56 protein-coding genes and 2 tRNA genes (2 of these 58 cut by a window edge) are annotated in these 54263 nt (G+C 65.2%); 38 read left to right on the top strand and 20 right to left on the bottom strand.

The features are described 5' to 3' along the window. The 3 genes from ACXJMY_RS05760 to ACXJMY_RS05750 form a co-directional block, all read right to left on the bottom strand. Positions 1–34 carry the 5' portion of a carboxymuconolactone decarboxylase family protein gene (locus ACXJMY_RS05760; protein ID WP_456618335.1) on the bottom strand. It extends 359 nt beyond the left edge of the window, so the window shows 34 of its 393 coding nt (coding positions 1–34); it begins with the start codon at positions 32–34; its stop codon lies off the left edge, out of view. Positions 35–161: 127 nt separating this feature from the next. Then, positions 162–944, bottom strand: coding sequence for a 3-oxoadipate enol-lactonase (pcaD, locus tag ACXJMY_RS05755; protein WP_456618334.1), 783 nt, complete (start codon positions 942–944; stop codon positions 162–164). 35 nt (positions 945–979) lie between these two features. Continuing rightward, positions 980–2335, bottom strand: a complete 1356-nt coding sequence (locus tag ACXJMY_RS05750) for a 3-carboxy-cis,cis-muconate cycloisomerase (protein WP_456618333.1) — start codon at positions 2333–2335, stop codon at positions 980–982. A gap of 169 nt (positions 2336–2504) precedes the next feature. On the opposite strand from ACXJMY_RS05750, the gene ACXJMY_RS05745 reads away from it, so the two are divergent. From ACXJMY_RS05745 to ACXJMY_RS05710, 8 genes are all read left to right on the top strand, one after another. Then, entirely contained in the window at positions 2505–2951 is a 447-nt protein-coding gene (locus ACXJMY_RS05745; protein ID WP_456618332.1) for an SRPBCC family protein, read from the top strand. A 135-nt stretch (positions 2952–3086) separates the two neighbouring features. Then, a complete protein-coding gene (locus ACXJMY_RS05740; RefSeq protein ID WP_275194248.1) occupies positions 3087–3572 on the top strand; it encodes a (2Fe-2S)-binding protein in 486 nt (161 codons plus the stop codon). Positions 3573–3608: 36 nt separating this feature from the next. Continuing rightward, positions 3609–4415: an FAD binding domain-containing protein gene (locus ACXJMY_RS05735; protein ID WP_456618331.1), complete on the top strand. Its 807-nt coding sequence runs from the start codon at positions 3609–3611 to the stop codon at positions 4413–4415. A 63-nt stretch (positions 4416–4478) separates the two neighbouring features. Continuing rightward, complete coding sequence (locus ACXJMY_RS05730; protein WP_456618330.1) at positions 4479–5387, top strand: AAA family ATPase; 909 nt, start codon at positions 4479–4481, stop codon at positions 5385–5387. Positions 5388–5488: 101 nt separating this feature from the next. Next, positions 5489–6691 carry a vWA domain-containing protein gene (locus ACXJMY_RS05725; RefSeq protein ID WP_456618329.1) on the top strand — a complete coding sequence of 401 codons (1203 nt, stop codon included), beginning with the start codon at positions 5489–5491 and terminating at the stop codon, positions 6689–6691. A gap of 10 nt (positions 6692–6701) precedes the next feature. Then, positions 6702–7025: an XdhC family protein gene (locus tag ACXJMY_RS05720; RefSeq protein WP_015685128.1), complete on the top strand. Its 324-nt coding sequence runs from the start codon at positions 6702–6704 to the stop codon at positions 7023–7025. 2 nt (positions 7026–7027) lie between these two features. After that, complete coding sequence (locus ACXJMY_RS05715; protein WP_456618328.1) at positions 7028–7729, top strand: XdhC family protein; 702 nt, start codon at positions 7028–7030, stop codon at positions 7727–7729. Then, positions 7726–9330, top strand: a complete 1605-nt coding sequence (locus ACXJMY_RS05710; RefSeq protein ID WP_456618327.1) for an NTP transferase domain-containing protein — start codon at positions 7726–7728, stop codon at positions 9328–9330. Before ACXJMY_RS05715 ends, ACXJMY_RS05710 begins: the two co-directional genes overlap by 4 nt. Before the next feature lie 115 nt (positions 9331–9445). Here ACXJMY_RS05710 and ACXJMY_RS05705 read toward each other — a convergent pair whose 3' ends face one another. Then, complete coding sequence (locus ACXJMY_RS05705) at positions 9446–9940, bottom strand: avidin/streptavidin family protein (RefSeq protein ID WP_456618326.1); 495 nt, start codon at positions 9938–9940, stop codon at positions 9446–9448. Between the two features lie 183 nt (positions 9941–10123). Between ACXJMY_RS05705 and ACXJMY_RS05700 the strand changes: the two genes are divergently transcribed. The 3 genes from ACXJMY_RS05700 to adhP all read left to right on the top strand — a co-directional run bounded on the left by ACXJMY_RS05700 (position 10124) and on the right by adhP (position 12198). Next, the gene (locus ACXJMY_RS05700) at positions 10124–10513 is read left to right on the top strand and encodes a DUF4189 domain-containing protein (protein ID WP_456618325.1); all 390 of its coding nucleotides are present in this window, start codon (positions 10124–10126) and stop codon (positions 10511–10513) included. A gap of 106 nt (positions 10514–10619) precedes the next feature. Then, positions 10620–11030, top strand: coding sequence for a DUF2000 family protein (locus tag ACXJMY_RS05695; RefSeq protein WP_456618324.1), 411 nt, complete (start codon positions 10620–10622; stop codon positions 11028–11030). A 142-nt stretch (positions 11031–11172) separates the two neighbouring features. Further along, positions 11173–12198 carry an alcohol dehydrogenase AdhP gene (gene adhP, locus ACXJMY_RS05690; RefSeq protein ID WP_456618323.1) on the top strand — a complete coding sequence of 342 codons (1026 nt, stop codon included), beginning with the start codon at positions 11173–11175 and terminating at the stop codon, positions 12196–12198. Positions 12199–12208: 10 nt separating this feature from the next. On the opposite strand, the gene ACXJMY_RS05685 is transcribed toward adhP, so the two are convergent. From ACXJMY_RS05685 to ACXJMY_RS05675, 3 genes are read right to left on the bottom strand one after another with little or no spacing between them, the layout of a single operon-like run. Continuing rightward, the gene (locus tag ACXJMY_RS05685) at positions 12209–12622 is read right to left on the bottom strand and encodes a GFA family protein (protein WP_456618322.1); all 414 of its coding nucleotides are present in this window, start codon (positions 12620–12622) and stop codon (positions 12209–12211) included. Positions 12623–12634: 12 nt separating this feature from the next. Next, positions 12635–13111: an SRPBCC family protein gene (locus tag ACXJMY_RS05680; RefSeq protein ID WP_456618321.1), complete on the bottom strand. Its 477-nt coding sequence runs from the start codon at positions 13109–13111 to the stop codon at positions 12635–12637. Next, positions 13108–13443: an ArsR/SmtB family transcription factor gene (locus ACXJMY_RS05675; protein ID WP_456618320.1), complete on the bottom strand. Its 336-nt coding sequence runs from the start codon at positions 13441–13443 to the stop codon at positions 13108–13110. Before ACXJMY_RS05675 ends, ACXJMY_RS05680 begins: the two co-directional genes overlap by 4 nt. Positions 13444–13554: 111 nt before the next feature. Here ACXJMY_RS05675 and ACXJMY_RS05670 point away from each other — a divergent pair, with 111 nt between their 5' ends. The 9 genes from ACXJMY_RS05670 to ACXJMY_RS05630 all read left to right on the top strand — a co-directional run bounded on the left by ACXJMY_RS05670 (position 13555) and on the right by ACXJMY_RS05630 (position 22968). Continuing rightward, on the top strand, positions 13555–14250 hold the full coding sequence (locus tag ACXJMY_RS05670; protein ID WP_456618319.1) for a TetR/AcrR family transcriptional regulator: 696 nt from the start codon (positions 13555–13557) through the stop codon (positions 14248–14250). Beyond that, positions 14247–15035, top strand: a complete 789-nt coding sequence (locus tag ACXJMY_RS05665; protein ID WP_456618318.1) for an HlyD family secretion protein — start codon at positions 14247–14249, stop codon at positions 15033–15035. Before ACXJMY_RS05670 ends, ACXJMY_RS05665 begins: the two co-directional genes overlap by 4 nt. Beyond that, complete coding sequence (locus ACXJMY_RS05660) at positions 15032–15964, top strand: ABC transporter ATP-binding protein (RefSeq protein ID WP_456618317.1); 933 nt, start codon at positions 15032–15034, stop codon at positions 15962–15964. The genes ACXJMY_RS05665 and ACXJMY_RS05660 overlap by 4 nt, the downstream gene beginning before the upstream one ends. Next, a complete protein-coding gene (locus ACXJMY_RS05655; protein ID WP_456618316.1) occupies positions 15961–17124 on the top strand; it encodes an ABC transporter permease in 1164 nt (387 codons plus the stop codon). The genes ACXJMY_RS05660 and ACXJMY_RS05655 overlap by 4 nt, the downstream gene beginning before the upstream one ends. 107 nt (positions 17125–17231) lie before the next feature. Continuing rightward, on the top strand, positions 17232–18539 hold the full coding sequence (locus ACXJMY_RS05650; RefSeq protein ID WP_456618351.1) for an adenylate/guanylate cyclase domain-containing protein: 1308 nt from the start codon (positions 17232–17234) through the stop codon (positions 18537–18539). A 450-nt stretch (positions 18540–18989) separates the two neighbouring features. Further along, entirely contained in the window at positions 18990–19721 is a 732-nt protein-coding gene (locus ACXJMY_RS05645; RefSeq protein ID WP_456618315.1) for a GntR family transcriptional regulator, read from the top strand. Between the two features lie 48 nt (positions 19722–19769). After that, positions 19770–21011 carry an MFS transporter gene (locus ACXJMY_RS05640; protein ID WP_456618314.1) on the top strand — a complete coding sequence of 414 codons (1242 nt, stop codon included), beginning with the start codon at positions 19770–19772 and terminating at the stop codon, positions 21009–21011. Between the two features lie 22 nt (positions 21012–21033). Next, positions 21034–21933 (top strand): amidohydrolase family protein, encoded by a 900-nt coding sequence (locus ACXJMY_RS05635; RefSeq protein WP_456618313.1) that lies wholly within the window; start codon positions 21034–21036, stop codon positions 21931–21933. Positions 21934–22053: 120 nt separating this feature from the next. Continuing rightward, positions 22054–22968 carry a PhzF family phenazine biosynthesis protein gene (locus ACXJMY_RS05630; RefSeq protein WP_456618312.1) on the top strand — a complete coding sequence of 305 codons (915 nt, stop codon included), beginning with the start codon at positions 22054–22056 and terminating at the stop codon, positions 22966–22968. Positions 22969–23052: 84 nt separating this feature from the next. Here the strand turns inward: ACXJMY_RS05630 and ACXJMY_RS05625 are convergent, their stop codons facing one another. Continuing rightward, a complete protein-coding gene (locus ACXJMY_RS05625; protein WP_456618311.1) occupies positions 23053–23514 on the bottom strand; it encodes a DUF488 domain-containing protein in 462 nt (153 codons plus the stop codon). Between the two features lie 9 nt (positions 23515–23523). Beyond that, positions 23524–24360 (bottom strand): DUF72 domain-containing protein, encoded by an 837-nt coding sequence (locus ACXJMY_RS05620; protein ID WP_456618350.1) that lies wholly within the window; start codon positions 24358–24360, stop codon positions 23524–23526. Between the two features lie 104 nt (positions 24361–24464). Between ACXJMY_RS05620 and ACXJMY_RS05615 the strand changes: the two genes are divergently transcribed. From ACXJMY_RS05615 to ACXJMY_RS05600, 4 genes are all read left to right on the top strand, one after another. After that, positions 24465–24845: a hypothetical protein gene (locus tag ACXJMY_RS05615; RefSeq protein WP_456618349.1), complete on the top strand. Its 381-nt coding sequence runs from the start codon at positions 24465–24467 to the stop codon at positions 24843–24845. Positions 24846–24933: 88 nt separating this feature from the next. Further along, the gene (locus ACXJMY_RS05610; RefSeq protein ID WP_456618310.1) at positions 24934–25137 is read left to right on the top strand and encodes a hypothetical protein; all 204 of its coding nucleotides are present in this window, start codon (positions 24934–24936) and stop codon (positions 25135–25137) included. Between the two features lie 240 nt (positions 25138–25377). Next, positions 25378–26523 (top strand): glycosyltransferase, encoded by a 1146-nt coding sequence (locus tag ACXJMY_RS05605; protein WP_456618309.1) that lies wholly within the window; start codon positions 25378–25380, stop codon positions 26521–26523. A gap of 43 nt (positions 26524–26566) precedes the next feature. Next, entirely contained in the window at positions 26567–28069 is a 1503-nt protein-coding gene (locus ACXJMY_RS05600; protein ID WP_456618308.1) for a glycosyltransferase family 39 protein, read from the top strand. Positions 28070–28251: 182 nt separating this feature from the next. Here ACXJMY_RS05600 and ACXJMY_RS05595 read toward each other — a convergent pair whose 3' ends face one another. Next, positions 28252–30138: a CHASE2 domain-containing protein gene (locus tag ACXJMY_RS05595; RefSeq protein WP_456618307.1), complete on the bottom strand. Its 1887-nt coding sequence runs from the start codon at positions 30136–30138 to the stop codon at positions 28252–28254. 76 nt (positions 30139–30214) lie between these two features. Beyond that, the gene (locus ACXJMY_RS05590; protein ID WP_456618306.1) at positions 30215–30739 is read right to left on the bottom strand and encodes a FecR domain-containing protein; all 525 of its coding nucleotides are present in this window, start codon (positions 30737–30739) and stop codon (positions 30215–30217) included. Between the two features lie 636 nt (positions 30740–31375). Here ACXJMY_RS05590 and ACXJMY_RS05585 point away from each other — a divergent pair. Next, on the top strand, positions 31376–32455 hold the full coding sequence (locus ACXJMY_RS05585; RefSeq protein ID WP_456618305.1) for a tlde1 domain-containing protein: 1080 nt from the start codon (positions 31376–31378) through the stop codon (positions 32453–32455). Positions 32456–32527: 72 nt separating this feature from the next. On the opposite strand, the gene ACXJMY_RS05580 is transcribed toward ACXJMY_RS05585, so the two are convergent. Together ACXJMY_RS05580 and ACXJMY_RS05575 are read right to left on the bottom strand one after the other, a co-directional pair. After that, on the bottom strand, positions 32528–33349 hold the full coding sequence (locus ACXJMY_RS05580; RefSeq protein ID WP_456618304.1) for an SDR family NAD(P)-dependent oxidoreductase: 822 nt from the start codon (positions 33347–33349) through the stop codon (positions 32528–32530). 22 nt (positions 33350–33371) lie between these two features. Continuing rightward, complete coding sequence (locus ACXJMY_RS05575; protein ID WP_456618303.1) at positions 33372–34205, bottom strand: MurR/RpiR family transcriptional regulator; 834 nt, start codon at positions 34203–34205, stop codon at positions 33372–33374. A 184-nt stretch (positions 34206–34389) separates the two neighbouring features. Between ACXJMY_RS05575 and ACXJMY_RS05570 the strand changes: the two genes are divergently transcribed. The 7 genes from ACXJMY_RS05570 to ACXJMY_RS05540 all read left to right on the top strand — a co-directional run bounded on the left by ACXJMY_RS05570 (position 34390) and on the right by ACXJMY_RS05540 (position 41255). Beyond that, on the top strand, positions 34390–35634 hold the full coding sequence (locus tag ACXJMY_RS05570; protein ID WP_456618302.1) for an ABC transporter substrate-binding protein: 1245 nt from the start codon (positions 34390–34392) through the stop codon (positions 35632–35634). Between the two features lie 79 nt (positions 35635–35713). Further along, positions 35714–36658 (top strand): branched-chain amino acid ABC transporter permease, encoded by a 945-nt coding sequence (locus tag ACXJMY_RS05565; protein ID WP_456618301.1) that lies wholly within the window; start codon positions 35714–35716, stop codon positions 36656–36658. 3 nt (positions 36659–36661) lie between these two features. Further along, positions 36662–37705, top strand: coding sequence for a branched-chain amino acid ABC transporter permease (locus ACXJMY_RS05560; RefSeq protein WP_456618300.1), 1044 nt, complete (start codon positions 36662–36664; stop codon positions 37703–37705). Beyond that, positions 37702–38445, top strand: a complete 744-nt coding sequence (locus tag ACXJMY_RS05555) for an ABC transporter ATP-binding protein (RefSeq protein WP_456618299.1) — start codon at positions 37702–37704, stop codon at positions 38443–38445. The genes ACXJMY_RS05560 and ACXJMY_RS05555 overlap by 4 nt, the downstream gene beginning before the upstream one ends. Further along, a complete protein-coding gene (locus ACXJMY_RS05550) occupies positions 38442–39143 on the top strand; it encodes an ABC transporter ATP-binding protein (RefSeq protein WP_248878586.1) in 702 nt (233 codons plus the stop codon). The genes ACXJMY_RS05555 and ACXJMY_RS05550 overlap by 4 nt, the downstream gene beginning before the upstream one ends. After that, positions 39144–39791 carry an ATP-binding cassette domain-containing protein gene (locus ACXJMY_RS05545; RefSeq protein ID WP_456618298.1) on the top strand — a complete coding sequence of 216 codons (648 nt, stop codon included), beginning with the start codon at positions 39144–39146 and terminating at the stop codon, positions 39789–39791. Positions 39792–39818: 27 nt separating this feature from the next. Then, complete coding sequence (locus ACXJMY_RS05540) at positions 39819–41255, top strand: NAD-dependent succinate-semialdehyde dehydrogenase (protein ID WP_456618297.1); 1437 nt, start codon at positions 39819–39821, stop codon at positions 41253–41255. A 39-nt stretch (positions 41256–41294) separates the two neighbouring features. Here the strand turns inward: ACXJMY_RS05540 and ACXJMY_RS05535 are convergent, their stop codons facing one another. The 3 genes from ACXJMY_RS05535 to ACXJMY_RS05525 all read right to left on the bottom strand — a co-directional run bounded on the left by ACXJMY_RS05535 (position 41295) and on the right by ACXJMY_RS05525 (position 43996). Next, positions 41295–42641, bottom strand: coding sequence for a caspase family protein (locus ACXJMY_RS05535; protein ID WP_456618296.1), 1347 nt, complete (start codon positions 42639–42641; stop codon positions 41295–41297). A gap of 110 nt (positions 42642–42751) precedes the next feature. Further along, positions 42752–43390 carry a glutathione binding-like protein gene (locus ACXJMY_RS05530; RefSeq protein WP_456618295.1) on the bottom strand — a complete coding sequence of 213 codons (639 nt, stop codon included), beginning with the start codon at positions 43388–43390 and terminating at the stop codon, positions 42752–42754. Between the two features lie 12 nt (positions 43391–43402). After that, a complete protein-coding gene (locus ACXJMY_RS05525; RefSeq protein WP_456618294.1) occupies positions 43403–43996 on the bottom strand; it encodes a cysteine hydrolase family protein in 594 nt (197 codons plus the stop codon). Between the two features lie 127 nt (positions 43997–44123). Between ACXJMY_RS05525 and ACXJMY_RS05520 the strand changes: the two genes are divergently transcribed. From ACXJMY_RS05520 to lepB, 5 genes are all read left to right on the top strand, one after another. Continuing rightward, positions 44124–44957 (top strand): LysR family transcriptional regulator, encoded by an 834-nt coding sequence (locus tag ACXJMY_RS05520; protein ID WP_456618293.1) that lies wholly within the window; start codon positions 44124–44126, stop codon positions 44955–44957. Positions 44958–45149: 192 nt separating this feature from the next. Next, positions 45150–45219 (top strand) — tRNA-Phe (locus tag ACXJMY_RS05515). Between the two features lie 4 nt (positions 45220–45223). After that, positions 45224–45289 (top strand) — tRNA-His (locus ACXJMY_RS05510). A 336-nt stretch (positions 45290–45625) separates the two neighbouring features. Then, positions 45626–46789 carry a slipin family protein gene (locus tag ACXJMY_RS05505; protein WP_456618292.1) on the top strand — a complete coding sequence of 388 codons (1164 nt, stop codon included), beginning with the start codon at positions 45626–45628 and terminating at the stop codon, positions 46787–46789. A gap of 212 nt (positions 46790–47001) precedes the next feature. Further along, positions 47002–47748 carry a signal peptidase I gene (gene lepB / locus ACXJMY_RS05500; RefSeq protein ID WP_456618291.1) on the top strand — a complete coding sequence of 249 codons (747 nt, stop codon included), beginning with the start codon at positions 47002–47004 and terminating at the stop codon, positions 47746–47748. A gap of 16 nt (positions 47749–47764) precedes the next feature. Here the strand turns inward: lepB and ACXJMY_RS05495 are convergent, their stop codons facing one another. The 3 genes from ACXJMY_RS05495 to ACXJMY_RS05485 form a co-directional block, all read right to left on the bottom strand. Next, the gene (locus ACXJMY_RS05495) at positions 47765–49525 is read right to left on the bottom strand and encodes a B12-binding domain-containing radical SAM protein (RefSeq protein ID WP_456618290.1); all 1761 of its coding nucleotides are present in this window, start codon (positions 49523–49525) and stop codon (positions 47765–47767) included. 279 nt (positions 49526–49804) lie between these two features. Further along, entirely contained in the window at positions 49805–51445 is a 1641-nt protein-coding gene (groL, locus tag ACXJMY_RS05490; protein WP_456618289.1) for a chaperonin GroEL, read from the bottom strand. 45 nt (positions 51446–51490) lie between these two features. Then, a complete protein-coding gene (locus tag ACXJMY_RS05485; protein ID WP_027518760.1) occupies positions 51491–51805 on the bottom strand; it encodes a co-chaperone GroES in 315 nt (104 codons plus the stop codon). Positions 51806–52184: 379 nt separating this feature from the next. On the opposite strand from ACXJMY_RS05485, the gene ACXJMY_RS05480 reads away from it, so the two are divergent. Further along, a complete protein-coding gene (locus tag ACXJMY_RS05480) occupies positions 52185–52472 on the top strand; it encodes an usg protein (protein ID WP_456618288.1) in 288 nt (95 codons plus the stop codon). A gap of 8 nt (positions 52473–52480) precedes the next feature. Here the strand turns inward: ACXJMY_RS05480 and ACXJMY_RS05475 are convergent, their stop codons facing one another. Then, positions 52481–54263, bottom strand: the 3' portion of a protein-coding gene (locus ACXJMY_RS05475; RefSeq protein WP_456618287.1) for an O-linked N-acetylglucosamine transferase, SPINDLY family protein. The gene runs 344 nt beyond the window's last position; only the last 1783 of its 2127 coding nucleotides appear in the window; its start codon lies off the right edge, out of view — the gene reads right to left on this strand; its stop codon occupies positions 52481–52483.

Below are 54263 nucleotides of genomic sequence, written 5' to 3'. Positions count from 1 at the left end.
TCATGCCGGCGTCGCGGCGCTTCTGGTCGTCCATTGTGTTTCTCCGGATCAGTCATTCCGGGGCGCCTCGAAGAGGCGAACCCGGAATCTCGACGTCGTGAATGCCGATCGAGATTCCGGGTTCGATGCTTTGCATCGCCCCGGAATGACGATAAGCGCAATCAACGCTGCGTCAGGAAGCCGACCACCGCGTCGGTGAAGGCGTGCGGCTGCTCGACGTTGGAAATGTGGGCGGCGTCGATGATGGTCATGCTCGCGCCGGGAATGTTCGAACGGATCAATTCGCCCGCCGAGATCGGCGTCGCCATGTCGTGGCGGCCGGCGATCACCAGCGTCGGGCTCTTGATCTTCGGCAGCAGCTCGCGCTGGTCGAGCGTCGACAGCGCCTCGCAGCAGGCGAGATAGCCCTCGACCGGCGAGGCCAGCAGCATCGATTTCATCCGGGCGGTGATCTGCGGCTCGCGCTCGCGGAAATCGGCCGTCAGCCAGCCGCCGATCACGGCATCGGCGACCGCGGCGATGCCGCCCTTCTTCACGGCGTCGATGCGCTCCAGCCATTTGGTCGGCTCGGCATAATAGCAGGAGGTGTTGGCGAGGATGAGCTTGCCGAAGCGCTCCGGCGCGTTGGCGCCGAGCCATTGCCCGACCATGCCGCCCATCGACAGGCCGCACCAATGCACCTTCTCGATGTTGAGGTCGTCGAGGATCGCAAGCACGTCGCGGCCGAAGCGCTCCATCGTATAGGGGCCGGGCGGCACGTTCGACTTGCCGTGGCCGCGGCGGTCGTAGCGGATGACGCGGAACACCTGCGTCAGCGCCTTCATCTGCGGCTCCCACATCTGAAGCGTGCAGCCGAGCGAGTTGGACAGCATCAGGGTCGGCCCGCCGTCGCGGCCCTCGACGGAGACGTTGATGAGGCATCCGTCGGCATCGATCATGGGCATGCGGCGTCTCCGTTTTATTTGCGCTCAGGGCTGCTCTATTCGCACTCGAGGCTGTCGAGCAGCCGGTCGATCAGGGCTTGGGAAATCCCTTGATAGGCCATCGGTTCGAACAATGCCGCAATTTTTTCCGGCGAAAGATGCGCGGCGACCTGCGAATCGGCCGTGAGCACGTCGCGCAGATGCTTCTTCTCCGCGACCGCGCGCTTGCTCGCGGCTTCAATGAGGTGATGCGCGTCGCTCTTGCCGACCTTCTCCGCCAGCGCCATCGACACGGCCTCTGCCATGATAAGGCCGTGCGTCGCCTCGAGATTGCTGCGCATGCGCGCCGCATCGACGTCGAGCCCTTCGGCGATGTCGACGATCGCGGCAAGCGCGCCCGAGGTGACCAGCATCAGCTGCGGCAGGGTCGGCCATTCGGCGTGCCAGGGACCGGCGCTGCGCTCGTGGTCCTGCACCTGCGCTGCAAAAATCGTCGCGGCGAGCTGCGGCGCCATGGTCGCGCAGCCCAGTGCGCTTGCGGCCGCAACCGGGTTGCGCTTGTGCGGCATGGTCGAGGAGCCGCCACGGCCTTCGCCGGCGGGCTCGAAAGCTTCCGCGACGTCGGTCTGCATCATCAGCGAGACGTCGCGGGCGATCTTGCCGCAGCTCCCGGCGAGAATCGCGAAACCCGATGCGGCTTCGGCAATCCGGTCGCGATGGGTGTGCCAGGGCGCCTCGGGCAGCGGCAGATTGAGCTCGTGTGCGAGCCGTTCCGCAACGGCGAGACCCTTGTCGCCGAGCGCTGCGAGCGTGCCGGCGGCGCCGCCGAATTGCAGCGCGAGGCCCTCGCGGCGGAGCCGGCGCAGACGGCAGCGGGCGCGGGCGAGGCTTGCGGCGTATTCGGCGGCTTTCAGGCCGAACGGCATCGGCAGCGCATGCTGCAGCCAGGTCCGCGCCACCATCGCGGTGTGGCGATGTGTCCGCGCCAATGCGGCAAAGCCCTTGATGGCGCGGCTGAGGTCGGCGTCCAGCGCATCGATGCCTGCGCGAAGCGTCAGCATGGTGGCGGTGTCGATGACGTCCTGGCTGGTCGCGCCCCAATGCACGTAGCGCGCAGCTTCCGCATCAGCCTTGCCGACATTGGCGGTCAGCATCTTGACCAGGGGGATCGCCAGATTGCCCGATCGTGTCGCGGCCTCGGCCAGCGCCGCCATGTCAAAGGTATCCGCCTTGCAAGCCGTTTCGATCGGGCCCACGGCGCCGGCGGGAATCACGCCGGTGGCGGCTTCGGCCCGTGCCAGGCCTGCCTCAAAATCGAGCATGTTCTGGAGGGTGGACCGGTCGTCGCAGACGGCGCGCATGGCCGTGCTCGACAGCATCGGCGCGAGCAGGGGGGAGAGGGATGTGCTCATGTTGCGTGCGACCTAACCACCACAGCACGGCTGTGCCAATCCCAAACCGCTCACGCAAGCTTTTTGCAGTTGCGAATATGCATTGCACGTGACCGGGGGGCACCCTTTCCTTTGCGGCCCCCGTGCGTTACTTGAGCAGCGCTACTCAACGTGATCCCGGGAGGCACCCATGGCCATGACAATGAACGGCGAAGTCCAGCTTGCGGCGCCGCGCGAAGCCGTGTGGGCCAAGCTCAACGATCCCGAGGTGCTGAAGGCCTGCATCCCCGGCTGCGAGGAGCTGGAGAAGACCGACGACGGCGGTTTTCGCGCGGTGGCCAAAATGAAGGTCGGTCCGGTGTCGGCGCGCTTCAAGGGCAAGGTCATGCTCAGCGATCTCGACCCGCCGAACGGCTACAAGATCTCCGGCGAAGGCGAGGGCGGGGTGGCCGGCTTCGCCAAGGGCGGCGCCGTGGTCAAGCTCGCGGAGAAGGACGGTGGCACGCTGCTCGCCTATGACGTCGAGGCGCAGATCGGCGGCAAGTTGGCGCAGCTCGGCCAGCGCCTGATCAACGGCACCGCCAAGAAACTGGCCGACGAATTTTTCGCGAACTTCGCCAAGGCGGTACAGGGCTGAAGGCCCTCGCGTTTTGTCATGGCGCCTTGCGTCCGGGGTGATGTTGCCCCGGGGCATAATGGCCCATATGATGGGTTGGAATAATTATAAGAACCGCTTCGACGGGACCCGTTGGGGCGCTGATAGAGAGTGCTTATGGCAAAAATCTCCCTCATCGTGAACGGCAATCCTGTCACGGCCAACGTCGATCCCCGCACCCTGCTGGTGCAGTTCCTGCGCGAGAATCAGCGGCTGACCGGGACCCATGTCGGCTGCGATACCTCGCAGTGCGGTGCCTGCGTCGTGCATCTCGACGGCAAGGCCGTGAAGTCCTGCACCACGCTTGCCGTGATGGCCGACGGCCACGAGGTCAAGACGATCGAGGGACTGGCCGCCGACGGTGCGCCGCTGCATCCGATGCAGGAGGCTTTCCGCGAGCACCACGGCCTCCAGTGCGGATTCTGCACGCCGGGCATGATCATGACCGCGATCGACATCGTCCATCGCAAGGGCCACGAGCTCGACGACCACACCATCCGCGAGGAGCTGGAAGGCAATCTCTGCCGCTGCACCGGCTATCAGAACATTGTCGCCTCGATCGCCGCCGGCGCCAAGGCGATGGCGAAATCAGACCTCGCCTAACCCGACACGCGCGCATCCCGCGATCAGGACACCCTCATGTACGAATTCAAATATCATCGCCCCGGGACCGTGCGGCAGGCGGCCAACCTCCTGGTGAAGAACGAAGACGCCAAGTTGATCGCCGGCGGCCACACGCTGATTCCCGTCATGAAGCAACGGCTCGCGAGCCCGCCGCATCTGGTCGACCTCTCCCACATCGAGGGGCTCGACGCGATCGAGATGAAGGGCCGCTCGCTCGTGATCGGCGCCACCGCCAGGCACGCCGAGGTCGCAAGCTCGGCCATCGTCGGCGAGGCGATCCCGGCGCTCGCCAATCTTGCCGGCGGAATCGGCGATCCCGCCGTGCGCCACAAGGGCACGATCGGCGGCTCGCTCGCCAACAACGATCCGACCGCGGATTATCCGGCCGCGGTGCTCGCGCTCGGCGCCACCATCGTCACCAACAAGCGCCGCCTTAAGGCCGAGGAATATTTCCAGGGCCTGTTCACGACCGCGCTGGAAGCCGACGAGATCATCACCAAGGTGATGTTCCCGCTGCCGAAGAAGGCGGCCTACATCAAATTCCGCAACCAGGCCTCGCGCTATGCGCTGGTCGGCGTCTTCGTGGCGCGGCGTCCGTCGGATGTGCGCGTCGCCGTCACCGGCGCCGGATCGGAAGGCGTGTTCCGCGTCACCGCGTTCGAGGAGGCGCTGAAGAAGCGCTTCGCCGCCAAGGCGCTGGACGGCATCGAGGTGCCGGCGGAAGGCCTCAACAGCGACATTCACGGCAGCGCCGAATACCGCGCGCATCTCATCGGGGTGCTGACCCGGCGTGCTGTCGATGCCGCCAACGCCAAGGAATGAGTGGGCCGGATCAACTGGCCCGACACTTGCCCCCGGTGAGGGCTTAGCGAGACTGGCTCTTTCATGACTCTCACGGCCCTGCCGGCATCGGTCGATGCGATGCTCGAACTCCTGACGTCGCGCGGCTACCTCGCGGAGCGCTCGCTCGCGACGGTGACGTATCTGTCGCTGCGCATGGGCCGGCCGCTGTTTCTCGAAGGCGAGGCCGGCGTCGGCAAGACCGAGATCGCAAAGGTGCTGTCGGCGGCGCTGGGGCGGAAGCTGATCCGCCTGCAATGCTACGAAGGCCTCGACGTCTCGTCCGCCGTCTATGAGTGGAACAGCGCCTCGCAGATGATCGCGATCCGGATGGCCGAAGCCGCCGGCGACACCGACCGCGACCAATTGTCATCGGATATTTTCGCCGATCGCTTCCTGATCAAGCGGCCGCTGTTGCAGGCGCTGGAGCCCGATGTCGCGGGCCCGCCGGTGCTTCTGATCGACGAGCTCGACCGTGCCGACGAGGCGTTCGAAGCCTATCTCCTGGAAATCCTCAGCGACTTCCAGGTGACGATTCCCGAGTTCGGCACCGTGAAGGCGCCGCATCCGCCGATCGTCATCATCACCTCGAACCGCACCCGCGAGATCCACGACGCGCTGAAGCGTCGCTGTCTGTATCACTGGGTCGATTATCCCGCAGCCGAGCGCGAGCTCGCGATCGTCAAGACGCGGGTGCCGGGCATCTCCGCCAAGCTGTCGCAGCAGGTGGTGCGCTTCGTGCAGGCGCTGCGCAACCAGGACTTCTACAAGTCGCCGGGCGTCGCCGAGACCATCGACTGGGCCACCGCTCTGTCCGAGCTCGACGCCCGCTCACTGACCCCGCAAGTGGTCGGCGACACGCTGGGCGCGCTGTTGAAGTACCAGGACGACATCACGCGGATGCAGGGCGACACCTTGCAGAAGGTGCTGAAGGACGCGACGAGCGAGAATTGATCGTTGTTGTTCCGGGGCGATGCGAAGCATCGAACCCGGAACCTCGAGATTCCGGGTTCACGCTTCGCGCGCCCCGGAATGACGGCTGAGAGTGTGGACCCATGGCCATCAACCATCTTGCGCCGGAGCTGACCGAGCAATTCGCCGACAACATCGTCGGTTTTGCCCGTGCCTTGCGTGCGGCGGGGCTGCCGGTCGGGCCGGGGGCCGTGATCGACGCCGTGAACGCGCTCCAGGTGATCGACATCGGCAACCGGTCCGACGTCTTCACCACGCTGGAGGCGATCTTCGTCAAGCGCCACGAGCACGCGCTGGTCTTCAAGCAGGCCTTCAACCTGTTCTTCCGCGCCTCCGAGGAGTGGAAGCATATGCTGGATTCGGTGCCGCTTCCGGATGGCGCCAAGAAGAAGCCGCCGGCGGCCGCGCGCCGGGTGCAGGAGGCGCTGTCGCAGCCGCGGATGACGGAGACGCCGCAGCATCAGGAGCAGGATTTGCGCCTGTCGGTCTCCGACAAGGAAATCCTTCAGAAGAAGGACTTTGCGCAGATGAGCGCGGCGGAGATCGCGGAAGCGCTGCGCGCCGTCGAGCGCATGAGATTGCCGCAGGCCGAGCTGCTCACGCGCCGGCGCCGGCCCGATCTGCGCGGCCTGCGGCTCGACCTGCGCCGTACGCTGCGCGCCTCGCTCCACACCGGCGGCGACATCATCGACATCCATCGCCTCGGGCGGATCGAGAAGCCGGCGCCGATCGTGGCGCTGCTCGATATCTCGGGCTCGATGAGCGAATACACCCGCCTGTTCCTGCATTTCCTCCACGCCATCGGCGACGCCCGCAAGCGCGTCTCGGTGTTCTTGTTCGGCACCCGGCTCACCAACGTCACCCGCGCGCTGCGGCAGCGCGATCCCGACGAGGCGCTGGCGAGCTGCTCGGCCGCGGTCGAGGACTGGGCCGGCGGCACGCGGATCTCGGCCTCGCTGCACAACTTCAACAAATTGTGGGCGCGCCGCGTGCTGAGCCAGGGCGCCATCGTGCTGCTGATCTCCGACGGGCTGGAGCGGGAGGCCGATTCCAAGCTCGCCTTCGAGATGGACCGGCTGCACCGCTCCTGCCGGCGGTTGATCTGGCTCAACCCGCTGCTGCGATTCGGCGGCTTCGAGGCCAAGGCGCAGGGCATCAAAATGATGCTCCCGCACGTTGACGAATTCCGCCCCGTACATAATTTGAGTTCGATCCAGGAGCTGATCACCACGCTCTCCCGGCCGTTGCCGCCGCATCACCGCAGCCTGATCCGTTCCGCAGCTTGAGAGGCCACCCATGCTCGATCGCGACGAGGATATTCTGAAGGCGGCGGAGGACTGGCAGAAGGCCGGCCATGGCGTCGCGCTGGCCACCGTGGTGGAGACCTGGGGCTCGGCCCCGCGGCCCGCGGGTTCGAGCCTGGTCATCAATGACGACGGGACGTTCCTGGGCTCCGTCTCCGGCGGCTGCGTCGAGGGCGCCGTGGTCACCGAGGCCATGGATGTGATCCAGAGCGGCAAGCCGAGGATGCTGGAATTCGGCGTCGCCGACGAGACCGCCTGGAATGTCGGGCTGTCCTGCGGCGGCACCATCCGCGTCTTCGTCGAGAAGGTCGGCTAGCCGTGAAGCTCGAGATCCTGCACGAACTCAACGCCGAGCGCGCCGCGCGGCGGCCGGTCATTCTGGTCACCGACACCGAGAGCGGCGAGCAACGGCTGGTGAAGGCCAGGGATTTTGCCAGGGATCCGCTCGGCGCCGAGCTGGAGAAGCAGCTTCGCATGGGCAAGAGCGCCAATGTCGAGGTCGGCGGCAAGAAGCTGTTCCTCAACGTCTACGCGCCGACCGCAAAGCTCGTCATCGTCGGCGCGGTCCATATCAGCCAGGCGCTGGCGCCGCTGGCGCGCTCGCTCGGCTACGATGTCACCGTCGTCGATCCGCGCACGGCCTTTGCGAGCCCCGAGCGCTTCCCCGACGTTCCCTTGGTCGCCGAATGGCCCGACACCGCGCTGCCGCCGCTCAATGTCGATCACTACACGGCGTTCGTCGCGGTGACGCACGATCCGAAGATCGACGATCCGGCGCTGCTGCACGCCTTCGAGCGCGACTGCTTCTATATCGGTGCGCTCGGCTCGAGGAAGACGCATGCCAAGCGCGGCGACCGGCTGCGCGCGCAGGGCGCCAAGGACAGCGACATCGCGCGCATCCACGCGCCGATCGGGCTTGCCATCGGCGCGGTCTCGCCGTCCGAGATCGCGGTGTCGATCATGGCCGAGATCACGGCGGTGCTCAGGCTACCACCCAAAGAAAAAGAAGAAGCGGCATGAAATTCGGCCCGGCGAGCCCCAGGGATGCGATCGGCGGGGTGACCGTCCACACCCTGCGTCAGGGATCGCTGGTGCTGAAGAAAGGTACGACGATCGGCGCGGCAGAGGTCGAGGCCCTGACGCGCGCCGGCATCAAGGACGTCGTCGTGGTGCGGATGGAGGAGGGCGACGTTTCCGAGGATGTCGCCGCCGCCAGCATCGCGCTGGCCATCGGCGGCGAGGGCATCCATGTCGAGCGCGCCTTCACCGGCCGCGCCAATCTGTTCGCCGCGCGCCCGGGCGTGCTGGTGATCGACCGCGCTGCGGTCGACCGCGTCAACAACGTCGACGAAGCCATCACCTTTGCCACGCTCTCCGCCTACAAGCCGGTGGTCGAGGGCGAGATGGTCGGCACCGTCAAGATCATTCCGTTCGGCGTCGAAGGGACCTTGCGCGATGCCGCGGTGAAGGCGGCCGGCAAGGACGTGCTGAAGATCGCCCCCTACGTGATCAAGCGCGTCGGCGTGGTCTCGACGCTGCTGCCGGGCCTGTCCTCCAAGGTGATCGACAAGACGCTGCGCGTCACCGCCGAGCGGCTCGCGCCGGCCGGCGCCAGCATCATCGCCGAGCGCCGGGTCCAGCACGAGGAGCCGGCGCTGTCGGCTGCGATCAAGGAGCTGCTCGCCCTTGGCGCCGAGCTCGTGATCGTATTCGGGGCGTCGGCGATCGCCGACCGCCGCGACGTGATTCCGGCGGCGGTTACCGAGATCGGCGGCGAGATCGAGCATTTCGGCATGCCGGTCGATCCCGGCAATCTGCTGCTGATTGCGCGCGCCGGCGGCGTGCCGGTGCTGGGCGCGCCGGGCTGCGCCCGCTCGCCGGTCGAGAACGGGTTTGACTGGGTGCTGATGCGGCTGTTGGCCGGCATCAAAGTGACGCGGTCCGAGCTGATGGGCATGGGCGTCGGCGGGCTGCTGATGGAGATCGTGACGCGGCCGCAGCCGCGCGCCGAGCCGGAGATCGAGGGCAACAGCCATGTCGCGGCCATCGTGCTTGCGGCGGGACGCTCGACCCGGATGGGCGGGCCGAACAAGCTTCTGGCCGAGCTCGACGGCAAGAAGCTGGTGCTGATCGCGACCGAGCAGGCGCTGGCCTCCAAGGCATCCGAGGTGATCGTCGTCACCGGTCATCAGACCGAGCTGGTCGAGCAGGCGCTGAGCGGCCTCAAGGTCAGATTCGTCCGCAATCCGGATTTCGCCGGCGGTATCGCAAGCTCGGTCAAGGCCGGCATCGCGGCGGTGCCTGATGGTTGCGATGGCGCCGTGGTTTGCTTGGGCGACATGCCGCTGATCGATGCCGGCCTGATCGACCGTCTCATCGATGGTTTCGCCCCGGACCGCGGCAATCTCATCGTCGTGCCCGTCAGCGAAGGCCGCCGCGGCAATCCCGTGTTGTGGTCGCGCCGCTTCTTCAAGGAATTGATGACGCTCGACGGCGATGTCGGCGCGCGCCACCTCATCGCCAGGCATACGGAAGCGGTCGCCGAAGTGCCGGTCGACGGCGAGGGCGCCTTCCTCGACATCGACACGCCGCAGGCGCTGGAAGCGGCGCGACGGGGATGACGCTGCGTAGGGTGGGCAAAGCGAAGCGTGCCCACCAATCCCAGATTGAGATGTAGATGGTGGGCACGGCGCTTCGCGCCTTTGCCCACCCTACGCAGCGACGTCCATCACTCGCCTACTTCTTGGTGTTCGAGAGCTTCTCGCTGCCGGCAGCCTTCAGCTCGACGCCGCTCTTGGTCAGGAGGGCCTTGTCGCCGCTGCTGAACGTGAATGTGTCGGCGCCCGCGCTGATGCCGTTCCACGCGACCGCTTCGCCGAGGGACAGATACCACAATCCCTGGAATCCCGTCGCATTGTTCAATTGCCCGGTCCAGACGGTGGTCGAGCCGCAGCCGAGGAAATTCACCGAGAAGCTGATCGCGGTGCCGGTGTTGCCATAGGCCAGCCAGCCCGTGGCACCTTGCGGCTTGCCCTCATCGCAGCTGTTCGCGGCGTTGTTGGTGTAGGTCCCCGTGATCGCGCCGGTGTTCGAGTTGAAGTTGGTAATGGCCAGGGTCGAGCCGTACTGGTTGGTCCAGGTCCAGTTCACCGACTGCGCACGCGCCGGCGGAAGTCCGATCAGACACGCCGACGCAATCGTTCCCAACAGCATTGTATTGATTGGACGCATGGTCGCCTCCTCCGGCTCTCTGCTTGGAGCTTCGACGACTTTAAATGAAGCGATTGAAAAATACAACCATAAGATGTATATTTCTTCTGTTCGTCCCGGCACCGCTTTTCAACCACTCGTTCACCAAGTGGAAACGAGCCGCGCTTACAGTCGCCTCCACCTGCCTTGGGGGGAGGGGATTCCATGGCTTCGAACGTCGTCGCGCGCCGTTGCGCGATGTTTTTCTTTGCGCTGTCGGTTTGCGTCGCCGGCGCTCGCCACATCACGGATGCGCATGCGGCCGGTGCCTTCGCGGTCGGCAAGTGCGGCGCCTATGGCCAGGCCTATGATTATGTCGCCGAGCACGAGGCGCGCAGCGTGGCACAGAAGCAGTGCAAGGGCGATTGCACGACCGTCACGATGAAGCGCGCCTGCGCGGCAATGTCGGTCGATCTCTCCAACCCGTGCGGCGCCTATGGTTATGCCGTGAAGCCGAAGATCTCGGCCACGCTCAATGCCGCCACCCGCGAATGCTACAAATACGGCGGCAAGGAATGCGTGATCCGCGCCTGGGCTTGCGACGCGAAGGGTTGAATTTCTCTTGCTGTCATTCCGGGGCGATGCGTAGCATCGAGCCCGGAATCTCGAGATTCCGGGTTCGGTCCTTTGGACCGCCCCGGAATGACGGCGGAAAGAAAAGATGCAATTCGACACCAAGATCGCCGTCGTGATCCGCAGCGATCTTCAGGCCTGGCAGAAGCTCAATGTCGCGGCCTTCCTCACCAGCGGCATCGCGGCTGCGTTTCCCGAGTGCATCGGTGAGCCCTACGAGGACGGCTCGGGGACAAGATATCACGCGCTGATCGGCCAGCCGATCCTGATCTACGGCGCCGACGGTCCGGCGCTGTCGCGCGCGCTTGACCGGGCGCTCACGCGCAACGTCAAGCCGGCGGTCTATACCGAGGACATGTTCAAGACCACGCATGATGCCGCCAATCGCGAGGCGGTGAGGGCGGTGGCGCGTGCCGATCTCAATCTCGTCGGCATCGCGATGCGCGCCGAGCGCAAGGTGATCGATAAAATTATCGATGGTTTGAAGTTTCATGGCTGAGCTCGGCGCCGGTTGCGGCGGAGCTGCTGTCATCTCGCTGTCGTGATGCATCCCCTGCGCAAACATTGGACTCTTTGACTCCAATCAATGAGAGCCGTGCGGGTGTCGCTAGTCTGCCCTTGCAATGCAAAGGAGCAGACCCATGCCGACCATGAAAGCCGCAATCGTCAAGCAATTCGGCAAGCCGTTGGTGATCGAGGATGTTCCGGTGCCGCAGCCCGGTCCCGGCGAGGTCCTGGTCAAGGTCAAAGCCTGCGGCGTCTGCCACACCGATCTGCACGCCGCCTCCGGCGACTGGCCGGTGAAGCCGGTTCCGCCCTTCATTCCCGGCCATGAGGTTGCCGGCATCGTTGCCGCGCTCGGGCTAGGTGTGAAGAATCTGAAGGTCGGCGATGCCGTCGGCGTCGCCTGGCTGCACGATGCGTGTCTATCTTGCGAATATTGCGAGACCGGCTGGGAGACGCTGTGCGAGCACCAGCACAACACCGGCTACAGCGTCAACGGCGGCTTCGCCGAATACGTCATCGCCTCGGCCGCCTTCGCCGCAAAACTGCCGGCGACGGTCGATTTTGCCGCCGTTGCGCCGATCCTGTGCGCCGGCGTCACCACCTACAAGGGCCTGAAGGAGACCGAGGCGCGGCCCGGCGAGTGGGTCGCGATCTCCGGCGTCGGCGGGCTCGGCCATGTCGCGATCCAGTATGCCAAGGCGATGGGGTTCAAGGTCGCCGCCGTCGACATCGCCGAGGACAAGCTTGCGCTCGCCCGCGAGACCGGCGCCGATCTCGCCGTCAACGCGCTTGCAGCCGATGCCGTGGACAAGGTCCTGGCAGCCACCGGGGGAGGGGCGCACGGCGTGCTGGTGACGGCGGTCTCGACCGCTGCCTTTGCCCAGGCGCTGAAGATGGTGCGGCGGAAGGGCACCGTCAGCCTCGTCGGTCTGCCGCCGGGTGAATTCCCGACGCCGATCTTCGACGTCGTGCTCAAGCGCATCACCGTGCGCGGCTCCATCGTTGGCACCCGCCGCGATCTCGACGAGGCCATCGCTTTCGCCGCCGACGGCAAGGTCAAGGCCGAGGTGACCAAGGTGCCGCTGGCGCAAATCAACGACGTCTTCGAGCGGATGAAGGCCGGCAAGATCGACGGCCGCATGGTGCTCGATTTTGGCTAACGCCTTCGCCTTACCCCGGCGGCATGCCCGCGAATTTCGGCAAGCTCGGATCGAGGCGATCCCATTCATGTCCGCGCGCGGCGTAGGTGACGACTTGCGGCTTGTAGCGGGCGGGCTCGTCGAGGCTCGCGGCGCGGATGGTGAAGATGTCGGGCATGGCCGCGAAGGTCAGGTAAACCGGCAAGCCGCACTGCGCGCAGAAGCCGCGGGTCTTCACGTTGCCGCTGTCGCCGACCATGTCCCAGTGTTTTGCCTCGCCCGTCACGGTGACGCCGGCGCGTGCAAAGGTCATGTACGAGCCATGGCCGCTGCCGCTTTCCCGCTGGCAGTCCCGGCACTGGCAGTGATTGCTGAACAGGGGCTCACTGGTGATCGAATAGCGGATCGCGCCGCAGGCGCAGCCGCCGGTAAAGGGCTTGGTCATCGCGATAACTCCTTACTTTTCTTCGCTGCTGATGCTGTCGAGCTGCCGCACGACTTTCTTCCAGCCGCCGCTCATGCCCGTGTAGGCCGACTCGTTCCTGGGCAGGACGAAGCCGGCATGAACCAGGCGGATCCGCGTGCCGGCTTCGACCGGGGAGAGGGCCCACGTCACGACGGTGTCGAGCGGCGCGCCGTAGCCGGTGTTGCGCGCGTCGCCACCCTTCCAGGCGTAGACGAGGCGCCGGTTCGGCACGACCTCCAGAACGCGGCAATGGATCACGCCGTCCCAGGAGCCGCCCGGGGTGGTCTGGAACGTGAAGGCGTTGCCTTCGACGGCTTCGAAACCGGTCGGCGGCATCAGCCAGCGCGCGATCAGCTGGGCGCTGGTCAGCGCTTTCCAGATCGTCTCCGGCGCGTGAGGGAGCACCTCGTCGATGACGATGTCCCGGATGTTGTCTTGGGTTTCAGCTTTCAACTCGGCAGCACTCACGGATCGATCTCCTTCAAGAGGTCACGCAGGTTCTGGAAGCGCTCGCGCCAGAAGACGCCGTAATGATCCATCCAGGTCACCAGCGGCTCGAGGCCTTGCGGCGCGGCGCGGTAGTAGACGTTGCGGCCCTCGGCGCGCTCGGCAACGAGGCCCGCCTGCTTCAACGATTTCAGGTGCTGCGAGATCGCGCCCTGGGTCACGCCCGAGCCGCGCGTCAGTTCGGCGACGCTGATCTCCCTGCTCTCGAACACACGCTCGAACACGGCGCGGCGGGTCGGATCGGCAAGGGCGCGCATCACGGCGGTGACGGAGTTTTGGGCGGCTTCGATCATGCAAATCTATTAGCTGAAGCTAATGAATTAGTCAACGCTAATGTGTTGGTGCTCGACCCTTCGACCAATTCTCCGGTTGACTATGACTGACTAGTCAGTCATAAATGAGAAATGACAAAGAAGCCCACCAGCGCCGCCCCTGGATCCGCAGTTCGAGCAGCGAGCCACGTGCCGGAAGCCGGGGAAGGGAGCGCAGCACCAGCCTCCAACCGTGCCACGCGCGCGGCGGAGCGGCGTGCGGCGATCGTGGAGGCGGCGATGGAGGAGTTCATCGCCCGCGGCTTTGCCGCGACGCGCCTCGACGACATCGCCAAGCGCGCAGGCGTCGCCAAGGGCACGATCTATCTGCACTTCAAGGACAAGGAGTCGATGTTCGAGGAGCTGGTGCGCATCGTGATCGTGCCGGTGGTGGCGCAGCTGACTGCGCTGCCGCCGCCGACGGGCTCGGTGCGCGACCTCGTCGAGGCGTTTGCCAGCAACTTCCTGAAACAGGTCATCGGCACCCGGCGCGGCGATCTCGTGCGCCTGATCGTGGCTGAGGGGCCGCGCTTTCCGTCCGTGGCCGATTTCTATTACCGCGAGGTCGTCTCGCGCGGGATCGCCAGCATGCGCGCGCTGATCGAGCTCGGCATCGCCCGCGGCGAGATCCGCGAGAAGAACCTCGCGCGCTATCCGCAGATCCTGGTCGCGCCGGCGATGATCGCGGTGATCTGGCAGAGCCTGTTTGCACGGCATGCGCCGCTCGACGCGCAGGAGATGCTGCGCGTCCATCTCGATTTGATTTTTGGCGAACGGAGCACGACATGAGGTCGTCGCAAGCAATTTTCAGATTGGCATTGGCCGCCGCGCTCGCAATCGGGCTTGCTGCCTGCAACGAGAAGCGCGATCCCGGCTTCCAGGGCTGGGTCGAGGCCGACATGATCTTCGTCAGCCCGGATGAGGCTGGCCGGGTGACGAAGCTGAACATCCGCGAGGGCGACGAGGTCAAGGTCGGCGATGCCCTCTATTCCGTCGACGACGATCTCCAGCTTGCCGATCTCAACCAGAACAAGGCGACGCTGGCCAACGCGCAGCAGACCTATGACCGCGCGGCCTCGCTCAACAAGACCGGTTCGGGCACGCAGGCCAATCTCGATTCCGCCGTGTCCGCCTTGCGCGTGGCGGAAGCGCGGGTGGCAACGTCGGAGACGCGGATGGCGCGGCGAAAAGGTTTTGCGCCGGTCGCCGGCACCATCCAGCAGATCTATTTCCGCGAGGGCGAGATGGTGGCGGCGCAGCGGCCGGTGCTCTCGATCATGCCGCCCGGCAACATGAAGCTGCGCTTCTTCGTGCCGGAGGCCGAGCTGCCGAAACTTTCGATCGGCGACACCGTGCGCGTCGTCTGCGACAATTGCGCCGCCGATCTCACCGCCAAGATCTACTTCATCGCGACCTCGGCCGAATACACCCCGCCGGTGATCTACAGCCTCGACGAGCGCAACAAGCTCGTCTACCTGATCCAGGCGCGGCCCTCGCGGCCGGACGCGCTGCGCGTCGGACAGCCGATCAACGTCTATCTGAACCCCAAGACTCCGGTGGCGGACAAGCGATGAGCGGCGGCAACGGCATCGCGATCGACGTCAAGGGCCTGACGAAATCGTTCGGCGGCCGCGAGGTCGTGCACGATCTGTCGATGCAGGTGAAGCGCGGCTCGATCTACGGCTTCCTCGGTCCGAACGGCTCGGGCAAGACCACGACCATCCGCATCCTGTGCGGCCTGCTCACGCCCGACAGCGGCGAGGGCACCTGTCTCGGCTACGACATTTTGCGCGATGCCGAAAAGATCAAGCGCCAGGTCGGCTACATGACGCAGCGCTTCAGTCTCTACCAGGACCTGTCGGTGCGCGAGAATCTCGAATTCGTGGCGCGGCTCTACGGCCTGCGCGATCCACGCGGCGCCGCGCGCGAGATGATCAAGCGGCTCGGGCTTTCGGGGCGCGAGGAGCAGCTCGCGGGCGAGCTCTCCGGCGGCTGGAAGCAGCGGCTGGCGTTAGGTGCCTGCACGCTGCCCAATCCGCAATTGCTGCTGCTGGACGAACCGACCGCCGGCGTCGACCCCAAGGCACGGCGCGATTTCTGGAACGAGATTCACGCGCTCGCCGCCGACGGTCTCACCGTGCTGGTGTCCACCCACTACATGGACGAGGCCGAGCGCTGCCACGAGATCGCCTATATCGCCTACGGCCATTTGCTGGCGCACGGCACGGTGGAGGAGGTGATCGCGAAATCCGCGCTGACGACCTACACCGTGACGGGCGAGGATCTGAACGGGCTCACCGCCGAGCTCACCGGCAAGCCCGGCGTAGACATGGTGGCGCCGTTCGGCACCTCGCTGCACGTCTCGGGCCGCGACGTTGCCGCGCTCGAAGCCAGCATCGCGCCGTGGCGCGAGAAGAGCGGCCTGCACTGGCAGAGCTCGCATCCCTCGCTCGAAGACGTCTTCATCGAGCTGATGGGCCGCTCCAAGGACAATTTCCAATGAGCGCCGTCGATCATCCGGCCCCCGCACACGACATCCGCGAGCGCTTCGGCTTCTGGAAGCGCTCCTATGCGATGCTGATCAAGGAGTTCATCCAGCTCAGGCGTGATCGGGTGTCGTTTGCGATGATCGTGATGCTGCCCGTGATGCAGCTATTGCTGTTCGGCTATGCCATCAACACCACGCCGCATAATCTGCCGAGCGCGGTGCTGCTCCAGGAGGACTCGGATCTCGCCCGCTCGATCCTGAAGGCGCTGGAAAACACCGCCTATTTCCGCTTCATCTACGAGGTGCACGACGTCGACGATTTCGACAATCTGCTGAAATCCGGCAAGGTGCTGTTCGGCGTCGAGATCCCGCGCGGCTTCGAGCGGGCGGTGCGGCGCGGCGACAAGCCGGCGCTGCTGGTCGCGGCCGATGCGACCGATCCGGTCGCTGCAAGCGCGGCGCTCGGCTCGCTCGGCATGGTGGTGCAGACCGCGCTCAAGCACGACCTCTACATCGGCGATCCCCCGGAGATGCCGTTCGAGATCCGCGCGCATGCCCGCTACAATCCGGCGGCGGCCTCGAGCCTCAATATCGTGCCGGGGCTGGTCGGCACCATCCTCACCATGACCATGCTGATCTTCACCGCGCTCTCGGTGACGCGCGAGGTCGAGCGCGGCACCATGGAGAGCCTGTTGTCGATGCCGATCAAGCCGGTCGAGGTGATGTTCGGCAAGATCATCCCCTACGTCCTGGTCGGGTTCGTCCAGGCCTTCCTGATTATCAGCATCGGCGTATTCCTGTTCGGCGTGCCCGTGTTCGGCAATCTGTTCCTGCTGGCGCTGCTGTCAACGCTGTTCATCACGACCAACCTGTCGATCGGCTACACGATCTCGACCTTGGTGCAGAACCAGCTCCAGGCCATGCAGATGTCGATGATGTTCTTCCTGCCGAGTATCCTCCTGTCCGGCTTCATGTTCCCCTTCGCGGGCATGCCGGCCTGGGCGCAATATGTCGGCGAGGGCCTGCCGCTGACGCATTATTTGCGCATCGTCCGCGCCATCATGCTGAAGGGCGCGACCATGGAGAATTTGCGCTATGACGCGCTGGCGCTGGCCGCGCTGATGCTGGTTGCGATGACCATCGCCGTGACGCGCTTCCGCCGCACGCTGGATTGAGGCAGACTGACCTCTGATGTCGTTCCGGGGCGATGCGCTAGCATCGAACCCGGAATCTCGAGATTCCGGGTTCACGCGTTGCGTGCCCCGGAATGACTGGGGGAGAAATGGTCAGCTTTGCGAGCAGGAAAACCCGGCAGCATGCCGCGCTATCAGAGGATTTCGAGCGCGAGCTGACGCGGGAGGTGCTGCGCACCGAGCTGTTGCGGGTGAGGGCGCTGATCATCACGGGCTGCGTCATGGTCTTGTTCCTCACCGCAACCTACCTGATCGACCCTGCCATCGTGAACCGGGTCTGGCGCGGGACGGAGGGCCTGGTCCACGAATACCTCCTCTTGGCGGGCTTCATCCTGTTCGAGGTCTGGGTCCACAGCCAGATCAGGCGAAACCTCAAGCTCGATCGCGACGTGCCTGTGATCAGGCGCTATATCAGCGCAACAATCGAAACGTCGCTGCCGACGATCATCCTGATCCTGCAGATTCGCAGCATGGGCGCTGGGCCCGCGCTCGGTTTCGTGTTGCCGCTGGCCTATTTCATCTTCATCATTCTTTCGACGCTGCGGCTCGATTTCTGGCTGTCCACCTTCACGGGATTTGTGGCCGCAGCCGAACTCCTGGCCGTCGCGCTGTTTTACAATTCGGCCAGCGACACCGGCGAACCCCTGATCTACTTCCACGCCGTGCGCAGCACCATCATCCTGATCTGCGGCGTGCTCGCTGGCTCCGTCGGCGCGCGGCTGCGGCGACAATTTGCCGCGAGCATCGCGGCGGCCAGCGCGCGCGACCGGGTGACCAACCTGTTCGGCCAGCATGTCTCGCCGCAGGTGGTGGAGCGGCTTATGGCGGAGGGGACGAGCGCCGCCGGCGACGTCCGTCGCGTCGCGGTGATGTTCGTCGACTTCCGCGGTTTCACCGCCGGCGCGCAGTCGCGCACGCCGCAGGAGGTCGTCGACCGCCTCGACGGCGCCTTCGCGGTGCTGGTCGACATCCTCGACCGCCACGGCGGCATCGTGAACAAGTTCCTCGGCGACGGCTTTCTCGCGCTGTTCGGCGCGCCGCTGGAGGCGGCCGACGCCGCGCATCGCGCGGCCGCCGCAGGCCGCGAGATGCTGACCGCGATGGACCGCATCAACGCGCAGACGAGCTGGCCGCTCAAGATCGGCATCGGCATCCATTTCGGCGAGGTCGTCGCCGGCAATATCGGCTCGCCCCGGCGCAAGGAGTACACGGTGATCGGCGACACCGTGAACTTCGCCTCGCGGCTGGAGGCGCTGAACAAGGAATTCGGCTCGCAGCTGTTGATCTCCGCCTCCGTGCGCGAGGCGCTGGGCAAGGACGGCGACGACGCCGTCGCACTCGGCGAGGTCGAGGTGCGCGGCTATGAGCAGCCGGTGGCGGTGTTTCAACTGGGGTGAGGCTGCTCGCGTTTCGTTGAAGGCGTGTGATGAAATATCTCGCGGCGATGTCCGCTCTTGCACTCAGGAAGCCGAAACCTCTCGGCTTCCGTTTGTCACGCGGAGAAAATCCATGACCCGATTGACTCTTGTCTCTGCCGCCCTGATCGCCGCTTCCGTCTATCAAACCCAGGCCGCAGCCGCCCGCGACGTCGCCCCCGCGCGGCGCGCCGTATCCCACGCAACGGCGGACTGCGTGAGGGCTCCAGCAGAGGGCGCGTATGCCTCTGCCCCCTACAAGGAGCCGCCCTGCATGCCCAAGACGACGAACTGACGATCGATCGAAGCGGGCGAGGCCGGGTTGGCGAAGTCTGCAACCCGGCCTCGCGCCGCTCCGTGCCGCCAGCTCCAGTCTTTGCGGTATTTCAGTAGCGCTTGACTCTGCTTTCATCTAGTCATCTATATGACTATATGAATTCAGCGCCTCTCGATGACCGCCTGCCACGCTACCAGCGCCTGCGCGACGACCTCGCCGCGCGGATCAACCGCAATGAATGGCGGCCGGGCGAATCGATCCCGTCTGAGGCCGAGCTCGCCGCGCATTACGGCGTCGCGATCGGCACCGTGCGCAAGGCGATCGACCAGCTCGTCAGCGACGGCGTTTTGGAGCGGCAGCAGGGCCGCGGCACTTTCGTGCGCCGGGCACGCTTCAATTCCTCGCTGTTCCGCTTCTTCCGTTTCCAGTCCGAGAGCGGTGAGCGGCGCGTGCCGAACAGCCGCATCCTCCGGCGCAAGAGTGTGCCCGCGACCTCTGCCGTTGCGTCTGCGCTGCGCATTCCCACAGGCGAGCCCGTCATCAGCCTGTCGCGTCTGCGCCTGATCGACGACGTGCCGCTGCTGGCCGAAGAGATCTGGCTCCAGCAATCGCGTTTCGCTGCGATCCTCGACATCGACACCGCGGAGTTCGGCGACCTGCTTTATCCACTCTACGAGGAGCGCTGCGGCGAGGTGGTGGTCTCGGCCGAGGAAATCCTGACGGTCGAGATGGCCAACGAAATGCAGGCGCGCCTGCTGCGGCTCGAGGCGCATGCGCCGCTGATCGTGATCGAGCGCCTTGCGCTCGACCTCGAGCGGCGGCCGATCGAATGGCGCCGCTCGCGCGGGCCGGCCGACCGCTTCCGCTACCACGCCGAGATCCGGTGACAGCGGGCTTCAACGATACCAACCAATAACGAATTTACGGGAGGAAGAATGTCGAACTGGTACAGCGGATGCTCGCCGCTGGAAAAGCGGACGTTTTGGGCAAGCTTCGGCGGCTGGGCGCTGGATGCGCTCGACGTCCAGATGTTCGGTCTCGCCATTCCCGCGCTGATCGCGGCGTTCGGCATCAGCAAGGCCGACGCCGGCCTGCTCGGCTCGATCACGCTGTTCTTCGGCGCGTTCGGCGGCTGGATCGGCGGCGCACTCGGCGACCGCTTCGGCCGCGTCAAGGCACTTCAGATCACGGTCGCGACCTTTGCGCTGGCGACCTTCGCCTGCGCCTTTGCGACGACCTACACCCAGCTTCTGGCGCTCAAGGCGATCCAGGGCCTCGGCTTCGGCGCCGAATGGGCCTGCGGCGCGGTGCTGATGGCCGAGATCATCCGTCCCGAGCATCGCGGCAAGGCGCTCGGCTCCGTGCAGAGCGCCTGGGCAGTGGGCTGGGGCGCGGCGGTGCTGCTGTCGGCGCTGGTCTTCACCTATGCGCCGGCCGACATCGCCTGGCGGCTGCTGTTCGCGCTCGGGCTGTTGCCCGCGCTCCTCATCATCTTCATCCGCCGCGGCTTGAAGGAGCCGCCGCGGGCCGTCGCAGCCGAGAAGACGCCGTTCTTCGCCACGCTCTCCGGCATCTTCCATCGCGACGTGCTGCGCTCGACGCTGATCGGTGGTCTGTTCGGCATTGGCGCGCATGGCGGCTACGCCGCACTCACGACCTTCTTGCCGACTTATTTGCGCGAGGTGCGGCATTTGTCCGTGCTGGGCTCCAGCGGCTATCTCGCCGTCATCATCGTCGCCTTCTTCTGTGGCTGCGTGGCGAGCGGCATCATCAGCGACCGTATCGGCCGCAGGGCCAATGTCGCCTTCTTCGCCAGCGCCTGCATCATCACCGTGCTGGTGTATATCTTCGCGCCGCTGACCAACGGCGAGATGCTGGTGCTCGGTTTTCCCCTGGGCTTCTTCTCGGCCGGAATCCCCGCGAGCATGGCGGCGCTGTTCAGCGAGCTCTATCCGGCGGGCGTGCGCGGCACCGGCGTCGGCTTCTGCTACAATTTCGGCCGCATCGTCTCCGCCGCGTTCCCGTTCCTGGTCGGCTTTCTCAGCGACCATATCGGGCTCGGGCCGGCCATCGGCATCGATGCGGCGTTTGCCTATTCGCTGGTGCTGATCGCGGTGGTCCTGCTGCCCGAAACCCGCGGCAAGGTTTTTGAGCAGACCGCGCCGTCGCGCGCCTGACGTCGGATGGGGAGCATCAACCATGACAGTCGGCCAGCACGGCCTCACGCGCCGCCAGTTTGGCATGGGCCTCGCATCCCTGATGTCGGCCGCCGCGACCGCGGGCAGCGCGATGAGTGAGACGACCTTGCCGACGATCGACACCCATGCGCATGTCTTCCATCGCGCCCTGAAGCTCGCGCCGGGCCGGCGCTATGCGCCGGTCTACGACGCGCCGCTGTCGCTCTACCTGGAGCAGCTCGACCGCAACGGCATGACCAATGGTGTGTTGGTACAGCCGAGCTTTCTCGGCGCCGACAACGCCTATCTGGTCGAGTGCCTGAAGCAGGCGGCGGGCCGCCTGCGCGGCATCGCCGTCGTCGATCCTGCTGTCTCCGCGGACGAACTGCGCGCGCTCGACCGCGCCGGGATCGTCGGCATCCGCCTCAATCTCGTCGGCCAGCCCTTGCCCGATCTCGGCGCGGCCGAATGGAAGACGCTGCTCGCTCAGGTGAAATCCATGGGCTGGCAGGTCGAGGTCCAGCGCAACGCCTCCGATCTCGCCGTGCTCGCGCCGCAGCTTCTCGACCACGGCGTGACCGTCGTGCTCGACCACTACGCGCTGCCCGATCCCAAGCTTGGCATCGCCGATCCCGGCTTTCAGGCCGTGCTGAAGCTCGGCGCGACGCGAAACGTCTGGGTCAAGATCTCGGCGCCCTATCGCAACGGCGCGGCCGGCGAGAGTTTTTCGAAGGAGGCTTATCCGCTGTTGCGCGAAGCCTACGGCCTCGATCGCCTGCTGTGGGGCAGCGACTGGCCGCACACCCAGTTCGAGTCCACGCAGGGCTACGCGAAGAATCGGCAGTTTCTCGATGTGCTGATCGCCGGGCCAGGCGAACGCGCGCAAGTGTTGGCATCGCCGTATCAGCTCTTCCGCTTCTGACGCGTCGTTCGCGATTGCTCCGAATGCTCCGAATTTTGGGGCATGACGGATGATGTCGACCGCTTGTAGACTGCCGGCGATGCAGCCGATCGCGGCTGCCGCTTGCGTGAGGAAGCAAAGATGCAGCGCCGCTACATCACCGTCGACGTGTTCACCGACCGCGCCTTCGGCGGCAACCAGCTCGCCGTGGTGCTCGACGCCGGCGGGCTGTCAACCACGCAGATGCAGGCGATCGCGACCGAGTTCAACTATTCCGAGACGACCTTCGTGCTGCCGCCGCGCGACAAGGCCAATGACGCGGAGGTGCGCATCTTCACACCGGTCCGGGAGATGCCCTTCGCCGGCCATCCGAATGTCGGCACCGCCTTCGTGCTGGCTTCGATCGCGAAGGAGCCGAAGGCGCGGCTCCTGTTCGAGGAGAAGGCGGGACTCGTGCCGGTCGACATTTTTCGGGAGCAGGGAAGCGTGGTCAGCACCGAACTCACCGCGCCGCAGCCGCTCTCGCGACTGGCGGAGGTTTCTGCCGCTGACGTTGCGGCCTGCATCTCCTTGACTGTCGAAGACATCAGGACCGATCGCCACGCGCCGCAAGTCGTTGGCGTCGGGACGCCGTTCCTTGTGGCGGAGCTGCATTCGCGCGATGCGCTGAAGCGGGCGAGGCCCGATGCGGCGGCCTTCGCCAGGGTATTGCCGCGCGACGACGCCCGGTCGGTGTGGTTCTACACGCGCGATGTGCCCGCGTCGGAGGCGCCTTGCGGGCGGCAGGCGCGGATGTTCATGCGCGGCGCCGGCGGTCTCGCCGAAGATCCCGCCACCGGCAGCGCCACCGTTGCGGCCGCCGCGCTGTTCGCCGATCTCGATCCCACGCGTGACGGCGAACTGAAACTCACGGTCGGGCAGGGTTTTGACATGGGCCGGCCGAGCCTGCTGCTGACACGCGTCCGCAAGCACGACGGCAAGATCGTCTCCGCCCATGTCGGCGGAAACTGTGTGAAGATGATGGAGGGGACGTTCCGGCTTGAGGGGGAGGCTTAAGTTGTCATGCCGGGGCGCGCGTGAGCGCGAACCCGGAATCTCGAGGTTCCGGGTTCAGCCCCGCGGGCTGCCCCGGAACGACGTTCAGACCTGCCGCCCCGCCAAATTCCTCACCGCCACGCCATCCCGCTCCTCAATGATCTCCGCGATCATCTGGCGGTGACAATGGGTGTGGTCGCGCTCGTAGCAGAGCAGGCAGACCGGGCCGGCCTTCTTCACCAGCGCCGAGAGCTCGTCCATCTCTTCTCTCGCCTGCGGCGTCTTCAGGTGCTTTGAATAGATCTTCTCCAGTACGTCAAACTGTGCGCTGCGCGCCGCGAGACGGCCTTCCTTCGGTGTGCCGAGGGCTGCGAGATGGACATAGGCGATGCCGCGGTCATCCAGGCCGGCGGCGAGCTGCTTCTTGGAGAAGCCCGGCCGGCGCGACGAGGTCACCGCGCGCACGTCGACCACCAGCTTGACGCCGGCCTGCTCCAATTCGTCGAGCACGGCCTTGGGCGGTGTCTGCTCATAGCCGATGGTGAAGAGCTGCTTCGCCTTTGCCATGAGCGACCCTCAGCTCACCCGTGCGATCAGTTCCATGGCGCCGTGCGGCGCGCGCACCTTGCCCTCGTGGATGACGTAGGCGAATACGTCGCGCGGCTCCTTCTTCGGCTTGGCCTTGTCGACCTTCGGCAAGTCGTCGGGTTCGCCGCCGTCGGCCCAGGCTTGAAATCGCTTGCTCCAGGCATGCAACTCCTTCGGCGGATAGCAGGTCTTGATCTCGTCATTGCCCTTTTGCAGTCGGGCATAGACGAAATCGCCGGCGACGTCGGCGATCGCCGGATACTTGCCGTGCTCGGCGAACACCACCGGCGTCTCGAATTCGCGGATCAGTGCGACGAAATCCGGCGCGCAGAAGCTGTCGTGGCGCACCTCCACCACGTGGCGCAGCGCGCGTCCCTCGAGCTTGCGCGGCAGGAGCTCGAGGAATTTGCCGAAATCGGCACCGTCGAATTTCTTGGTCGGCGCGAACTGCCACAGCACCGGGCCGAGATGGTCGCCGAGCTCCAGCACGCCGGAATCATAGAACCGCTTGATGGAATCGCCGGCCTCGGCAAGCACGCGGCGGTTGGTGGCGAAGCGCGGCCCCTTGACCGAGAACACAAAACCCTCCGGCACCTCGGCTGCCCATTTGCGAAAGCTCTCCGGCTTCTGCGAGCCGTAATAGGTGCCGTTGATCTCGATCGAGGTCAGCTTCGAGGCCGCGTAGGACAGCTCCTTCGCCTGCGTCAGCTTCTCCGGATAGAACACGCCGCGCCACGGCTCGAAAGTCCAGCCGCCGACGCCGATGAAGATGTTGCCGGATTTTTTTGACGCGGTTTTTGCTTTGGCCACGGGAGGATCTCGCATCGACGAGGAGGGGAAGGACTTCATCCTAATCAAACCAGATGTGATTGGCCAGTTGCGGCGTGCCGTCTAAGCTTTGCCACGGGTCTGCGAAAAAGGAGAACAAGATGCGGATGCTGATGGTCGGAGCCGCGCTCGTCATGATGACATCTGCTGCCATGACATCTGCGGCTTTGGCTGACGATGATGATGCGAAGGGCGCGCAGAAGCTCGCCATTCAGGGCCGCGACGATTACTGGCATTGCCTGGCGCGGGAATATTCGCGCGACAGCAATCAGGGCCTATCGGAACAGGATTTTGGCCGATCGGTTGCCGGCGCCTGTCCGTCGGAGCGGCAATATTACCGGGTGGCGCTGCTCGACTTTCTGACCACGCAATATCCGAACATTGATTCCGGTGCGCATCTCGCGACTGCGAACAGGGCGGTGGAGTCGGCGCAGAGGGACATCGTCACGGCCTTCGTCAAGCACAAGCCGCCACAGAAATAGCCCCATTAACCGTTGACGCCTCGGCCCCTTCCGGCCGCGCGCTCATCCATGGTATCACTGCCCGCATCTGCAACGGGGATAGGCTGCTATGTCGTCTGAGTCGGTGGGTGGCATTTTTGGCGCGATCGTCGCGGCGATGGTGCTTGCGGTCGCCGTCGTCTTCGGACCGATCGGCCAGTACGGCAAGCCCGCCAAGCCGGCAAAAGTCGACGCCCCGGCCGCCATGGCGCCCGCGGCTCCTGCCGCGCCCGCGCCGCGCGGTCCGGTGATCCGGGACGTTCCCAATCAATAGGGGCTCGAAATGGGCCCTGGGGCCCCTTGCGAAGCGTCTATGTCGTTCCTATCTAGCTACTAACGGCAACGTTGAGTGACAATCTCCGTTGCTGGGACGACCTTGGGATAGCTCAGGCTGCGCCGGATGTACGCGCGCCCGTTGTTCCGGGGTCGTTGGCATTTTGGGGCCCTTTTTAGGCCCTTCCCCAGAGAAACCCCGGCTTGGCATCGCAGGACGCGGCGGATATACGCTGCCGTCATGAATGAAGCGATCAGACCGGGCCCCGACAACCCGCCGCAGGCCCCAACGACGGCTTCGCGGTCGCCGGATTTGTCGGTCATCGTCCCGACCTTCAACGAGCGCGACAACGTCACGGTGCTGTACCGGCGGCTGGAGGCGGTGCTGGCCGGCATCGCCTGGGAGGTCGTGTTCGTCGACGACAATTCGCCAGACGGCACCTGGGACGTCGTGCGCGCGCTGGCGCAGCGCGACAACCGCGTGCGCTGCATCCGGCGCATCGGCCGTCGCGGCCTGTCGGGCGCCTGCATCGAGGGCATCCTGGCCTCCAGCGCGCCCTATGCGGCGGTGATCGACGCCGACCTCCAGCATGACGAGACGCAACTGCCGAAGATGCTGTCGCTGCTCGCGAGCGGGCAGGCCGATCTCGTCGTCGGCAGCCGCTACATCGAGGGCTACAAGAGCGAAGGCTTCAACAAGCAGCGCGCCGGCGCCAGCGCGCTCGCCACCGAGGTGGCGAAGAAGATGCTGCGGGTCGAGATCGCCGATCCCATGAGCGGCTTCTTCATGATTCGCTCCAATCGTTTCGAGGAGCTGGCGCCAAAGCTCTCCGTGCACGGCTTCAAGATCCTGCTCGACGTCGTCGCCAGCGCGAACGGCAGCTTGCGCGCCGTTGAAATTCCCTACACGTTCGGTGAGCGGCAGCACGGCGAGAGCAAGCTCGATTCCATGGTCGCGCTGGACTTCCTCGGCCTGGTGCTGGCCAAGTTCACCAACGACGCTGTCTCGCTGCGCTTCCTGTTGTTCGCGATGGTCGGCGGCACCGGCCTCGTGGTGCATCTCACGACGCTGTTCATCGGGCTTGAGCTGTTCAAGGAGCCGTTCGCGGAGGCGCAGGCCGCGGGCGCGCTCGTTGCCATGACCAGCAATTTCATCCTCAACAATTTCCTCACCTATCGCGATCAGCGGCTGAAGGGTTTTGCGCTTCTGCGCGGCCTGATCGCCTTCTACATCGTGTGTAGCGTCGGCCTGCTCGCCAATGTCGGCGTTGCCTTCTCGGTCTATGACCAGGAGCCGATCTGGTGGCTTGCAGGTGCGGCTGGCGCGCTGATGGGCGTGGTGTGGAACTACGCGATGTCCGGACTGTTCGTCTGGCGCAAGAAATAGCGCGCCAGGGAAGCAGCCAAGGAAACGCGTTAAGGAAACCGGTATGGGCGGGGCTGACGCGCGGATTGTCCGCAATACGGCGCTGGTGATCCTTGCGCTGGTCGGCTTGCGGCTGGTCGCGGCCGCCTTCACGCCGATCACCTTCGACGAAGCCTATTACTGGATGTGGTCGAAGAACCTGGCGGGCGGTTATTACGACCACCCGCCGATGGTCGCCTACGTGATCCGCGCCGGCACCATGATCGCCGGCGATACCGAGCTCGGCGTCCGGCTGGTCTCGATCCTGCTCGCGCTGCCGATGAGCTATGCGATCTATCGCTCAGCCGCGATCCTGTTCGGCGGCGCGCGCGTCGCTGCGACCAGCGCCATCCTGCTCAACGTGACGCTGATGGCCGCGGTCGGCACGCTGATCGTGACGCCCGATGCGCCGCTGCTGGTCGCCTCCAGCTTCGTGCTGTTCTTCCTCGCCAAGGTGCTGGAGACCGGCCGCGGTGTCTGGTGGCTCGCTGTCGGCGCCGCCGTCGGCGCGGCGCTGCTGTCGAAATATACTGCGATGTTCTTCGGCCCGGCGATCCTGATCTGGCTCGCGGCGGTGCCAAAGCTCAGGCGCTGGTTGCTCTCGCCCTGGCCCTATCTCGGCGGCGTCGTTGCCCTGGCGCTGTTTTCGCCGGTGATGCTCTGGAATGCGGACCATCAATGGGTCTCGTTCGCAAAGCAGCTCGGGCGCGCAAAGGTCGAAGACTTCCGGCCCGTCTTCATTGCCGAGCTGATCCCGACCCAGATCGCGTTCGCAACGCCGCTGGTCTTCATCCTCGGCGCGATGGGGCTGCACGCGCTGACCTGGCGCAGGGCCGGCGCGCTGGCCTCGCGCGTGCTGATCGAGACCCTGTTCTGGACCATCGTCGCCTATTTCGTCTGGCATTCGCTGCACGCCCGCGTCGAGGCCAACTGGTTCGCGCCGGTCTATCCGCCCTTCGTCGTCGCGGCTGCTGCCGCCGCCAACCTCGTGCAGTGGAAGCCACGCCAGCGGCGCCTGGTGGATTTCTGCCTGCGCTGGGCCGCGCCCACCGGCATCGTGATGTTTGCAGCGCTCATCGTGCAGGCCAACACGGGCTGGCTCTCCGGCTATCGCCGCGATGCGACCGTGCGCAGCGTCGGTGTCGGCTGGCGCGAGCTCGCATCCGAGATCGAGGCCGTGCGTGTGCGTGTCGGTGCGACCTGCGTGCTGGCGCCGGATTACGGCACGACAGGCTGGCTGGCCTTCTATCTGCCGCGCGGCACCTGCGTGGTGCAGCAGAACCAGCGCATCCGCTGGGTCAACATGCCCGAGCCCGATCCGGGACTGCTTGCGGGCAAGCTGATCTATGTTGATGAGCCGCGTCCCGACGGCCACCCCTTCCTCAACGACCTCTTTGCGCAGGTGACGCGCGTTGCGCAATTGCAGCGCAAGCGCGGGCCGCTCGTGGTCGAGACCTACGGCATCGATCTGCTGGAAGGTGCCAAGGGCGACGTGCTGGACCGCTCGCCGCCGCCGGAGGCGCGGTAGCTGCCTCCTCGGTCGTCCCGGCGAAGGCCGGGACCCATACCGCGTGATCCATCGATGAGCGCAGGTGCCTGTACCGCGCGAAGACCTGTTCACTACCAGCCTTCGTCAAACTGCTCCCTGGAGTTATGGGTCCCGGCCTTCGCCGGGACGACGGCGGCGTGTTGGGTGGGGAGCGGTGGAGTTCAGTCCATCATCTCGGTCCTGGCGGCGGCGTGGCTCGGCTTGCTCTCGTCGCGCCAGAACCAGACGGCGACCGTGCCGGATCGCCCGCGGACTTGCGTGCGCAGCGGGCCTTTCAGGGTGCTGTCGGGATCGCCCAGGAAGTCGGCCGCATCGAGCAGCGTATCGCTCAGCGCGAGCCGCGCATCGTTCTGCGCCGCGACCTCCATCAACCGGCTGGCCACGTTGACGGTGTCGCCCGTCGCGGTGATGTGCTGGTGGCTCTCGCCGAGGCGGGAGGCGACGATGGGGCCGAAATGCGCGCCGATCTTGAAGCCGACCTGGTCCCCGATCTCAGGGGGCAGCGAGGCGATCCAGCGTTCGACGCTGCGGTGCAGGTCGATCGCGCACCTCAGCGCGCGGGCGGCGTCGTCCGGCATCGCGCTCGGCAAGCCGAACAGGATCATGGCGCCGTCGCCGAGAAAGCCGGTGACCATGCCGCCACGGTCGACCGCCGCCCTGTCGATCAATGCGTGGAATGCCTTCAGGAGATCCCTGAGCGCGGTCGGATCGATCCGTTCGCTCAGCGCCGTGAAGCCGGACAGATCGATGAAGACGATTGCTGCGTTCTGCCGGACCGGCTTCGCCAGGAAATCGGGGTCGCGGGCCAGCCACTCCTGCACCGCGGGCGCCTGGAATTGCGCGAGCGACCGGCTCTTGGCGGTGAGATATTGCGTGCGACGGCCTCCCGCCCACAACTGCACGCCGGCGAAGACCGCAACCGGCGGCACTGCGGCGGCGAGCGTGGTCGCCGCATTCAGCCAGATGCCGTGCGTGAACGCGAACAAATTGAGCGCGGCCCACGCCATCATCACCACGGCGGCTGCGACCAGGCCGAACGCGCTTCGCCGCCAGGCCAGCAGGCCCACCAGCAGCATCGGCAGCAGGATCGCGGCGAGCGCGTCGGCGATATGGACCTTGCGGTCGCGCACGATGCCGTCGCCGGCGACGAGATGGGTGATCGCGGTCGAGATCACCTCGACGCCGGGCATCAGGGAATCGAACGGCGTCGGGTAGAAGTCGCCGCCGCCGGAGACCGAGGCGCCGATCACGACGATCCGGTTCTCGATCGCGGCGCGGTCGAGCGTGCCGTCGAATATGCTCTGCGCGCTGACGGTGCGGATGGTGCGGCGCGGGCCGTAATAGGTGATCGGCAGCGCGAAGTCGGTGTCGGTCGGCACCGCACGATCACCGAGCATGAGGTGGTCCGGCGCGATCGTCAGCGGTTGATCGAGCGCACGGCTCGCCACCCGCAACGGGAACGACAGCTCGACCTTGTCGCGGGTGCGAAACAGCATCGGCACCGAGAGCGGCGAGCCCGACTGTCCCGTCGCGACGTTGACGACGCCGACGTCGGCGTGATCGGCGAACGCGGGCAGCGGCAACAGGAAGCGCTCGGCCTGGGGCAGGGCGGCAAGCGGGCCCTCGCTGCTCGTTGCCACGGTCTCGCTGGCGGTCGGGAAGATCGCCGCGGCGGCAAGGACCATGGGGCCGGTGGCGAGCGTATTTGCCAGCGTCGCATCGCCGATCGCGGCGCTGCGGTCGACCAGGAGCAGGTCGATTGCGACGACCTTCGGCCTGAACTGCACGATGGTGTCGACGACCCGGGCGAGATCGGCGCGCGGCAACGGATAGCTGCCGCCACGCTTCACCACGGTGTCGTCGATCGCGACGATGGTGACGAGATCGGGCGGACGCAGCACGCCACGGGCGAGCGTCCGGAAATCCGTCAGCGTTGCCTCGAGGCGATCGAGAAAGCGCAGATGGCCGTTGGCGTGGCCGGCATAGATGCCGGCGCCCCACAACGCGGTGAGGACGAGGGCCACCAGAATCTGAACGCGTCTATTCATTAGGTCGTACTGCAATCTTCTCTGTTGTCCGGGCCCTGTTGTCCGGGCCTTTTGCCCAAGCCTTGTTGGCCAAGCCTTATTGACCAAGCCTCGCCATCAGGGCGTTGATGCGCGGCTGGCCCCATTGCTTGACGGTCAGCGCGCCGGTCGCTTCGACGTCGACACCTTCGCCGGGTCCGAGCACGACGCCGCGTCCGCGAGACCTGCGGCTCACGCCGACACGTCCGTCGGCGACGAACACCGATGTCTTTGCCTCGGCGACATCGACGGCCCATTTGGTGCCGCGCACAGCGGCGATCGCCTGCGGCGTCAGCACCTTGAACGGATTGCCGCCGGGCTTTTTGGGAACTTCGATCAGCAGGGCTTTGCTGCTCAATTCCACGGAGTCAATATGTCCGTCGCGGTTGGCGTCTTTAAGTTCAAATCGGGCGCCGTTTTCCGCAACGATCGTGATGCCATTGTCGCAGCGCCATGTCTGCGTGCCGGCGGCGGACGGCGATGGCGTGCAGCCCGAATTGGCGACAGGCTGCGCGGCTGCGTATCCAATCAACAGGAATGACCACGCCAGAGCGAAAAATCCGGCGCGCGCGACGCTTCTCATGGCAGCCTCCCAATCGTGCGCGGCACGTTTCAAGGCGATGCTGATACGGTACCGTATCACGCGCAGAGGCTGCTGAAAAGTGCCGTATTGGGAGCTAATTTCTCGCCGGCTCCATTTCCAGCTTGCGCGCGATCAACTTTCGGTCAGGCGGTGCTTGCGCGAGGGGCTGCGGACCGGCGCTCGGGCGTCGGACGGCTGCGGACGCCAGCCTCGCGCAACGCTTCGGAGCTATGGTTTGGCGACGCTGAAGACCACGAAATTGACGTGGTTGGATGCGCCTTGGGAGACGGCCGGAGGCACCTGATGTAAGGGTCGAACCGGCCGAGAAACATGGTTAACAGACGCGACTAAGTCCGTAGTTCTGCGGGCTTTTTTCTCGAAATGGGACAGCGTTGACCCGGTGCCCCAGATCCGCCCGAACTTAATCTGCATTTAACTAAAAGTCGCCTTAATGACGCTCCGACCCTCTGCGAGATGCTGTTCCCGGACCGTGACCAGCAACGGCACTTCGAAGGGGGACTGAGTGACACCGTCCTGGACGCAAGGCGAATGAGTACGAGTATCGCTGCGCAGAGTAACGCGGCACGGAAGTCCAAAAATCCTGGCAAGAATTCATATCGGAAGCCTTCCCGGAAAATGACTGCCACCAATTGGCTTGGCGCCGCGGCGATCGGCTGCGTCGTGATGGGCGCCGGCTGGACCATCTACAGCAACGTCTTCGGCGCCAGCGTCTATCCGACCGTCGGCAGCATTGGTTACGACGAGCCCGTGATCAAGCGCGCGCCCAGGGTGGCGCTGCGTGAGGCGGGCGAGGCCATCAGGGAGACCTTTGCGCTGCTGCCCGACCGGCTCCAGGTCGCCGCGCCCATCTCGCGCGAGGCGTTCAACGAGCGCTTTGCCGCGGCTGCGACGCAGGGCGTTCCCTCGAACGCGGCGGGCGCCGTGCCCGCAACCCAGGTCGCCGTCGCAGCCCCGAAGCAGGGCGTGATCGCGAAGGTCGCGGACGCGCTGAAGCCGGCCGCGGCCAAGGTCGCTGACAAGGTCGCGGATGCCGCCAAGGGCAAGCGCGCGCCGGATGCGCAGATGCAGCTCGCCTCGGCCGATCCGGCCGAGATCGTGCCGGCGCCTGAGGCGAAGCCAAAATCCTTTGCCGATCGTGCCAAGGCGGCGGTGATGTCGATCACCGGGCCGCGCCAGTCCATGGTCGAAAAGCTTTGGGGTAAGCGCGAGCCGTCCGGCGGGCTGCTGGCCTATGCATCCGCCGATGCCAGCGTGACCGCGAGCATCGCGCCGAGGGAGCAGAACCCGATGCTCGGCGGCTCGGCGCCCTATGAGCGCGACACGGCGGTCTACGACATCAGCGCCAAGATGGTTTACCTGCCCGACGGCACCAAGCTCGAGGCGCATTCCGGGCTCGGCTCCAATCTCGACGATCCCCGTTCCTCGCGGATCCGCATGCGCGGCGTGACCCCGCCGCACATCTACACGCTGAAGCCGCGCGAGGCGCTGTTCCACGGCGTGCCCGCGCTGCGCCTGACCCCGATCGGCGGCGAGAGCGCGATCTACGGCCGCGACGGCCTGCTCGCCCACACCTTCATGCTCGGGCCGAACGGCGATTCCAACGGCTGCGTGTCGTTCAAGGACTATTACGCGTTCCTCGACGCCTACCGCAACAAGGGCATCCGCAAGCTTGCGGTGCTGTCGCGGGTCGACTGATCTCGGTTCATTTCCGATGAGAAAGGGCCGCTGACAGCGGCCCTTTTCTTTGTCCTGCGTCGTGGATGCGCTTCAGCCCGGCCAGCACTGTCCGCCGCCGTCGATCCTCAGCACCTGGCCCGAGACGAACGCGCCCATGGGACCGGCGAAGAATTCGACGACGCGCGCGACCTCGTCGACGGTCGCGATGCGATCGAGCGTGCCGGTCTCGACCATCCGGTCGGGGTCCACCGCGCGCGTGCCGAGGAAGCGGCCGGTGCGGGTATCGCCCGGAGCGATGCAGTTGACGGCGATGTCGTAGGGGCGGAGCTGGTCGGCCAGGCATCGCGTGTAGTGGGTCACGCCGGCCTTCGACACCGCATAGATCGAGCCCTGGGTGCGCCCCTTGAAGGCGGCGACCGAGCCCAGCGTGACGATGCGGCCGCGACGCCGCTCCATCATGCCGCGCGCGACCGCCTGGCAGGTCAGGATGGTCGAGAGCAGGTTGCGCTCCAGCACCGCGCGCACATCGGCCTCCTTGATGTTCACCGCGTCGTTCGGGTCGGGCTTGCCGCCGGCGGCTGCGATATCGCCGCCGGCATTGTGCACGAGGATGTCGATCGGTCCGAGTGCCGCCTCGGTCTCGGCAATCACGCGCGCGATCTCGTCACCCTTGGTGAGATCGCCGAGCACGCGCTGGCTGCGGACGCTGAACTCCTGGCCAATCTCCGCGGCGACCGCGGTGAGGGTGGTACCCTCACCATATTCCGCCGGCCCGTTCTCGCGCATGCCGTGGATGGCGACGTCGGCGCCGAGCGCGGCAAGCTTCTCCGCAAAGGCGCGGCCGAGCCCGCGCCCCGCGCCGGTCACCAGTGCCACCTGTTCTGACAATATCTTCCCGTCATGTGCTGCCATGATCTTCCCCTGTTATGAAACGTCAGTCTGCCGCGAGATCGAGGCCGATCGCCATCGCCTGCACGAGGCACATCGGCGCGACCAGCGTGCGCAGCGCCGGCTCGGGCATGTCCTGGATCTCGAACACGACGCGCGCGCCTTCGACGATCGGGCTCAGGAGGCTATCGGTGATGGAGATCGTGGGCACGCCACGTGCGACGAGTTCGGGAAATAGCCGCGCCGTATCCGGATAGTAGTTCCGGAAGCTGATCGCGACCAGCGCGTCCTCCACGGTTGCGGCATGCGACTGCTCGTGGATGCTGCCGCCCGTGCCGTCGAGCAGGACGACACGACGTCCGAGCTTGCGCAGCACGTAGGCGAGGTGGGTCGCAACCGGAAACGAGCCGCCGAGGCCGAGCAGATAGATGTCGCGCGCCTTGGCGAGGATCGCTGTCGCAGCGTCGAGCTCGCGCGCGTGCACGGACTGGCTCAGCGTGACCAGCGATGATTGCGCTTCCGAGACGAAGCGCGACAACACAGCGGCGGGCTGTCGGCCGAGCACGGATTTCTCCTCGCTCTTCATGCGGGCGAGCCGCGCCTTGTAGCTCGGCGCAACTCCGGCGACGAGGCGGGAGCGGAACACCTGCTGCATCTCGGTGAAGCCGCCGAAGCCGAGCGCGTGGGCGAAGCGAACGATCGCCGAGGGCGGTACGCCCGAACGCTGCGCCACCTCGGCCACGGTGCCGAGCGCGACATCGGTCGGGTGATCGAGCACGAACTCCGCGATCTGCTGCAGCCGGCCCGACAACGCGCGGTGCCGCTGCGCAATGGCGCTGCGCAGCTCGTCGTAGCTCATCGCGCCTTGGGCCTTGTTCATCGTCTCGGGTCTCCAGGTCGGTCGCCTGTTTAACGGCATTTCACCGTTTGGATCAAATATTCTACTTTACATAACAAATGGAATGAATATTCTAATCGCAGAAAAAAGCAAAAGACTTCGAAAACGGGAGGAAACGATGAGAGGGCGTCCGATCTCACGGCGAAGCGTTCTGAAGGGCAGCTTGATGGCCAGCGTCATCGGCGGCGCCGGCAGCTTCTTTGGGCCGTGGAAAGAGAATCATGCCTGGGCGCAAGGCGCGAAGCCGATCAAGCTGGGCCTGACCTGCGACGCCAGCGGTCAATACGGCAACAGCGGACAGGATGACTTCCGCGGCATCAAGATGGCGATCGACGAGTTCAATGCCAAAGGCGGCGTGCTCGGCCGCCAGGTCACCTTCATCACCGCGGACACCGAGACGACGCCGGCCACCGGCAGCCGCGTCGCCGAACGGTTCATCACCCGCGAGGACTGCACCATCCTGATCGGCGCGCTGCATTCCGGCGTCGCCAACGCCATCACCCAGGTCGCCAGCAAATACGGCGTGATCTACCTGAACACCAATTCCTCCGCGCCGAGCGAAGCCGGGGAGAATTGCTCGCGGGTGAAATTCGTCTGGGACGGCAACGGCACCAATTTCTCCAAGGCGTCGGTCAAGAACGCGGTCGATTCCATCGGCAAGAACTGGATGCTGCTGACCAACGACTACGTCTGGGGTCACACCACGTCCGCCGCGACCAAGACGCAGGTCGAGGCTGCCGGCGGCAAGATCATCGACAATCTGCTGGTGCCTCAGAACACCCGCGACTTCACCGCCTACCTCCTGAAGATCCAGCAAGCCAAGCCCGACGTGGTGGCGACCGCGATCGGCGGCGACGACATCAAAGCATTGCGCGAGCAGGTGGCGCAGCTCAAGCTCGACGGCAAGCCGGCCTGGATCAACAACCAGCAGGACTGGCCCGACGTGTGGGGCGCGCCCGACAGCCTGTTCGGCGTGTTCGGCACCACCTGGTATCACAAGCTGCCGCTGCCCGGCGTCGCCGAGTTCGTGAAGAAGTGGCAGGCCGCCAACAAGGACGGCCCGATCCCGGTGCCGGGCAATGTCTCCTACAACGGCTACATGTCGACGCGCGAATTGCTGCGCGCGATCGAGCGGGCCGGCTCGACCAACAACGTCAAGATCATCAAGGAGCTCGAGAACCTCAAGGTCTCGGCGACTGACCGCATGCAGCATTTCGACGCCTACATGGATCCCATGACGCATCAGATGCAGCAGACGATCTATCTGGCGCGGCGCAACGCCAAGCCGGCCGACAACACCGACCTGTTCGAGATCATCAGCTGGACGGAACCGAAATCGGCCGCCGATGACGCTGCACCCGGCAAGTGCAAGCTCACGCCCTACGAGCAGGTGCCGACCGTCGACTCCTAGCGACGGTGCGTCGCGTCGTGGAACGAGCGGCGCGCATGTCGCGCGCCGCAGACCCGGGCCATCGAGGCTTGGGTGAGCAATGCCAGTTGCGAAAGCCAAAACCTTGTTCGACCTACTTCCGCATCTTCTGAACGGCCTGACGCTCGGCCTGCTATTCGCGCTGATCGCGCTCGGCTTCATGCTCATTGTCGGGCTGATGGAGCAGATCAACCTGGCGCACGGCTCCCTGTTCGCGCTCGGGGCCTATGTCGCCATGCAACTGACAGGACCGCGCCCGCCATTGCCGGCAGATCTTGCGAAAGTGTGGCTCGCGCTCCCGCTCGGCTGGCGCTACGCCGCCACGCTGATCATCGCACCCGTGATCGTGAGTCTGGTCGGCATGCTGATCGAGCTCTGCATGCGGCGAACCTACGGCAAGGATCCACTGTACGGACTTCTCCTGACCTTCGGCGCGGCGATGGTGATCGAGGAGTTGATCCGCCTGGTCTGGGGCACGCGCGACTATGTGCTGCAGGTGCCGTCCGCCATCAACGGCGGCTTCCTGTTCGGCGATCTGATCTGGTCGACCTATCGCTTCTACGCGGCGGGCATCGCGGCCGGGATCATTGGTCTGGTCTGGCTGTTGATCGAAAAGACCTCGTTCGGCGCGACGGTCAAGGCTGGTGCGCATGACAGCGAGATCGTCCGCGCGCTCGGCATCAACCTGTCGCGATTGCGGCTGCTGGTCTTCATGTTCGGCACGATGCTGGCCGCGATCGCGGGCATCATCGTCGCGCCGATCTGGGGCATTCGTCCGCATATGGGCGTCGATGCCGTCATCCCCGCGTTCCTGGTGATCGTGCTCGGCGGCGTCGGCAGCTTTTGGGGCGCGGTCGTGGCGGGGTTGCTGGTCGGACTATGTGTCGGTCTCGCCGGCGCCTACGCGTCCGAATGGTCGCTGTTGTCAATGTACGTCCTGCTCGTTGCCGTCGTGACGTTCCGTGCACGCGGCCTGTGGGGCAAGAAGAGCGTGCTCGAGGCCTAGGGAATGATTGTGGGATCAAATTCTTCACCTGACGCCGCGCGCCTCGTCACGCCGACGATGCTGGTGCTCTGGCTCGTGCTTGCAACGGTGCCGCTCTGGATCACGCGGATCGGGCTCTATCCCTATCTCGGCATAGAGATCCTGATCTGGTCGCTCTATGCGCTTGCGTTCAATTTGGTGCTGGGCACGGCCGGACTTCCCTCGTTCGGACATGGCGCCTATTTCGGCATCGGCGCCTATGCGTTCGGGCTCTGCCAGTTCGACATCGTCGCCAATCTCTGGATATGCCTCGCTGCCGCGGCCGTGGTCGCGGGGCTTGCCGGCGTGCTGGTGGCGCTGTTCATCTCGCACCGGCGCGGCATCTATTATGCCTTCATGACGATCGCGTTCGGCCAGATCTTCTGGACGCTGGCGATCAAGTCGCACCGCATCACCGGCGGTGAGGATGGGCTTCTCAAGATCAAGCGGCTTCCGGCCGATTTCGGGCTGGCGTCGTTCGATCTCACCGACAATGTCGCATTCTACTATTTCGTGCTCGCGGTCTTCGCGGTCGGTACCGCCGTATTGTGGCGGCTGGTGCACTCGCCCTATGGCCGCGTCGTCGCTGCGATCAGGCAGAGCGAGGTTCGCGCCGCCCATCTCGGCTATAACGTCTGGCTCTACAAGGCGTCTGTGTTCGCGCTGTCGGCGGCCGTGTCCGGCTTTGCCGGCGGACTGTTCGCGATGGCGCAGCTTGCCGCATTCCCCGATGTCATGAGCCTGCATCAATCCGGCTACGTCGTGATGATGACGCTGGTCGGTGGCGGGCTCGTCAGCTTCTGGGGGCCGGTGATCGGCGTGTTTCTCTTCCTCACCGCGCGCGACGTGATCGGCGCGCTGACCAATGCCTGGATGCTCTATTTCGGTCTGCTGTTCATTGCGATCGTGCTGTTCCGCCCTGAAGGCATTGCCGGCGCGCTCTCGGCCGCCATGCAGCAACATTCATTGAACGCGCTAAGGCGACGCGGTACGTCGGCAATGCGGCTGTTGGTCGGGGGCGGACGATGAGCATGATCGAAGCCGCCGGTGTCCACGTCCGCTTCGGCGATCGCGTCGTGCTGGAAAGCGTCGATCTCGCGGTGGCCGAGGGCGAGTTTCACGGCGTGATGGGCCCGAACGGTGCGGGCAAGACCACCTTCTTCAACGTCCTCACCGGCAGGGTGAAACCGAGCCGCGGCAGAGTCCTGCTCGGCGGCGAGGATGTCACGGGATTGAGCCCGCACCGTATCGCCGCCAAGGGCATCGCCCGCTCGTTTCAGATCATGACCCTGTTCGACGAATTCTCCGCCCGCGACAACGTCATGATGGGCTTGCCCGCGTTTCGCGCCCGTGGCCTCGATATCGCCCGTGCCGCAGCCGGCGACCCCAGGTTTGCCGAGCAGGCATCCGAAGCGCTCGCCGCGGTCGGGCTTGCCGACAAGGGCGATGTCCGCGCCAAGGACCTGTCCTATGGCGACCGCCGCGCACTGGAGATCGCGGTCGCGCTCGCGCAGGCCCCGCGCGTGCTGTGTCTGGACGAGCCGACCTCCGGCCTCGGCTCTGACGGCGTGCAGCGGCTTGCCACGCTGGTCGCGCGTTTGAAGGGCAAGCTCACCATCGTCGCGATCGAGCACGACATGGAATTCCTGTTCTCGCTCGCCGATCGCATCTCGGTCATCCATTGGGGCCAGGTGGTGGCGCGCGGCACGCCGCACGAGCTGCAGCAGAACGAATGGGTGCGGCGCTCCAACCTCGGGAAGTTCGCATGATCCTCGAAGTGGATGGGGTCGATACCTTCTACGGCGAAACCCAGGCGCTGTTCGGCGCCTCGCTCGCCATCGAGCACGCCAAGGTCTTTGCACTGCTCGGGCCCAACGGCGCCGGCAAGACCACCATGCTCCGTTCGATCCTCGGCCTGACGCGTCCGCGTCGTGGCGCGGTTCGCTTCGACGGGCACGACGTGACGCGCGATCCGACCCACGAGATCGCGCGCGCCGGTATCGGCTGGGTGCCCGACGACCGGCGGCTGTGCCCGACCTTGTCGGTCGCGCGCAATCTGTCGATCGCGCAGAAGCGCACGCGCTTTCGCAACTGGAGCGTCAAGGAGGCCGCTGCGATCTTCTCGCCGCTCGAATATCTCATGGAGCGCGACTGCGAGAACCTGTCGGGCGGCGAGATGCAGATGGTCGCCATTGCGCGCGCACTGGTCGGCTCGCCGGGACTGGTGCTGTTCGACGAGCCGAGCCAGGGTCTTGCGCCAAAGATCGTCGGCGACGTGCTCGCCACCATCTTGCGCATGAAGGAGGAGGGGATCGCCTCGCTGGTCGTGGAGCAGAATGCCGAGATCGCGCTGTCGGTGGCTGACCATGCCGCGGTGATCGATCGCGGCCGGATCGTCTGGACCGGCGAGGCCGCCACCTTGCGTGACGATCGCGCCCTTCGGCAGCGCTTGCTGGGAGTACAATAAGTGACCGCACCGCTGCTCGTCCTCGATGATGTCCGCAAGGTCTACACAAGGGGCCGCCTCATCCGCCGCCCGACGTTCACGCTTCAGGCGAACCTGTCGTTGGAGGAGCCGGGCATTGTCGGCGTGGTCGGGCCGAACGGCGCCGGCAAGACGACCTTGTTCGAGATGATGACCGGCTCCAACGCGCCGACCTCGGGGCGCGTGCTGGTCGCGGGCACCGATATCCACGGCGTCAAATATCGCGAGCGCGACCGGCTCGCGATCCACTATCACCAGTCCTATCAGGTCCGGCGGTTCCGCAGGCGCGTTCCGTCCGCCTTGCTGGCGCCGTCGCCGACCCGGACGCCGCTGGTTCACCTGTTCGACGAACCGCAGTTCAACCTGCAGGACGGCTATATCGGCTTCATGCTCGATTTCTTCCGCAAGCTGCGCGACGAGGGCAGGCTGGTCGTTCTCTGCATGCATCCGACAGCCAGCTGGCACCTCGACATCCTCGCCGAGATCGCCGGGCAATTCCTGTTCGTCGCCGGTGGCGGGGTAACGCGGATGGCGGACTTCCGCACGCTCGCCGCCGAGCCGCGCTTCCGACTCTATCTCGGACCGGAGATGACGCGCGCCGCGGACGCGATCTGTCATAGCTCGACCTAAGTCATCAGCGACAACAAGGAGACTCCGTTGACCTATTCGAACACGCAGCTTTTCATTGCCGGCAAATGGCGACCGGCCCATTCCGGCAAGGTGATCGAGGTGCGCAATCCCGCGACCGAGGAGGTGATCGGCACCGTTGCGCATGCCGGCCGGTCCGATCTCGACGAGGCGCTCGCCGCCGCTTCGGCCGGCTTCAAGGTCTGGCGCAACGTTGCCCCCTTCGAGCGCTGCCGGATCATGCGCAAGGCCGCCGCGATCATGCGCGAGCGCAATGACGAGATCGCGCCACTGCTGACGATGGAGCAGGGCAAGACGCTGGGCGAGGCCAGGATGGAGGCAATGGCCGCGGCAGACGTCATCGAGTGGTTCGCGGAGGAGGCCAAGCGCGCCTATGGCCGCTTGATCCCCGCGCGCGGCCCCGGCATCTACCAGATCGCGATGAAGGAGCCGGTCGGCCCGGTCGCCGCGTTCACGCCGTGGAATTTCCCGATCAACCAGGTCGTGCGAAAGCTGTCCGCCGCGCTCGCCGCCGGCTGCTCGATCATCGTCAAGGCGCCGGAGGAGACGCCAGCCTCGCCGGCGCAGCTCATCCGCGCGTTTGCCGACGCGGGCGTGCCCGATGGCGTCATCAACCTCGTCTACGGCGTACCGTCGGAAATCTCCGAATATCTGATCCCGCATCCGGTGATCCGGAAAATCTCCTTCACCGGCTCGACCCATGTCGGCAAGCAGCTCAACGCGCTTGCGGGCCTGCACATGAAGCGCGCCACCATGGAGCTCGGCGGTCATGCGCCGGCGATCGTCTTTGCGGATGCCGACGTCACCTCGGCCGCGAAGATTCTGGCGGCAGCAAAATATCGTAACGCCGGCCAGGTCTGCATCTCGCCGACGCGGATGCTGGTGCAGGACGATGTGTTCCGCGAATTCGTGGATCAGTTCGTCGACAGCGCCAAGGCGTTCAAGGTCGGTAATGGCCTCGATCCCGAGTCCAAAATGGGCTCGCTCGCCAATCCGCGCCGCGTCACCGCCATCGAAGGCATGGTGCAGGACGCCGTCGGCAAGGGCGCCAGGCTCGAAACCGGGGGCAAACGCGTCGGCAACAAGGGCCATTTCTTCGAGCCGACCGTGGTGAGCGATGTGCCGAAGGATGCGCGCGCGATGAACGAGGAGCCGTTCGGCCCGCTCGCCCTGATCTCCCGCTTCTCGTCTTTCGACGACGTGGTCGAGGAGGCCAACCGGCTGCCCTTTGGCCTTGCCTCCTACGCCTTCACCAGCTCGGCCAAGACGGCGGCTGCGATCGGCGCGGCGGTCGAGGCCGGCATGATGTCGATCAACAGCTTTGGTCTGGCACTGCCCGAAGTGCCGTTCGGCGGCATCAAGGATTCCGGCTACGGCTCGGAAGGCGGGACCGAGGCGATGGAAGGCTACTTCAACACCAAGTTCATCAGCCAGACGGGCGTGTGAGAGAGCGTTGCACGCGAGGCAGCGCGATCATCGCGGGGCTCAGCGCTTGACGAAGACCAGGTTGCAGGCACGCGCCTCGTTGCGCTTGCCGCTGCCGCGGGTGCGTTCGAACTGCGCATCGACCGTAAATGCGTAGGGAGAGCCGGGCGGCAGGTTATTGAGGGTGTAAGTGCTCGCCCCTGTCGTGCCGCGCGCGCTCAAGGTGGTCTTGCCGTCCGCGGGGATCTGGCCGTCGATCTCCAGCCGGTTGACGCTGCCCTGGCCCTGCGCCTCGGCGTGAAACACGCCGTTCGTCACGGTGGCAGCCAGGGGCCTGGTGAAGCCCTGCGCCTTGCCTGTCGTCGGGCAGTTCAACGTCACGTCCCAGCTGCCGTCGAAATCCTTGCTTCCCGTGGTTCTGGCGTTACCGGAAGGTGCCAACGCCGTCTTCTGCTTCAACCCTTCGACCCGCGCCTTGGCGAGGGTGGCGAAGATGCAATTCGGGAATCTGGCGAGATGGTCCTCGTAGGCCCCCAGCGTGCCGATGCCGTCCGCAGCCTTCCAATGCGCCTCCGCAGCCGCGCACGGGTCGGCCCGCGGCGCCGCTTGGGGCGCGGCCGGGGCGACCGTGACCGACACCGGCCCGTTCAGGTAGAACTTGCCGATGATCGACAGCGACAGCTCCGGCAGCTGGGTCTTGCCGCTGGAGTCATAGACGTCGCTGCTGATGTCGCGAAAGACGTCGCCGATCTCCTGCGGCTCCTCGATGTGCTTCAGGAACGCGGTCGTGTAGGGGCTGTTGCGACCGGTGCCATCGGCGGCGACCTGCCCCGATTGCGTCGAGAACGACACGATCGTGCCGCGCGGCGCTTCGACCTTTGACAATCCCCGTCCGAGCGAGGCGGCGCGGGTCGCGGAGCGCTTGAGGCCTTCCGCCAGCGGGTTGTCGCGGCAGGAATCGAGCACCAGGATGCGCAGGTTCTTGGCCTGCTGCAGGTCGTTCACGATGTCGTCGACCCGCACGAAGCGCTTCAGGTCGGCTTCGTCGGTCAGCACGGCGTCAACAGGCATCAGGTAGTTCACGCCGTTGTACTGCATCGCATGGCCGCTGTAGTAGAACATGGCGACGTCGGCCCGGCTCGCCGCGCGCGCGAAGCGGATGGTCAGGTCCTGCATGTCGGCCTGGCGCAGGTCGATGCCCTGGAGCACCTCGAAACCGCTGCGCCTGAGCGAGGCCGCGACGTCTTCGGCATCGTGCGACGGGTTGGGAAGCTGCGCCGTAGAGGCATAGGCGCCGTTGCCGATCACCAGGGCGACCCGCGTTTCCGCCGATGCGGGACCCAGGCACAGCCAGCAGGCGAGGAGGGCCAGGAAAAATCGAGGCAATATTCCAGAAGGAGCACGCATGAATGCCTTCCAGGGAAATATCGAAAAATATCCCTCCAGATTAGCGCATGCCGCGCCGGCATCAATGCCCTTGCTTTGGAACCGTCAAATTTGCCGGCCGTGACATCCTGTCACGCCGGGCTCGCCGCCACGATCTTGCGCAGCCCCATCTCGGTTGCGATCGCCTCCCTCACGGCGGGCCGCGCCTGCATGCGTTCGAGATAGGCCGACAGGGATGGCCATTGCGCGATGTCGACCCCCGCGGGACGCAGCAGCAGCAAGGCCCAGGTGAGGTGGGCATCCGCGACGGTGAAGCTGTGGCCGACGAGGAATTCGCGGTCCGCAAGGTGCGCTGATGGTACCGACAATGTATGCGCGATGCGGGCACGCGGCTTGGCGAGCGAGCCGTCGTCCTTGTACCAGAAGGTCGGAAACAGGAACGCCTTGTGGATCTCGGCGCCGATGAAGCTCAGCCATTCCTGGAGGCGATAGCGATCGGGATCGCCGAACCGCGGCGCGAGCCCCGTCTCCGGCTTCAGATCGGCGATGTATTGCAGCACCGCCGCGCTCTCGGTCAGCCGTTCGCCGTTCTCCAGCACCAGGACCGGCACCGCGGCCTTCGGCGAGACGCCGCGGAAATCGCTGTCGTCGTCCGCGACCTGCTTGGTCAAGAGATGCACCTGATGATAGCGCGCATCGAGGCCCGCTTCCATCAGCGCGATGCGGCTCGCGAGCGAGCAGGCCATCGGCGAGAAATAGAGTTGCAGCATCGCGTTGCTCCGTTATTTCAGCGCATCGCCGCGCGCGATGATCGCGAAGCGGTCGGATAGCTCGGCGAGTGCAACCTCGTGGATGGTCCGGGCGTCCAGCGTGCCGCCGCGGCCGTCGGGCAGGTCGCGGGTGGCGCAGGCGTCGGCGTCGATGGTCGTGCGAAAGCCGAGGTCGAGCGCGGCGCGCGCCGTGGAGCTGACGCACATATGCGTCATGAAGCCGGCCAGCACGATGTTCTTCCTGTCGGTTGCCGCAAGGCGCGCCTGCAAATCAGTGCCGGCAAACGCATTCGGCAACTCCTTCTCGATCACCAGCTCGCCGGCACGGGGGCTTAGCTCGGCGACGATGGCGCCGCGCTCAGTGCCGCGATCGAACAGGCTGCCGGCCTTGCCGCGATGGGCGATATGGATGATCGCGGCTCCGCTCTCGCGTGCCCGTGCCAGGAGCGCAGCCGCTCGCGCGATGGCGGGCCGGGCGTCGGGCAAAGCGAGAGGACCTGCGAGATATTCGTTCTGGATATCGATCAGCACCAGCGCGGCGTCGCCAAGACGCGGCGGGTTGAGGTCGGCACCGGCGAGCTGCAGCAGGGTCTTTGCGGTCGTCATGGTCTGGAAATCTCCGGGGCAAAAGGTGCTGCGAACATAGCCCCGGGAATGCCTGCCGATATGCAGGGATATTGCAGCGGGTGGCTGCAATATTGCAGGCCGCTCCCGGCCGGTATAACCTCGCACAATGAACTGGGACGATCTGCGCATCATCGCTGCGGTCAGGGACGAGGGCACCTATGCGGGCGCCAGCGCGCGGCTGCGCATCGACGAGACGACGGTCGGGCGCAGGCTGTCGCGCATCGAGCGTGCGCTCGGTTTGCGTCTGTTCGAGGCCGCCGACGGCGTCCGCAGGCCGACGCGGAGTTGCGAGGCGGTGCTGGCGCATGTCGAGGCGATGGCCGCACATGCCGCCGAGATCGGTCGCCTCGGTGAGAGCCTGGCAGGTCCGGTGGGACGCCTGCGCATCGCCTCCACCAACACGGTCGCCGAGGAGGTTCTGTCGCCGCGCGCGAGCGACTTCCTGCGCGCCAATCCCGGCCTGACGCTGCAATTCCTCACCTCGAGCGAGAACGTCAAGTTCTCGCGCTGGGAGGCCGATCTCGCCATCCGGCTGCGCAAACCCGACAAGGGTGACTTCGCGATCTCCAGGCTCGGCGACGTCAAGCTGTATTATTTCGAGCCTGTTACGACCGAGGGCGAGCCGGTGCTATGCGCCTATCCGGACGAACTCGGTGCCATTCCGGAGACGCAATTCCTGCGCACGAAGCAAGCCCGCGCGCGCTGCGTCACCGACAACGTTCGCGTCATCCGTAATCTGATCCGCGCGCATCAGGCCGCCGGCGTGTTGCCGGAGTATAGTTGCGCGGACTTGCTCGGCGATCGCCGCCTGCGTGCCACGCTGCTGCCGAAGCGGCGCGACGTCTGGCTGCTCGTGCAAAACCACCTCAAGCGCGACGCCGCAACGCGCGTGACGATCGACTGGGTGAGGGCGTGCTTCCAGGAGATGTCGCGTACTTGACGTCACGTCGCGGTGTGACGATCGCGTCACAGCGCAAGGCGTGTGACGAAAAATCTCAGCTTTCCCCCTTGCACCCCGAACGTGCTTCGTCTATTAGCCCGCTCCTTCGCTAGGCCATGGGTTCGGGCTCGTTGAGATCCCGACTGGCGCGATCCGGTTTCCGGTCTCGTGTTCCGCCGAATGAAGAAAACCGCAGGACGTAGCTCATGGAGAGCGTCGGGTTGAACACCCGAAGGCATCGGTTCGATTCCGGTCTCTTGCACAAAGGATAGCTCAGTTTGGTAGAGCAGATGATTGTGACTCATCCTGTCGCGGGTTCGAATCCCGCTCCAGCGCTCCGTTTCAGCCTAAAACGCTGATACCTCTGAAGGGGACCGGACGCGCGCTTCAGTCGCCGTCCGGCCGCATTGCCCAAAAGGCTTTCGTCCGAACAACGACACTGTGAGACCGGCTTTGCGCCGCGGGTAGATACCGCTTGCGCTGATGCCGGGTGGCTCCGCATGACCGCTCGACACGCGTCGAGCGATCGCGCGCGTGCGCCCGTCGTCACGCAAGCTCAAGCCCCGGCCCGCCGATTTTTCAGGAAGCGTCGTCCGCGTCCTCACGTCCTTTGCGAACGAAACCTGTCGTCCGGCATCCGGCCGGGCGCAAACGAAGGAGGCGTGCCAATGACTTTGAACAAGACCTGGCATTTGCTGACGTTGAACGTGACGGTCAAGGATGGCGAGCGTGCGTTGCTTACGCGCAATGGGCAGCTCGTGCGCGTGCTCGCGCCCGGCAAGCATCGCCTGTTCGATCCCCTGCACGAGCTCAAGGCCGAGGTGCGCGATGTGGTCCGTGAGGAATTCTCCGCGGATCGCTACGCGGTGCTGAAGGCCGCGCGGCCTGATCTCGCCGCCGAGCTGTTCGAGGCGATCGAGACCAAGGCGGACGAGATCGCCATCGTCAGCCTCGACGGCCGGCCCGTGCATCTGATGACGCCCTGGCAGGTGCGCGTCTACTGGAAGGTCGCGACCCGCATCGATGTCGAGCGCATCGATGTGTCGCGCGATCCCAAGGTCAGCGCGCGGCACCTGACCATGATCGAGCGCAACCGTTCGACCGTCGTGATGGAAGCGGTGGTCGAGAACCACGAGGCCGGCCTGCTCTATGTCGAGGGCCGGCTGGTGGAGCGGCTCGCGCCCGGCCGGCACGCCTTCTGGACCGTCGGCCGCAAGATCGAGGTGAAGCGCCTCGACCTGCGGCCCCAGGCGGTCGAGATCACCGCGCAGGAGATGCTGACCAAGGATCGCATCGCGCTGCGGGTGACGCTGACGGCGTTCCGCCGGATCGTCGATCCCGAGCGCACGGTTGCGACCGTGCCCGACGTGGATGCGTGGCTGTACCGGCTGGTGCAGTTCGCGATCCGCGAGGCGGTGGCCGGCCGTACGCTGGACGAGGTGCTGTCTGCGAAGGCGGTGCTGGATGCGGAGCTGCGCGACTATGTGCGCGCACGCGTCGCGGAGTCCGGCGTGGAGGTGACCGAGCTCGGCGTCAAGGATGTGATCCTGCCCGGCGAAATCCGGGAGCTGGTGAACAAGGTGGTGGAGGCGGAGCGGGTCGCCAAGGCGAACCTGATCCGCCGGCAGGAGGAGACCGCGGCGACGCGTTCGCTCCTGAACACCGCCCGCCTGATGGAGGAGAACCCCCTGCTGCTGCGGCTCAAGGAGCTGGAGTCGCTGGAGCGGCTGGTCGAGAAGGTCGGCCGCATCGACCTCCATGCCGGTAACGGCGAGGGCCTTGATGCCCTGCTGACCCGGCTCGTGCGCCTGAAGGCGCCCGAGAGCGCGTGAACGACAGCGCGTGAAGCAGAAGGGCCGCCCACGGGCGGCCCTTCATCTGTCCGGGCCGAGCCGCCCGCGTTGAACGCAGTCGCGGAGATACGCGACCAAGCTCACGGCGCGCCGGGATTGCGCGTTCCATCGCTTGCGCTACTCTCGATGGCAGATCGTCTTGAATTTGTCTTGGAATTTGTCTTGAAATTATCTTGGGCAGGGGCCGGTACATGACCACTCTTCAGGAAACCATCCGGCCGTCGGCGCAATCCCGGGAGTGGAAGGCGATCGTCATCCTGATCCTGCTGATCCCGGTGTTGTGGTCGCCGCCGTTCTTGATCCGCTTCTTCCTGTTCCAGCCGTTCAACATACCGTCCGGCTCGATGACCCCGACGCTGGTCGTCGGCGACTATGTGTTCGCCGCGAAATACGCCTACGGCTACGGTCCTTATTCGTTTCCTCTTGCGTCGTCCCTGCTCTCGGGCCGCGTCTTTGCCGCCGCGCCGGAATACGGCGACATCGTCGTGTTTCGGACGCCGAAGGACACCTCGGTCGACTATATCAAGCGCGTGGTCGGGCTGCCCGGCGATCGCATCCAGATGCGCCAGGGGCAGCTCATCCTCAACGATCGCCCGGTGACGCGCGTCGCTCTGAAAGAGGTGATTGCCGGCTCTGCCTGCGGTGCCGATGACGGCGCCGGGGTCAAGCGCTGGCGCGAGACGCTGCCGAACGGCGCGAGCTACCAGACCTACGACTGCATCGATAACGGCTTCTACGACAACACCAACGTCTACACGGTCCCGGCAGGCCATTTCTTCGTGCTCGGCGACAACCGCGACAACTCCACCGACAGCCGCGCGATGGGAGCCATGGGCTTCGTGCCGATGGACAATCTCGTCGGCCGGGTGAGGCGGATCTTCTGGTCGCTCAACAACGAAGGCGAGCCGCGCTTCGAGCGGCTGGGGAAGGTGTGGTGAGGCGCGACGGCGCGCCTCACGTGGCGGGCATCTTCCGCCCCTGCGCTTCTTCGATGTGTCGCCGCTGATCGAGAAAGGCCCGGCTTGATCTCGTCTTGAACAATTCGAGGCTCTCGGTTTGATCGGTCGAAGGCGTCAGCGCCTTGTCAGCATATGCGAGCCGATACGGATCGCGCTTGACCTTGCGCGCAAGCCGCTCGAGATGGATTGCGAGCGTCGCCCAGCGAGCTGCTTTGGTCGCCGTTTCCGCGACGAGGCGCGGATAGAACAGCCACGCCGGTTCCGTCGGCAGATGTGGACGGCGCTCATGCCGGCTCTTCAGGCGGAGCACACCACCCTCGAGCGGATGGACATGCTCGATAGGATGGTAGCCTCTGAAATAGAGAACGAAGGTCTTGATCCTGTTGACGCTGTTGCCGGTAGCTGCGGCCCGCCGCATGATCGTTTCGACATGCGTCCAGCTATAATAGGTGGTCCAGGCCGTCGCGTAGGCACTTTCCCATTCGGCCTGCGACATCGTCGCGTGCGCAACCGTGACATGGTCCAAATCGTACTTGTTGAGATCCGGATCCATCGCGACGCCCTTGGAGTACAGAGTCTTGTGGTCCTCTGACCCGGGCAGCGGCGTCAGGAAGAAGAATTCCAGCATGTCGATCGGCAACTCGTCCTGGATGATCTTGATGTCACGGACGATCGACGCAAGCGTGTCGTTCGGGAAACCCAGGATATAGCCGCCGACGGTGACGATCTTGGCCTGCTTCCAGGCAAGCATCATCTCACGGTAATCCGTGATCTTGTTCTGTCGCTTCTTGGCGCCGAGCAAACTGTCCGGATTGATGTTTTCCAGACCGATGAAGCACCTTCGCACGCCAGCCCTTGCGCATTTCTCCACGAATTTCGGCAGCTTGTGGCAAAGGGTATCGACCTGGATAGTGAAGCTCAACTGCCATCCTTCCTTCTCGCGAAGCTCGATGATGCGGTCGAGCAGCACCTCCCAGTCCTTGTTGCGGGCGAAATTGTCGTCGGTGATGAAGAAGGCATGAATGCCCTGCGCGATGTTGGCGCGGATAAGGGCCTCGATGTCATCAGCAGTTCGGCGACGTGACTTGCGACCCTGCACGTTGATGATCGTGCAGAACGAGCACTGAAAGGGACAGCCGCGGCCGGCGTCGAAGCTAGTGGTGCGACCTATCACCCGCTTGATCTGCTCTCGGGGTATGATCGGCAGCGGCTGGCCTTCGAGGTGCGGGAGGTCATTGAGGAAATTGTATTGCGGCTGAAGCTGCCCGGCGACGGCATCCTTCAGGACATGCTCGAGACGCCCCTCAGCCTCTCCGGCAAAAACCGACACGCCGAGATCCATGATCTTGCGAACGTCTGGGTCGCAATCCGGCAACATCGCCAGTGTTCCCGAAACATGGAAGCCGCCGACCGCGACCTGGATGCCCCGGCTTCGAAATTGTCGTGCGATATCAATCGCTCGTGGAAATTGGTTGGACTGTACGCCGACCAGCATCACCATACCGGCATTGGCGGCCTTGATCGAGCGTGCCAGAGCTTCGACCCGCACCATCCGGTTGGTTTCGTCGATCGCTTCAATGTCGATGTCGAATTCAGCGCCAAGAACCCGGCGCTCGCGGCAATCGAGCGCGATGCCATGAAGACACGCCAACGAATTGGAAGGCAGACCTCCCCGCCACCATCGGATCACATAGCCATCACTGTCGTAATGCGACGGCTTGATGAGAACAAGCCGGAATGTCTGGTTCGTTCGCATGCGCGGAGGGTATCCTGCGGACGCTCGATCGCCAACCTCGTTTTAATTGCATCTTGCGGCGACAGAAATATTCGATCGATCGCGCGCGCCCTTGATCATACACGAATGGGGCGATCGGGATAGGAGCAGTGAGGAGCCACGGTCTCTGTCATTCCGGGCTCGGCGCTTCGCGCCGCCCGGAACGACGAAAGAGGGGGCCGCTGCACCGTGTGTCAAAACAAAAACCCCGGCATCGCTGCCGGGGTTTCGCATTCTTTGGCTTGCCTGAACGGCCGGACCTTAGAAGTCCATGCCGCCCATGCCGCCGCCCGGGGGCATTGCGGGGCCGGCGCCGCCCTTCTTGGGCAGCTCGGCGACCATGGCTTCCGTGGTGATCAGCAGGGCCGCAACCGAGGCTGCATTCTGGATCGCGGTGCGCACGACCTTGGTCGGGTCGATGATGCCCTTGGTGACCAGGTTGACGTACTCGCCGGTCTGGGAGTCGAAGCCGTAGGCGTAGGTCTTGTTCTCCAGGATCTTGCCGACGATCACCGAGCCGTCTTCACCGGCGTTGATCGCGATCTGGCGAGCGGGAGCCGACAGCGCCTTGCGCACGATCTCGACGCCGGTCTTCTGGTCGTCGTTCTTGGTGCGCAGGCCCTTGAGCTGCTCGGAGGCACGGAGCAGGGCGACGCCGCCGCCCGGGACGATGCCTTCCTCGACAGCCGCGCGGGTCGCATGCATCGCGTCATCAACGCGATCCTTGCGCTCCTTCACCTCGACCTCGGTCGCGCCGCCGACGCGGATCACCGCGACGCCGCCCGCGAGCTTGGCAAGACGCTCCTGGAGCTTCTCACGGTCGTAGTCCGAGGTGGTCTCCTCGATCTGCGCCTTGATCTGCTGCACGCGCGCCTCGATGTCGGCCTTCTTGCCGGCGCCGTTGACGATCGTGGTGTTCTCCTTGTCGATCATCACCTTCTTGGCGCGACCGAGCATATTGAGCGTGACGTTCTCGAGCTTGATGCCGAGATCTTCCGAGATCGCCTGGCCGCCGGTCAGGATCGCGATGTCCTGCAGCATGGCCTTGCGGCGATCGCCGAAGCCCGGAGCCTTGACGGCCGCGACCTTCAGGCCGCCGCGCAGACGGTTCACGACCAGGGTCGCGAGCGCCTCGCCTTCGACGTCCTCGGCGACGATGACCAGCGGCTTGCCGGTCTGCACCACGGCCTCGAGCAGCGGCAGCAGCTCGTTCAGCGAGGAGAGCTTCTTCTCGTTGATGAGGATGTAGGCGTCGTCCATCTCAACGCGCATCTTGTCGGCGTTGGTGACGAAGTAGGGCGAGATGTAGCCGCGGTCGAACTGCATGCCTTCGACGACGTCGAGCTCGGTCTCGAGCGACTTGGCTTCTTCAACCGTGATGACGCCCTCGTTGCCGACCTTCTTCATGGCGTCGGAGAGGAACTTGCCGATTTCGGCATCGCCGTTGGCGGAGATGGTGCCGACCTGGGCGATCTCGTCGTTCGAGGTGACCTTCTTGGAGTTCTTGACGAGGTCGGCGACCACGGCTTCCACGGCCAGGTCGATACCACGCTTCAGGTCCATCGGATTCATGCCGGCGGCAACCGACTTGGCGCCTTCACGAACGATCGCAGCCGCGAGCACGGTTGCGGTGGTGGTGCCGTCGCCGGCCGCATCGGCTGACTTGGAGGCGACTTCGCGGACCATCTGCGCGCCCATGTTCTCGAACTTGTCGTCGAGCTCGATCTCCTTGGCGACGGTGACGCCGTCCTTGGTGATGCGGGGAGCGCCGAACGACTTGTCGAGGACGACGTTGCGGCCCTTGGGGCCGAGCGTCACCTTGACGGCGTTGGCGAGGATGTCGACGCCACGCAGCATCTTGTCGCGTGCATCGACGCCGAATTTGACTTCTTTAGCTGCCATCTGGATTTTTCCTTGAGGGGGTTAGCTGGGGGAGAGAGGGGGCTCTTAGGCCGCCTTCTTCTTGGAAGCGGGGACGTCGAGGACGCCCATGATGTCGCTTTCCTTCATGATCAGCAGATCGACGTTGTCGATCTTGACCTCGGTGCCGGACCACTTGCCGAACAGCACGCGGTCGCCGACCTTCAGGTCGATCGGGATCAGCTTCCCGGCTTCGTCGCGGCCACCAGGGCCGACGGCGACGATTTCGCCCTGGGAGGGCTTTTCCTTGGCAGTGTCGGGAATGATGATGCCGCCAGCGGTCTTCTCTTCTGCGTCAATGCGCTTGACCACGACGCGGTCGTGAAGCGGACGGAATTTCATGCAGTCCTCCTAAGCATTTGCTCGGATTGATGTTTTGAGGGTGTTAGCAATCGATGCCCGCGAGTGCCAATGCGGGTGAAGCTCAGATAAGCCAGGATTTTTGCGGGAGCAAGGGCTTCTAGCAGAAAAATAAGCACTCGGAAGCGTCGTTTGCCAGTTTCCTTTACCATCCTTAACCGGCCTCGGGGACCGTATTAGCACGGAGCCGCGTCTGCTGCTAACGCATTGAATTTCAACAGCTTGTTAAACTTTTGGGCTTGAGATGGGTTATCAGTTTGCGTCACATTTCTCTCATGTGAGCGCATCTCCACCGGGTGGCTCGTAAGCAGCGTACCGGAAAGCCACCCCCTGAATATGCGCTCCTGCAAAGGAGGTTGGCATGGTCTCGCGGGTTGGGGTTGTTTCCGACGACTTCCGGAAACAGGTGCTGGGTTACGGGCTGACGACGGCGCAAATTCTCTATCGGATGCCGGATCATCCCTCGCTGCTTCAGACCTACGTCTGGCAGAACTACGATCTGTTCCCGAAATTCCCGGTGCTGAAGGATTTCCTGGCGTTCTGGCAGGAGAAGCTCGACGGTCCCTTGTTCTCGGTCACCGTCGCGCATTCCAAGCTGATCAAGCCCGCCGAGCTACGTGCGGTCGACGGCGTGTTCAGGCTGCATTGACGCAGCGATCAGGCGTCGCTGCTGCAATAGCGTTGCCACATCGCGCGATAGGCCTCGTCCACCGCTTGCGCGTAGGCGACCGGGTTGCAGGCGGGCGCAGCCCTGACCTGCCCGGGCAGCTCGCGGCGCAATTTGTCGAGGTCGCCGATCTGCGCCGCGCGGCTCACCGCGATGTCGACATATGCCTCCTCGCTGTCCGTAACCCAGTCGGGCAGGCCAAGCGCAGTGAGGATGGAGCCGCCGGCACGGCTGGGCAGAGTGTTCCCGAGCTTCGCCACCACGGGCACGCCCATCTGCAACGCTTCCAACGTGCTGACGCCGCCGTTCTGCGGGAACGGGTCGAGGGCAATATCGACGCGATGGAATGATGTCAGATGATCGATTCGCAAGGTGGTTCCGAGCAGATCGACGCGTTCGGCGGGCACTCCGCAAGTTGCAAGCCGTGCCAGCAGATTGTCGCGGACCAGTTGATCGTCCAGCGCAACATCCTTGATCAGCAGCCGTGACCCCGGCACTCGCTCGAGAATCCTGGACCAGGTCCGCGCGGCCTGGTCCGAAATCTTGCTGATGCGGTTGAACACACCGAATGTGACGAAGCCGTTCGAGGCCGCCGGCGTCGACGCCCGCGCAAGCTCGAGCGGCAGCGGCTCCAGCGTGACAAAGCACGGCAGATCGACAACGGTTTCCGCAAACAGATGCCGAACCTCGGCAGGAATCGCGACCGGGTCCGAGAACAGATAATCGATCGTTGGCAGACCGGTGCCGGTACCGTGGCCCCAGCCATGCACCTGGATCGGCGCCGGCTTGAGCGCAAACACGCCGAGGCGGTTTCCTTTGGTATGGCCGGACAGATCGATCAGGATATCGACGCCATCGGCGCGGATCTGATCGGCGAGGCGATCGTCGCTCCATTGCGAGGCGTCGCGCCATCGATCGGCGATCTTGTGAAATTCGTCGGTCGCCGCATCCGCTTTCGACGAGCAAGAGTAGCACACGATCTCGAACTGTTCCCGGTCACGGTATTGCAGGACCGGCTTGAAGATGAACGCGGCCGAATGCGCGTTGAAGTCCGCCGAGACATAGCCCAGCACCAGAGGGCGATCCGGATCGCGGCTGTTGTCGTGCGGACTCGCCGCTTCTGAAGCGACTTTCGCGCCGATCTGCTCCCACCATGCTTGCCGCGCTAGCTGATGCTGCTCGACGCTGGCATCGGCCAAGAAATCGAGGGCGAAGATCTTGTTGGAGATCGCGCTCGGCAAGTCAGGCGTGATGGCAAGAGCCCTGTCGAAACTGGCCAGGGCTTCGTCGACCCGGCCAAGTCCGGCGAGACAAAGGCCCAGCACCAGGTGAGCTTGAGCGGATTCGGGATCGATCGCGAGGGCCTTCTCGCAATCGGGCAATGCTTCGGCCATTTGCTGGAGATGGAGCCAGACGCTGGCCCGCCAGAGCCACCCGTTCGCGTCGTCGGGTGCCAGGGCGACTGCCCGATTGCAATCCGCCATGGCTTCGTCAAATCGCAGAAGCTCCTGCAATACGACGGCGCGGTTCGCCAGGGCCGAGGCATAGTCAGGCTTGATCGATAGCGCGCGGTTCAAGCTTGCGAGGGCCTCGTCATAATTGCGCAGACGGCAGAGCACCCAACCCCGGCCGTTGTGGGCTTCGGCAAGGTTTCCGTCAATTGCGAGCGCCTTGTCGTAGCACGCGAGCGCTTCCCGAAGATCGAGGGTCACGCTCGCGTTACCGAGATTGGACAGGGCTAGGGCGTAGTTGGGGCGCAAGGCGAGGGCCCTT

This window comes from Bradyrhizobium sp. P5_C12, from assembly GCF_054049735.1.
The sequence above is the reverse complement of the archived record's forward strand: the minus strand, read 5'-3'. Positions and strand labels throughout refer to the sequence as shown.

Excerpts from the sequence above, each read along its gene's own strand:
- pcaD (WP_456618334.1), bottom strand. The coding sequence starts at position 944 with ATGCCCATGATCGATGCCGACGGATGCCTCATCAACGTCTCCGTCGAG.
- ACXJMY_RS05750 (WP_456618333.1), bottom strand. The coding sequence starts at position 2,335 with ATGAGCACATCCCTCTCCCCCCTGCTCGCGCCGATGCTGTCGAGCACG.
- ACXJMY_RS05745 (WP_456618332.1), top strand. The coding sequence starts at position 2,505 with ATGGCCATGACAATGAACGGCGAAGTCCAGCTTGCGGCGCCGCGCGAA.
- ACXJMY_RS05740 (WP_275194248.1), top strand. The coding sequence starts at position 3,087 with ATGGCAAAAATCTCCCTCATCGTGAACGGCAATCCTGTCACGGCCAAC.
- ACXJMY_RS05735 (WP_456618331.1), top strand. The coding sequence starts at position 3,609 with ATGTACGAATTCAAATATCATCGCCCCGGGACCGTGCGGCAGGCGGCC.
- ACXJMY_RS05730 (WP_456618330.1), top strand. The coding sequence starts at position 4,479 with ATGACTCTCACGGCCCTGCCGGCATCGGTCGATGCGATGCTCGAACTC.
- ACXJMY_RS05725 (WP_456618329.1), top strand. The coding sequence starts at position 5,489 with ATGGCCATCAACCATCTTGCGCCGGAGCTGACCGAGCAATTCGCCGAC.
- ACXJMY_RS05720 (WP_015685128.1), top strand. The coding sequence starts at position 6,702 with ATGCTCGATCGCGACGAGGATATTCTGAAGGCGGCGGAGGACTGGCAG.
- ACXJMY_RS05710 (WP_456618327.1), top strand. The coding sequence starts at position 7,726 with ATGAAATTCGGCCCGGCGAGCCCCAGGGATGCGATCGGCGGGGTGACC.
- ACXJMY_RS05705 (WP_456618326.1), bottom strand. The coding sequence starts at position 9,940 with ATGCGTCCAATCAATACAATGCTGTTGGGAACGATTGCGTCGGCGTGT.
- ACXJMY_RS05700 (WP_456618325.1), top strand. The coding sequence starts at position 10,124 with ATGGCTTCGAACGTCGTCGCGCGCCGTTGCGCGATGTTTTTCTTTGCG.
- ACXJMY_RS05695 (WP_456618324.1), top strand. The coding sequence starts at position 10,620 with ATGCAATTCGACACCAAGATCGCCGTCGTGATCCGCAGCGATCTTCAG.
- adhP (WP_456618323.1), top strand. The coding sequence starts at position 11,173 with ATGCCGACCATGAAAGCCGCAATCGTCAAGCAATTCGGCAAGCCGTTG.
- ACXJMY_RS05685 (WP_456618322.1), bottom strand. The coding sequence starts at position 12,622 with ATGACCAAGCCCTTTACCGGCGGCTGCGCCTGCGGCGCGATCCGCTAT.
- ACXJMY_RS05675 (WP_456618320.1), bottom strand. The coding sequence starts at position 13,443 with ATGATCGAAGCCGCCCAAAACTCCGTCACCGCCGTGATGCGCGCCCTT.
- ACXJMY_RS05670 (WP_456618319.1), top strand. The coding sequence starts at position 13,555 with ATGACAAAGAAGCCCACCAGCGCCGCCCCTGGATCCGCAGTTCGAGCA.
- ACXJMY_RS05665 (WP_456618318.1), top strand. The coding sequence starts at position 14,247 with ATGAGGTCGTCGCAAGCAATTTTCAGATTGGCATTGGCCGCCGCGCTC.
- ACXJMY_RS05660 (WP_456618317.1), top strand. The coding sequence starts at position 15,032 with ATGAGCGGCGGCAACGGCATCGCGATCGACGTCAAGGGCCTGACGAAA.
- ACXJMY_RS05655 (WP_456618316.1), top strand. The coding sequence starts at position 15,961 with ATGAGCGCCGTCGATCATCCGGCCCCCGCACACGACATCCGCGAGCGC.
- ACXJMY_RS05650 (WP_456618351.1), top strand. The coding sequence starts at position 17,232 with ATGGTCAGCTTTGCGAGCAGGAAAACCCGGCAGCATGCCGCGCTATCA.
- ACXJMY_RS05645 (WP_456618315.1), top strand. The coding sequence starts at position 18,990 with ATGAATTCAGCGCCTCTCGATGACCGCCTGCCACGCTACCAGCGCCTG.
- ACXJMY_RS05640 (WP_456618314.1), top strand. The coding sequence starts at position 19,770 with ATGTCGAACTGGTACAGCGGATGCTCGCCGCTGGAAAAGCGGACGTTT.
- ACXJMY_RS05635 (WP_456618313.1), top strand. The coding sequence starts at position 21,034 with ATGACAGTCGGCCAGCACGGCCTCACGCGCCGCCAGTTTGGCATGGGC.
- ACXJMY_RS05630 (WP_456618312.1), top strand. The coding sequence starts at position 22,054 with ATGCAGCGCCGCTACATCACCGTCGACGTGTTCACCGACCGCGCCTTC.
- ACXJMY_RS05625 (WP_456618311.1), bottom strand. The coding sequence starts at position 23,514 with ATGGCAAAGGCGAAGCAGCTCTTCACCATCGGCTATGAGCAGACACCG.
- ACXJMY_RS05620 (WP_456618350.1), bottom strand. The coding sequence starts at position 24,360 with ATGCGAGATCCTCCCGTGGCCAAAGCAAAAACCGCGTCAAAAAAATCC.
- ACXJMY_RS05615 (WP_456618349.1), top strand. The coding sequence starts at position 24,465 with ATGCGGATGCTGATGGTCGGAGCCGCGCTCGTCATGATGACATCTGCT.
- ACXJMY_RS05610 (WP_456618310.1), top strand. The coding sequence starts at position 24,934 with ATGTCGTCTGAGTCGGTGGGTGGCATTTTTGGCGCGATCGTCGCGGCG.
- ACXJMY_RS05605 (WP_456618309.1), top strand. The coding sequence starts at position 25,378 with ATGAATGAAGCGATCAGACCGGGCCCCGACAACCCGCCGCAGGCCCCA.
- ACXJMY_RS05600 (WP_456618308.1), top strand. The coding sequence starts at position 26,567 with ATGGGCGGGGCTGACGCGCGGATTGTCCGCAATACGGCGCTGGTGATC.
- ACXJMY_RS05595 (WP_456618307.1), bottom strand. The coding sequence starts at position 30,138 with ATGAATAGACGCGTTCAGATTCTGGTGGCCCTCGTCCTCACCGCGTTG.
- ACXJMY_RS05590 (WP_456618306.1), bottom strand. The coding sequence starts at position 30,739 with ATGAGAAGCGTCGCGCGCGCCGGATTTTTCGCTCTGGCGTGGTCATTC.
- ACXJMY_RS05585 (WP_456618305.1), top strand. The coding sequence starts at position 31,376 with ATGACTGCCACCAATTGGCTTGGCGCCGCGGCGATCGGCTGCGTCGTG.
- ACXJMY_RS05580 (WP_456618304.1), bottom strand. The coding sequence starts at position 33,349 with ATGGCAGCACATGACGGGAAGATATTGTCAGAACAGGTGGCACTGGTG.
- ACXJMY_RS05575 (WP_456618303.1), bottom strand. The coding sequence starts at position 34,205 with ATGAACAAGGCCCAAGGCGCGATGAGCTACGACGAGCTGCGCAGCGCC.
- ACXJMY_RS05570 (WP_456618302.1), top strand. The coding sequence starts at position 34,390 with ATGGCCAGCGTCATCGGCGGCGCCGGCAGCTTCTTTGGGCCGTGGAAA.
- ACXJMY_RS05565 (WP_456618301.1), top strand. The coding sequence starts at position 35,714 with ATGCCAGTTGCGAAAGCCAAAACCTTGTTCGACCTACTTCCGCATCTT.
- ACXJMY_RS05560 (WP_456618300.1), top strand. The coding sequence starts at position 36,662 with ATGATTGTGGGATCAAATTCTTCACCTGACGCCGCGCGCCTCGTCACG.
- ACXJMY_RS05555 (WP_456618299.1), top strand. The coding sequence starts at position 37,702 with ATGAGCATGATCGAAGCCGCCGGTGTCCACGTCCGCTTCGGCGATCGC.
- ACXJMY_RS05550 (WP_248878586.1), top strand. The coding sequence starts at position 38,442 with ATGATCCTCGAAGTGGATGGGGTCGATACCTTCTACGGCGAAACCCAG.
- ACXJMY_RS05535 (WP_456618296.1), bottom strand. The coding sequence starts at position 42,641 with ATGCGTGCTCCTTCTGGAATATTGCCTCGATTTTTCCTGGCCCTCCTC.
- ACXJMY_RS05530 (WP_456618295.1), bottom strand. The coding sequence starts at position 43,390 with ATGCTGCAACTCTATTTCTCGCCGATGGCCTGCTCGCTCGCGAGCCGC.
- ACXJMY_RS05525 (WP_456618294.1), bottom strand. The coding sequence starts at position 43,996 with ATGACGACCGCAAAGACCCTGCTGCAGCTCGCCGGTGCCGACCTCAAC.
- ACXJMY_RS05520 (WP_456618293.1), top strand. The coding sequence starts at position 44,124 with ATGAACTGGGACGATCTGCGCATCATCGCTGCGGTCAGGGACGAGGGC.
- ACXJMY_RS05505 (WP_456618292.1), top strand. The coding sequence starts at position 45,626 with ATGACTTTGAACAAGACCTGGCATTTGCTGACGTTGAACGTGACGGTC.
- lepB (WP_456618291.1), top strand. The coding sequence starts at position 47,002 with ATGACCACTCTTCAGGAAACCATCCGGCCGTCGGCGCAATCCCGGGAG.
- ACXJMY_RS05495 (WP_456618290.1), bottom strand. The coding sequence starts at position 49,525 with ATGCGAACGAACCAGACATTCCGGCTTGTTCTCATCAAGCCGTCGCAT.
- groL (WP_456618289.1), bottom strand. The coding sequence starts at position 51,445 with ATGGCAGCTAAAGAAGTCAAATTCGGCGTCGATGCACGCGACAAGATG.
- ACXJMY_RS05485 (WP_027518760.1), bottom strand. The coding sequence starts at position 51,805 with ATGAAATTCCGTCCGCTTCACGACCGCGTCGTGGTCAAGCGCATTGAC.
- ACXJMY_RS05480 (WP_456618288.1), top strand. The coding sequence starts at position 52,185 with ATGGTCTCGCGGGTTGGGGTTGTTTCCGACGACTTCCGGAAACAGGTG.